Source organism: Thiomonas arsenitoxydans (genome assembly GCF_000253115.1).
GTDB lineage: Bacteria > Pseudomonadota > Gammaproteobacteria > Burkholderiales > Burkholderiaceae_C > Thiomonas > Thiomonas arsenitoxydans.
Genome location: NC_014145.1, coordinates 2,162,488 through 2,218,790 on the forward strand (window position 1 = coordinate 2,162,488; position 56,303 = coordinate 2,218,790).

Genomic DNA, 56,303 nt, shown 5'->3' on the forward strand with positions numbered 1-56,303 from the left:
ATGAGCAAGGTGCCGCGAATGCGCGCCTGAATGTTCTCCAGCGTGGTGTCGCCGGGGTGCTCGTGCAACAGCGGGGCCAGCGTGGTGCGAAAGGTTTCGAACAGCGGCGTGATGGGCAGCACGTCGTACCGCACGCCTAGGCGCTGCGCCATTTCTGCGGCGTCGTCGAGCGACATCTGCGCGGTGTATTGCGACGGCATCATCACCGCGCGCACTTTGTCGGCGCCGAGCGCATCCACCGCGATGGCCAGCACCAGCGCCGAATCCGCCCCGCCCGACAGCCCGATGAGCGCCCCCGGAAATCCGTTCTTGCCCAGATAGTCGTGCACCCCGAGCACCAGCGCCGCATACACCTCAGCATGGTCGGACTTCAACGGCGCCACATGCGCCGGAGTCTGCTTGAGCACCTCGCCGCCGGTCACATCGACGCGCAGGATGTCTTCGACGAATTGCGGCGAGCGTGCCACGAGCTCGCCTGCGCGGTCGAGCACAAAAGACGCGCCGTCGAACACGATCTCATCCTGCCCGCCCACCATTTGCGAGGCGACCAGCGCCATGCCGTTTTCCAGACAGCGCTCGCGCATCACCCGCTCGCGCTCCGCCGTCTTGCCACGGTGATAGGGCGAGGCATTGAGCACCAGCAACACCTGAGCGCCGGCCGCGCGGGCCATGCGCGGCGCATGCGGCAGCCAGGCGTCTTCGCAAATATTGATGCCGAAATGCGTCCCCCCGGCCTCGAACACAACCGGCTGATCGCCCGGCGCGAAATAACGGCGTTCATCAAACACCTGATAATTGGGCAACTCATGCTTGCAATAGGTCGCTTCGACCACGCCGCCCCGCAGCAGCGACGCCGCGTTGCAGGCCACCGCCTGCTGGGTCGAGGCGATCCGCGGCGCTTCGGCGGCGGCCAGCCCCAGCGGATGCCCGACGACCAGCGCCAATTCCGGCAGATCCGACAGGTCATGCGCAAGCTGCTTCAATGCGGCAGCACTGGCTTGCAGGAAGGCCGGGCGCAGCAACAAGTCTTCCGGGGGATAGCCGGTCAGCGCCAGCTCCGGGGTGACGACCACGCGCGCGCCCTGCGCATAGGCCTGCCGCGTCAGGCGAGCGATCTGCGCCGCATTGCCCGCAAGATCGCCCACGGTCGGGTTGCATTGAATAACAGCGAGTTGGAGAGTCATGGCTGAGGATTTTCGCACCGAGTTGTCGGACGCGGTGAGCGCACTGCCCGCCGCTGACTGGGAGAGCCTGGTCGCGGCAACCCCCGGCGCCACGCCGTTTCAGCGCCATGTCTGGCTGAGCGCGCTGGAGCAAAGCGGCTGCGTGGGCGCAGAGACCGGCTGGCAGACCGTGGTCGTTTTGTTGCGGGATGCCAGCGGCGCGTTGGCCGCCGCCTGCGCGCTGTATGTGAAATCGCACTCCTATGGCGAATACGTTTTCGACTGGGCCTGGGCCCGCGCCTATGCCGAGCATGGCCTGCCCTACTATCCCAAACTCCTGCTCGCCGTGCCCTTCACTCCCGTGGGCGGTGCCAAGTTGCTGGGGCGCGACGCCACCGCGCGCAAAGCGCTGCTCGGCGAAATTCTGGCCATTGCCCGGCGCAGCGGGTTCAGCTCGCTGCACGCCCTGTTTCTCGACCCGCAGGAGGCCCAGTGGTGCAGTGCGCTCGGTCTGTTAGAGCGCACCACCCTGCAGTTTCATTGGCGCAATCCTCCCGCAGAAGGTGGCGCGGTTTGGCCCGACTTCGAGGCTTTTATCGGCAATTTACGGCACGATAAACGCAAAAAGATCAAACAAGAGCAACGCCAGGTACGCGATGCCGGAGTTTGTTTCCGCGCCCTTGTCGGGGCAGAAATCACCGAATCGCACTGGGATTTTTTCACTCGCTGCTATCAAACGACCTACGCCCTGCACGGCTCCGATCCCTACCTGAATCGCGCATTTTTTCAGACCATCGGCGCCCAAATGCCCGAGCACTGCCTGCTGTTTATCGCCGAACGAGACAGCCAGCCCGTGGCCAGTTCGCTCGTCCTGCTCGACCCGCAAAGCCGCATCGCCTACGGTCGCTACTGGGGCGCCGTCGCCCACATTCCGGCCCTGCACTTCGACGCGTGCTATTACCAGCCCATCGCCTGGTGTCTGGCCCATGGCTACACCACCTTCGAAGGCGGCGCACAGGGCGAGCACAAAATGGCGCGCGGACTGCAACCCGTCGCCACCCGCTCGGCGCATTGGCTGGCGCACCCGCAGTTTTCGCGGGCGGTGGAAGACTATTTGGAGCGTGAATCAGCCGCTCTCGCCGAGCATCAGAACAGCCTGCAAGAGCGCCTGCCGTTCAAGGAAGTGCAGTGAACCCGCGGCGCTTCAGGCCCGCTGCGCCAACTGCTTTTCGATGAAGGCGAGCAGACCCGCGCTGGCCTGCTCCACCAGATCGAGTACCCGCTCGAAATCGCGCTCAGTACCGTAATAGGGATCGGGCACGGTGGCCACCGGCGCCTGCGGCGCAAAACTCAAAAACAGTCGGCAGCGCGAGGCAAACTGCGGCGGGCATCGCTGCTCCAGCAAGGCGAGGTTGTCCCAGTCCATCGCCAAGAGCAGGTCGAAACGCGAAAAATCCGCATCTTCGACAGCTCGGGCACGCAGGCCAGCGAGGTCGTAGCCCCGCTCCAGCGCATGACGCTGGCTGCGACGATCGGGCGCCGAGCCCACGTGGAAGGCGTGGGTGCCGGCCGAATCGATGCGAACCCGCTTTTCCAACCCGGCTTCACGCACTCTGGCGCGAAATACGCCCTCGGCGGTTGGCGAGCGGCAGATATTGCCCATACAGACAAAGAGCACGGAAAACTCAGACATGGTTGAACTCACAGGAATGCAGAAATTCGGTAGACGCAATAGACATTATCCGGGCTGCAAGCCATCGAAATCACAAGTTTTGCAAAGTTGTGTCAACCCAAAGACCGGGACACGCATTAAGCCTCTGATCCAGCTTGGATCGTTTCCATCCCAAATATTGAAAGTGCATCCCATCATGAAAAAAATTGCTGCCACGCTGTTTGCTTCCCTGTTCGCCACCGTCGCCATGGCGCAAACTCCGGCCCCGGCTGCCCCTGAAGCCGCCAAGCCCGAAGCCCACAAGGAAATGAAAAAAGAGCACAAAAAGGTCGAACACAAGAAGGTTGAGCACAAAAAGGCCGTGCACAAGGAAATGAAAAAAGAAGAAAAGAAGGCTCAGTAAGGCCTTCGCCTAGACGCTAGGCGCTCCGGCATGACGGCAGTACCTGCCGTACTTGCCCATCGAAATCCCCCGCAGCAGCACCCGCGGGGGATTTTTTCATTCCGCATCGGAAAAACTGGCCTTCCTGACGAGCCGACAGGCTCTTGAAATTCGGCAAGACACCCCCACGCTGGAAAGGTCATTTTTTATAACCGCGCGCTCACGCCGCGCTCGCGACCATGCAGACTGATCCCCAGACCCCTCCTTCCGACGATCCGCAAACCGCTGACGGTGTGCATCAGGAGTTGATTCCCGAGCCCGTCCTGAGCGACGAGCTGGCGCAGGCCCAGGAAGAAATCACCAAGCTCAACGACCAATTGCTGCGCGCCCGCGCCGAGGTGGAAAACATCCGCCGCCGCGCGGAAGATGAAGCCGCCAAGGCACGCAAGTTTGCGGTGGAAGGCTTCGCCGAATCACTGCTCCCGGTCAAGGACAGCCTGGAGGCGGCGCTGGCCGACACCAGCGGCAAGCCCGATGTGCTCAAACAAGGCGTGGAACTCACCCTGAGCCAGCTCAAATCGGCCTTCGAGCGCAACCGCCTGCTGGAAATCGCTCCTGCGGCTGGAGACAAATTCGACCCGACGTTGCACCAGGCCATTTCGGTGCAACCGGCCGAGCAGCCTTCCGGCACGGTGGTTTCGGTGCTGCAAAAAGGCTATCGGATCGCTGAACGCACCCTGCGTCCGGCACTGGTCACGGTGGCGCAATAAGTCGCTGCATGGGTATGGCCAGATTCGCAAGACTTGAATTCACAACAAGCTTCCTCATTTAACTAGCAGTTAAAAATCAGCGCCCCGCGGCGCGGCACATTCGGAGAATTTCCATGGCAAAAATCATCGGTATCGACCTGGGCACCACCAATTCTTGCGTGGCGGTCATGGAGGGCAATACGCCCAAGGTCATTGAGAACAGCGAAGGCGCACGCACCACGCCATCCATCGTCGCCTATATGGAAGACGGCGAAATTCTGGTGGGGGCTTCAGCCAAGCGCCAATCGGTCACCAATCCCAAAAATACGCTTTACGCCGTCAAGCGCCTGATTGGCCGCAAGTTCGGCGAAAAGGAAGTGCAGAAAGACATCGACCTGATGCCCTACAGCATCGTCAAGGCCGACAACGGCGACGCCTGGGTGGAAGTGCGCGGCAAAAAGCTCGCGCCGCCGCAGATCAGCGCCGAAGTGCTGCGCAAGATGAAAAAGACGGCGGAAGACTATCTCGGCGAGCCGGTCACCGAGGCGGTGATCACCGTGCCGGCCTACTTCAACGACAGCCAGCGCCAGGCCACCAAGGATGCCGGGCGGATCGCTGGTCTGGAAGTCAAGCGCATCATCAACGAGCCCACCGCCGCAGCCCTGGCCTTCGGTCTGGACAAGCACGGCAAGGGCGACCGCAAAATCGCGGTCTACGACCTGGGTGGCGGCACCTTTGACGTGTCCATCATCGAGATTGCCGACGTCGAGGGCGAAAAGCAGTTCGAGGTGCTCTCCACCAACGGCGATACTTTCCTGGGCGGTGAAGACTTCGACCAACGCATCATCGACTACATCATCGCCGAGTTCAAGAAGGAGCAAGGCGTCGATCTGAGCAAGGACGTGCTCGCGCTGCAGCGCCTGAAAGACGCGGCCGAAAAGGCCAAGATCGAACTGTCGAGCTCCACCCAGACCGAGATCAACCTGCCCTACGTCACGGCCGATGCCTCCGGTCCGAAGCACCTGAACCTCAAACTCACCCGCGCCAAGCTGGAGTCGCTGGTTGAAGAGCTGATCGAGCGCACCATCGCGCCCTGCCGCACGGCCATCACCGATGCCGGTGTGAAGGTGGGCGACATCGACGACGTCATTCTGGTCGGCGGCATGACCCGTATGCCCAAGGTGCAGGACAAGGTGAAAGAGTTCTTCGGCAAGGAGCCCCGCAAGGACGTGAACCCCGACGAGGCCGTGGCCGTAGGCGCGGCCATTCAGGGTTCGGTGCTGGCAGGCGACCGCAAGGACGTGCTGCTGCTCGACGTCACCCCGCTGTCTCTGGGCATCGAGACCATGGGCGGCGTGATGACCAAGATGATCACCAAGAACACCACGGTGCCGACCAAGCATGCGCAGGTCTATTCCACCGCGGATGACAACCAGCCTGCGGTGACCATCAAGGTGTTCCAAGGCGAGCGCGAAATGGCGGCGGGCAACAAACTGCTGGGCGAGTTCAACCTCGAAGGCATTCCGCCCGCTCCCCGCGGCGTGCCGCAGATCGAGGTGACCTTCGACATCGACGCCAACGGCATTCTGCACGTCAGCGCCAAGGACAAGGGCACCGGCAAGGAGAACAAGATCACCATCAAGGCCAATTCCGGCTTGAGTGAAGAAGAAGTGCAGCGCATGGTGCGCGATGCCGAGGTGAACGCGGCAGAAGACCACAAGAAGCGCGAACTGGTCGATGCCCGTAACCAGGCAGACGCTGCGGTGCACAGTGTGCGCAAATCGCTCTCGGAGTATGGCGACAAACTGGACGCAGGCGAAAAATCGGCCATCGAAACTTCCTTGAAGGAAGCGGAAGAGGCGATCAAGTCGGAAGACAAGGCTGAGATCGAGGCCAAGACCGCCGCCCTGCTGACCGCCAGCCAGAAGCTGGGCGAAAAGATGTACGCCAGCCAAGCCGCTGAACCCGGCGCGGCCGGTGGCGCCTCATCCGGTAGCGGTGGAGGCCAGGCTGCAGGTGACGACACCGTGGTCGATGCCGAGTTCAAGGAAGTAAAGGACGGCAAGGCCTGATCGTCTTCAGACTTGAAGTCTCCCGACGGGAGGGCCGCTAAACGCGCGGCCCTCCCGTTTGTCCATTGTTATTGAACCGATTCGCAAGGCAGAACCCGTGGCAAAACGTGACTACTACGAAGTCTTGGGCGTGAGCAAAAACGCCTCGGAAGACGAGATCAAGAAGGCCTACCGCAAGCTGGCCATGAAGCACCACCCCGACCGTAATCAGGGCAACAAAGACTCTGAAGAGCAGTTCAAAATCGTCAAGGAAGCCTACGAGTGCCTGTGCGACACCCAGAAGCGCGCCGCCTATGACCAATATGGCCATGCCGGGGTTGATCCCTCGGCAGGCGGCTTCGGCGGATTCGGAGGCGGGGCGGGGGGATTTGGCGACTTCGGCAACATTTTCGACGAGATTTTCGGCGGCGGGCGGCGCGGTGGCGGCGGGCCGCAGGTTTACCGCGGCAACGATCTGAGCTATTCACTGGAAATCAGCCTCGAAGATGCCGCAAACGGCGTGAACAAAAGCCTGCGCATCCCCGGCTGGGAAGAATGCAGCACTTGCCACGGCAGCGGCGCCAAGCCCGGCACCAAGCCCATCACCTGCACGACCTGCCATGGCAGCGGTCAGGTGGCGCAGCGCATGGGACCGTTCGCCATGCAGCAGACCTGTCCGACCTGCCACGGCACGGGCAAGCTCATTCCCGAGCCCTGCCCGGCCTGTCATGGCCGTGGCCGCATCCAGAAGCAGAAGACCCTGGAAGTGCAGATTCCCGCGGGCATCGACTCGGGCATGCGCATCCGCTCCACGGGCAACGGCGAACCCGGCGTCAACGGCGGGCCGCCCGGAGACCTGTATGTGGAAATCCACATCAAGCAACACCCGGTGTTCGAGCGCGATGGCGACGACCTGCACTGTCACGTTCCGGTGAGCATGGCGAAGGCGGCTCTGGGCGGCGGCATCGATGTGCCCACGCTGGGCGGCAAGGCGGAAATCGACCTCCCCGAAGGCACGCAGGCCGGCAAGACCTTCCGCCTGCGCGGCAAAGGCATCAAAGGCCTGCGCTCGAGCTATCCCGGTGACCTGTATTGCCACATCACCGTGGAGACGCCGATCAAGCTCAACGAGGAGCAGAAGCGTCTGCTGCGCGAGCTCGACGAGTCGCTGAAAAGGGGCGGCGATCGCCACTCGCCGCAAGCCAAGTCATGGTTCGACAAGGCCAAGGAATTCTTCAAACCGGTTTGAGCCAACGACCAAAGTGCAAGGCAGGGGCAAGGGGTGCGAAAATAGCGCCCTTTGTCATCTCAAGAGCATCATGGACGCAGAACGCCTCAACGCCATCTCCAACCGAATTACCGACCTCCAGCAGCGCGTTCAAGCGCTAAGGGGGTATCTTTGACTTCGATGCTAAGGCGTCGCGGCTAATGGAAGTTGCAGGGGCGCTCGAAGACCCGCAGGTCTGGAACGACCCCAAACGAGCGCAAGAGTTGGGCCGCGAGCGCAAGTCGCTCGAAACCGTGGTGCTCGGGCTGGAGAGCCTGACCACGGCGCTGGCCGATCACAGCGAGCTGTTCGAGATGTCGCGCGAGGAAGGCGATGACGCCACCTGCGAAGCCATCGAGGCTGATGTCGAGAAGTCCGCCGACGAAGTCGAGGCGCTGGAGTTCCGCCGCATGTTCTCCAACCCGCTCGACCCGAGCAATTGCTTCATCGACATTCAGGCCGGCGCCGGTGGCACCGAGGCCTGCGACTGGGCCAGCATGCTGCTGCGGCAGTACCTGCGTTACTGCGAACGCAAGGGCTTCAAGACCGAGGTGATGGAAGAGACCGAGGGCGACGTCGCGGGCATCCGCAGCGCAACGATCAAGGTCGAGGGCGACTACGCCTACGGCCAGTTGCGCACCGAAACCGGGGTGCATCGCCTGGTGCGCAAGAGCCCGTTTGACTCGTCCGGCGGACGCCACACCAGCTTCGCCAGCGTGTTCGTCTACCCCGAGGTGGACGACTCGATCGAGATCGACATCAACCCTGCGGACGTGCGCACCGACACCTTTCGCGCCAGCGGCGCCGGCGGCCAGCACATCAACAAGACCGACTCGGCGGTGCGCCTCACGCACATTCCCACCGGCATCGTGGTGCAGTGCCAGAATGATCGCTCGCAACATAAAAACCGCGCCGAAGCCTGGCAGATGCTGCGCTCGCGGCTGTACGAGCACGAGATGCGCAAACGCATGGCCGAGCAGCAGACGCTGGAATCGACCAAGAGCGACGTGGGCTGGGGCCACCAGATCCGCAGCTATGTGCTCGATCAGAGCCGCATCAAAGACCTGCGCACCAACGTCGAAATTTCCAACACCCAGAAAGTGCTCGACGGCGATCTCGACGAATTCATCACCGCCAGCCTGAAGTCCGGCCTTTGAACCTCAACCTGATCCCCATTGCCCCGCTGAACTCCGCACTGCCATGACCGCCAAACCCGACACGCCTGCCCGCATCATCCGCCTGGCGGAGTACACCCCGCCGTCCTACGCCATCGACAGCGTGCACCTGCGCTTCGATCTCGACCCCGCCAAGACCCGCGTGCACAGCCGCATGGCGGTGCGTCGCCTTGAAGGCGCAGCCGAGTCCGCCCCGCTGGTGCTCGACGGCGAAGACATCACCTTGCTGACCCTGAAGGTAAACGGCGAATTCGTCGCCTTCCGCCAGGACGGCAACACCTTGGTGCTAGACAAACTGCCCGAGACCTTCACACTGGAAATCGAAACCCTCAATGTCCCCCAGGCCAACACCCAGTTGGCAGGGCTCTACATGTCGGGCGGCGCGTTCTTCACCCAGTGCGAGGCCGAGGGCTTTCGCCGCATCACCTACTGGCCCGACCGCCCGGATGTGATGAGCCGCTTTCACGTCACCCTGCGGGCCGACAAGGCGCAGTACCCGGTGCTGCTGTCCAACGGCAACCTGGTGTCGCAGACCGACCTGGACGGCGGCCGCCATGAAGCGGTGTGGGACGATCCGTTTCCCAAGCCCTGCTACCTGTTCGCCCTGGTTGGCGGCAATCTGGTGTGCCGCGAACAGACCGTGCGCGCCGCGTCGGGCAAGACGCATCTGCTGCAGGTCTATGTGCGCGCGGGCGATCTGGACAAGACCGAGCACGCGATGGAGTCGCTGATCAAGGCTATCGCGTGGGACGAACAGCGCTTCGGCCTGAGCCTCGATCTGGATCGTTTCATGATCGTGGCGGTGAGCGACTTCAACATGGGGGCCATGGAAAACAAGGGCCTCAACATTTTCAACACCAAGTATGTGCTGGCCAATCCGGCCACCGCCACCGATGCCGACTATGACGGTATTGAGAGCGTGGTCGGCCACGAGTACTTCCACAACTGGACGGGTGACCGCATCACCTGCCGCGACTGGTTTCAGCTCAGCCTCAAGGAAGGCCTTACCGTCTTCCGCGATCAGGAATTCAGCCAGGATCTGGCCGCCGCTTCGGGCGGTGAATCCGCGCGCGCGGTCAAGCGTATCGAAGACGTGCGGGTGCTGCGTACCGCGCAGTTTTCCGAAGATGCCGGTCCGATGGCGCACCCGGTGCGCCCCGAGCAATACCAGGCCATCGACAATTTCTACACCGCCACCGTCTACGAAAAGGGCGCCGAGGTGGTGCGCATGATGCAGACTCTGGTGGGACGAGCCGGTTTCCGCAAAGGCATGGATTTGTACTTCCAGCGCTTCGACGGCCAGGCCGTGACCTGCGACGACTTCGCCCAGTCCATGGCCGACGCCAACCCGGACTCCGCGCTGGCGCAACATCTTGCCGCCTTCAAGCGCTGGTACAGCCAGGCTGGCACCCCGCGCCTGCACGCCAGCGGCGCGCTCGATACCGCTGCCCGCACCTACACCCTCACCCTGCGCCAAACCTTGCCCGACACGCCCGTTCAGACGGGTAAACAGCCGCAGGTCATTCCAGTCGCCACGGGCTTGCTCGACGCCCGGGGCAACGCCCTGCCCCTGTGGCTGCAAGGCCAGGACAAAGGCACGTCGACCGTGCTGGTCCTCACTGAAGACCAGCAGACCTTCGTCTTCGAGCAGATCGATGCCCACGCAGTCACGCCCTCATTGCTGCGCGGCTTCTCCGCCCCGGTCATCCTCGACTACGCCTACACCGATGCCGAGTTGCTGCATCTGCTCGCGCACGACGCCGACCCGTTCAACCGTTGGGAAGCGGCGCAGCGCCTGACGCTGTCGCGCCTGCTGGCAGCCGTTCGCGGCGAGGCGCTGAACCTCGATGCGCCCTATCTCGACGCGCTGCGCGCCGTGCTCCGCGACCCGAAGCTCGATCCGGCGTTCAAGGAACTGCTGCTCACCCCGCCTGGCGAGGCCTACATCGCCGAGCAGCTTGAAGAGGTCGATCCTCCTCGCATCCACCGCGCCCGTCAGGCGCTACGCACCGTGCTGGCGCGAGAACTTGCGCAGGACTGGCAAACCCTCTGGGACACCCTCACGCCCGAAGGCGGCTACAGCCCCGACTTTGCCAGTGCCGGTCGCCGCGCCCTGCGCAATCTGGCCCAGGCACATTTGTGCGAACTCGGACAGGCGACTTGGCTGGGACGGGTCTATCAACGCGTCAAGGATGCCGACAACATGACCGACCGCTTCGCCGCGCTGGCCGCGTTGGTACATGTCGGCGCCGATCTGACCAAGCCCGCGCTGGAGCGCTTTGCCGCCCAGTTCGCCGGTGAAGCCCTGGTCATGGACAAATGGTTCGCGCTGCAGGCCAGCGCGCCCGACCACGACGGGCAGCAACTCGACCGCGTGCGCGCGCTGATGCGGCATCCCGCCTTCTCCATCCACAGCCCCAACCGCGCACGCAGCGTGCTGTTCGCCTACTGCCAGGCCAACCCCGGCGCCTTCCACCGCGCCGATGGTGCGGGCTACGCCTTCTGGGCCGAACAGGTTCAGGCGCTCGATGCCATCAACCCACAGGTCGCCGCCCGGTTGGCGCGGGCTCTCGACCGCTGGCGCAAGCTCGCGCCCGCCTATCGCGAAGCGGCGCAACAAGCGCTACGCACCGTGGCAGAAAGCGCCACGCTGTCTTCCGACACCCGCGAAATCATCGAACGCGCCCTGGCCGACTGATCGCGGCGCGCCCCTTTCCTTCCAGAGACTCCCCATGACCCAATCCGTCAACCTCACCCGCTATCTCGTCGAGCAGGAGCGCGAGCACGGCGTCATCACGCCCCAATTGCGCCTGCTCGTCGAAGTGGTCGCCCGCGCCTGCAAACGCATCAGCATCGCCGTGAACAAAGGCGCATTGGGCGACGTGCTCGGCTCCGCCGGCACCGGCAACGTGCAAGGCGAAGTGCAGAAGAAGCTCGACGTCATCGCCAACGATGTGCTGATCCACGCCAACGAGTGGGGCGGACATCTGGCCGCCATGGCCTCGGAAGAAATGGACACCGTGTTCCCGGTCTCCGAGCACTACCCGCGCGGCGAATACCTGCTGCTGTTCGACCCGCTCGATGGCTCGTCCAATATCGACGTGGACGTCACCATCGGCACCATCTTTTCCGTGCTGCAGATTCCCAAAAACACCACCGACGTCACCGAGCAGCATTTTCTCCAGTCCGGCAGCAAGCAAGTTGCCGCCGGCTATTGCGTCTATGGCCCGCAAACCCAACTCGTGCTCACCGTAGGGCATGGAGTGGCCGTGTTCACCCTGGACCGGGAACAGGGCAGTTTCGTCCTCACTGAGCGCGATTTGCAAATTCCGCCCAGCACTAGCGAGTTCTCGATCAATATGTCGAATCTGCGTCACTGGGCGCCACCAATCAAGCGCTACATCGACGAATGCCTGCAAGGCAAGGACGGTCCGCGCGGACGCGACTTCAACATGCGCTGGGTGGGCAGCATGGTGGCCGATGTGCACCGCATCCTCATGCGTGGCGGCGTGTTCCTGTATCCGTGGGATCAGCGCGAGCCGAACAAACCCGGCAAGCTGCGCCTGCTGTACGAAGCCAACCCCATGAGCTTGCTGGTGGAGCAAGCCGGCGGCGCAGCCACAACTGGCTCGCAGCGCATCCTCGACATCGTCCCCACCTCGCTGCATGAGCGTTGCAGCGTGATGCTCGGCTCGCGCGAAGAAGTCGAACTGCTGCAGCGCTACCACGCGCAGACCGTCTGAACTGAAAAGTAAATCCCGCCCCTGGTATAGAATGGCTGGCTTCGCCGGTGTAGCTCAGTTGGTAGAGCAGCGCATTCGTAATGCGAAGGTCGAGGGTTCGACTCCTTTCACCGGCACCAATAGTCCTTAAAACCGCCCTAACCGGCGGTTTTTTTGTGCCCGATCGCCAGAAAAAAGAAAAATACTAAGTGAATCAATCACGTGGGATTTTATTCTGGCGGAGAGAGGGTCTGCCTAGAGCATTTTCATCGCCGGGAATGTATGGCGTGGGCGCTTTCTGCGATCCAGTTGTGAATGGCGGTCGGATTCCGTAGAAATCTGGCGGCGAGAGTCAGAGCAGCGTGGTCACCCCGTGGCCTGAGGTGGTCGGGGCCGTCGTTCGTCGAGGGACCGCCGGGGGCGTCGCAAGGAGCCCGGAGGGCGACTGAAGACGCCCCCGGCGCGCGCGACTGCGGGGGTATGTGTTCGAGGGGTGTGGGATCTGTGACGGTCCTGGGGCTGGCCCGCGCGGTGGCTTTGCTGTAGAAACGGCGCTGGCCTGCTGGAGAAGCAGGCGCGGCACCGTACAGACCTGGCAGTTTGACCCGGTGCCGCGCCCCGTGCCGATGAGGCGACGTCGCACGCGGAGTTTGGCACGACGCGGTGACGCCTGTCGATATCAGGTTTTCAGTCATCGGCCCCGCTGCCGATGGACGTTCCAGCCCGCCGCTATCTCTGTGCGCACTGCCGCTGCGCCGTGCTGATCTGCAGCCGCTGCGACCGCGGCAACCGGTATTGCGCCGATGGCTGCGCGCAACAGGCGCGCCGCCAGTCTTTGCGTGCGGCTGGGCGGCGTTACCAGGCGTCGCTGCGGGGGCGGCACGCGCACGCGCAGCGGCAGCGGCTCTGGAGGGCGCGTCAACACAAAGTGACGCATCAGGGTTCCCCACCCACGCAGGCGCCTGCTCCACTGGCGGTGTCGGAGGCGACGACACGATGTTCGGCGCCCCCGTGGCACTGCCTGTTTTGCCGGCAGGCCCTGGCCTCGGAGTTCGTGCGACAGGACTTCCTGCGCCGCCGCATCCGTCGTCGCCCGAACTGGAATCCGCAACATGGCCACGCCCCCTGAGATCGAGGCGCAGATCCTGCGCTACTACCACGCCGAGCGCTGGCGCATCGGCACCATTGCCGCGCAATTGCATGTGCACCGCGACACCGTCGCCCGGGTGCTGGCCCAGGCCGGCCTGCCTGCCGTGCCGGGCGTCTTGCACCGCCCCTCGGCCATCGAGCCCTATCTGCCCTTCATCGGCCAGACGCTCAAGCAGTTCCCCTCGCTCACGGCCGCGCGGCTGTACGCCATGGTGCGTGAGCGCGGCTATGGCGGGCGCCCGGACCACTTCCGCCACCTCATCGCGCGCCACCGCCCGCGCCGGGCTGCCCAAGCCTATCTGCGCCTGCGCACGTTGCAGGGGAGCAGGCCCAAGTCGACTGGGCGCACTTCGGGCATCTGCAGATCGGCCGCGCGCGCCGCCCCCTCATGGGCTTCGTCATGGTGCTGTCGTGGTCGCGCCAGATCTTCCTGCGTTTCTTCCTCGACGCGCGCATGGAGAGCTTCCTGCTCGGCCACGTCGCCGCCTTCGAAGCCTGGGGCGGCGCCGCCCGGGTCGCCCTGTACGACAACCTGAAGTCGGCCGTGCTCGAGCGCCGCGGGGATGCCATCCGCTTGCACCCCACGCTTCTGGCCCTGGCCGGGCATTACCGCTACGAGCCGCGCCCGGTGGCGCCAGCTCGCGGCAACGAGAAGGGGCGGGTCGAGCGCAGCATCCGCTATATCCGCGACGCCTTCTTCGCCGGGCGCCAGTTCGCCGACCTGGACGACCTCAACGCCCAGGCCGCCGCCTGGTGCATGGCAGACGCGGGCGAACGCGCCTGCCCGGAGGACGCCTCCTTGCGCGTGGGCCAGGCCTTCGAGCGCGAGCGCGACCATCTGCTGAGCCTGCCCGCGACGCCGTTTGTCTGCGAAGAGGTCAAGGCGGTCAGCGTGGGCAAGTCCCCCTACGTGCGCTTCGACCTCAACGACGACTCGGTGCCGGCCACCGAGGTGCAGCGCACCCTGAGCGTGGTGGCCTGCGAGCGCCTGGTGCGCATCCTCGACGCGCAGCGCGTCGTGGCCACCCATGCGCGCAGCTGGTACCGCGGCGAGGTCATCGAAGTCAAACAGCATGTGCAGGACTTGGTCGACTCCAAACGCGCCGCGCACGCCCATCGCGACACCGATCGCCTGGTGAGCGCCGCGCCCGCCTGCCGCGATCTGCTGCGTCAGGCCGCCGAACGCGGCGAGCCGCTCGGGCGCATGGCCCGCGCCCTGGGCGAGTTGCTCGACCCGTATGGCGCCGCCGAACTGCAGCGCGCCGCGCTCGACGCCTTGGGGCGCGGCGTTCCCCACGTCTCGGCGGTGCGCCTGGCGTTGGATCGCCGCCGCCTGCAGCGCCACGATCCACCGCCCGTAGCCGTGCCGCTACCTGAGCACATCCAGCAGCGCGACGTGGCGGTGTGCCACCCCAGCCTGGCCGTCTACGACCACCTCACCGAGCCTGAGGATGACCCATCCTGACCCCCTGCGCCAACGTGCCGCCGCCTTGCAACTGCACGGGCTGCTGGCGCACTGGAACGACTGCGCCGGGCAGCCCTGGCTGCCGTCCTTGCTGGACTGGGAGGAGGCCGAGCGCGCCCGCCGCTCCCTGGAGCGGCGCCTGCGCTGCGCCCACATCGGGCGCTTCAAACCCCTGGCCGACTTCGACTGGGGCTGGCCCCAGCAGTGCGACCAGGGCGCCATCGCCGAACTCATGGAGCTGTCCTTCCTGCGCGAGGCCGGCAACGCCATCCTGGTCGGCCCCTCCGGGCTGGGAAAGACCACCATCGCCCAGAACATCGCCCATCAGGCCGTGCTGCACGGCTACACCGTGCGCTTCACCACCGCCGGTCAGCTCCTGGGTGAACTCGCATCCCTGGACAGCGACTCGGCCCTGCGCTCGCGCCTGCACTTGTACGCAGCCAGACTGCGCCCGTCCTCGATACGCTGGCAGTGATGCGGCTGTCCGGGGGCGTGGGCGCGGCCCGAGTAGGCTTGCGCCTGTCCGCCTGCCTGGCCCACGGCGGCAACGAATGCGTCCCGCAAGTCTTTGGTGGCAGTCAGGAACAGCAGGGGCGTCTGGCGTTGTGCTGCGATCTGCGCGATCTGGTAGGACTTGCCCAGCCCAGTGCTGGCCTGGATCAGGAGCGGCGGCGGGACGCGTGGCTTGGGCGCATTGAACGACGTGCGGGCACGACGCGCCGCCTGCGCCCTGTCTTGCCAGACTTGCAGATCGAACAACCACTGGTCATGCGCGCCCAGCGCTTGCTGGAGCACTGCAGATAGACGGACACGGGCGGCCTGCGGCGTGCGCAGGGGCGCCATGTCAAAGCTCCTGCAGGCTGTGGCCCTTGCGCGGTCGCCCCCGGCGCGCTGGCTGCGGCAGGGTGATAGGCGTTGCCGCGCCTTCGCCTGTGGCGTGATCCGGTTGCCCGATGCGGGCGACCCAGTTCTCCAGATCGGCGACGCGGTAGCGCAGCGAGGTGTTGATCTTGACGGGCTGAGGCCAGTGCGCGGGTGGTTGCTTGCTGCGGTACGTCCAGTGCCGAATGGTGCTGTAGGAAAACCCGAGCAAGTCAGCGGCGGCACGAATGTCGAGCAGGAGAGGCGTGGTGGTGTGCTGTGGGTGCGGCATGGCAATCCCCGAAAGTCTGTATACAGGGATATGCGCAGGGGCGGCACAACATGAAAAAGCCCGGCAGAGCGCATGGCTGGCCAGGCGAATCTCCGGGAAATCAGGGACTACAGAACTTGTTGAGGCAACTCATGCCCTGGGGCGCTTGCCGCTTTTTGGCACCCTTGGGACATTCCGGGGACAAAAAACGGGGGGATTCTTGGGACACTCCAGGGACAATACGGGGACAAATTGATGTCCCAAAGACGAAAAAAAGCCCACAGTATCAGTGCGGGCTTGTTCTGTAATTCATTGATTTACTTGATGTTATTTGGTCGGGGCGAGAGGATTCGAACCTCCGACCCTCTGCTCCCAAAGCAGATGCGCTACCAGACTGCGCTACGCCCCGACGAAGCTCGCCATTCTACCGGGTGATTTCCCTCGGGTCGGTTTCAGCCTGGGCCAAAGCCCAGCGGACATGCTCTTGCAGCAGCGCTCTGGCATGCGGGAGTGCGCTGTGCAGTGCTTGGATAGCTGCCTGGCGCCAGGCCGTCTCGTGATTGCCTCGAAGGCCGTTGCCCAAGGCAACGGCGAGGTTGCGCTGCCAGCGCTCGAAGCCGATGCGGCGAATCGGGCTGCCCTCGGTGCGCTGCTCGAACTGCGCTTCGCTCCAATTCCACAGGTCGAGCAGCTGGGCCTGGTCAAAACCGTGGCGGGGATCGAAATCGGGCAAGGAGCTGCGCTGGGCATAACGATTCCAGGGGCAGATCAGCTGGCAGTCGTCGCATCCGTAGATGCGGTTGCCGATCAGCGGACGCAGTTCCAGGGGAATCGGCCCTGCGTGTTCGATGGTCAGGTAGGAAATGCAGCGCCGCGCGTCGAGTTGTTCTGGGCCAAGAATGGCCTGCGTTGGGCAGATCACGATGCATTTGCGGCAGGTGCCGCAGTGGGCGCTCGCGGGGGCGTCCACCGGGAGGGGCAGACCGATGAATATTTCTCCCAGAAAAAACATCGATCCGCTATCGCGCTGCAGCAGCAGGGTGTGTTTGCCGCGCCAGCCGAGCCCGGCGCGTGCCGCCAGCTCCACTTCCAGCACGGGGGCGGAGTCGGTGAACACGCGCACGACGCCCGGGTCGATCTGGGCGGCGATGTAATCGGCCAGTTGTTGCAGCTTGCGCCTGAGCACCTTGTGATAGTCGCGTCCTCGGGCATAGACGGAGATCGTGGCCGCTTCGGGTTGCGCCAGCCTTTGCCATTCCGCATCGCGCCAGTCGGCCGGGCTTGCGCGCGGGAGATAGTCCAGGCGAGCGGTGATGACGCGCAGCGTGCCGGGCACCAGTTCCGCGGGGCGGGCGCGCTTGAGGCCGTGTCGCTGCATGTAGTCCATGCTGCCGTGATGTCCAGCGGCCAGCCAGTCGAGCAGGGGCGCCTCGGCCGAGCGCAGATCGACCCCGGTGATGCCGATTTGCGAAAATCCCAGCGCACGCCCCTGCTGTTTGATGTCTTGCGCCAGCGCGCGCAGACGCTCGGGCGATGTGCTGAGTTGCTCCATCCGCGCCATTCTAGAAATCTCCCATGCCCCCTGCCGCCCTGCCCCTGCTGCTTGCCAATGAACACGACACCGAAGCGCTGGCGCAAGCCCTGGCTTTGGCGTGGGCGCAACACCCGGCGCCCCGCCTGCTGATCACCCTCGACGGCGATCTCGGCGCAGGGAAAACCACCTTTGCACGCGCTTTTTTACGTGCACTGGGCGTACAGGGGCGCATCAAAAGTCCCAGTTTCAGCCTGCTGGAAGAGTACACCCTCGGCATTCCGGACCTACAATTCAAGGGAACTCTTCGGACCTCGGCCTATCACATTGATCTTTATCGCTTTTCAGACCCGCAAGAGTGGGACGATTCTGGACTGCGCGATGTCGTGGGCGGGCCGGGGGTCAGTCTGGTCGAGTGGCCGCAGCGCGCGCAGGGTTTGTTGCCCGCTGCCGACTTGAGCGTGCACCTCGAACCGATGGGAGAGCAGCGCCAGTGCACGTTGCAAGCCGGGACTGAACTGGGACAGCGTTTGTTTCGCGCCTTGCCGGAGGGTTTGAAGTCCGGTTGATGCCGTGGGTGGGCTGCTGCTCCCCCGGTTTTTGAGCAGGAGCCTGAACATGATGACCCCACCGCGTCGGCGTTTTCTCGTGCAATCGTCCAGCCTCGTGCTGCTGCTGACGGCCCCCATGATTGCGCGGGGCGCTACCTTGATGTCCATCCGCGTCTGGCCGGCGCCCGAATACACCCGGCTGACGCTGGAGTCGGACGGCCCCCTGAGCGCAACCCACCAGGTCTTGAGCGATCCGCCGCGACTCGTGGTGGACATTCAGGGCCTGCAGCTCGACAACCAGTTGCGCGATCTGGCTGGCAAAGTGAAGGCGGACGATCCCTTCATCAAAGACGTGCGCGTGGGCCAGTTCAAGCCCGACGTGGTGCGCATGGTCATCGATTTGAAGCAGGCGGTCAAGCCGCAGGTCTTCAGCCTGCTGCCGGTTGCGGCCTATCAAAACCGGCTGGTCTTCGATCTTTATCCCGCCCATTCAAGTGACCGGCTGATGGCATTCATGCAGCAGCAAGAAGCGCTCGACCGCGAACGCCAGCTCGGCGCCGGTTCCAATACGCCGCCGCAAACCCTCGCTCAGGCCCAGCCGCAACAGTCCGATTCGCTTGGCGACTGGATCCGCCAGCACCGCAGTGAACTCGACAGCCCGCAAGCCGGGCAACCGCAGCAGTTCGCCCGCGCCGATACGCCGCCCCCGGCGCAACGCCCCGACCCCGTGCGCCGCGACCGCCGCAACTTTCGCAGCGTGCTGCTGGCGATCGACCCCGGTCATGGCGGCGAAGACCCTGGCGCCACGGGCCCCAGCGGGGTGCACGAGAAGGATGTGGTGCTGCTCATCGCCCGCCACCTGCGCGACCTGGCCATGAGCACGCCGCATATGCAAGTGATGATGACGCGCGACAGCGACTACTTCGTGCCGCTGTGGACGCGGGTGGAAAAGGCACAATCGGCCAATGCCGACCTGTTCACCTCCATCCATGCCGATGGCTGGTTCACGCCCGAAGCGCGCGGCGCTTCGGTGTATTGCCTGTCCGATGGCGGCGCGTCCAGCGTGGAGGCGCGGCTAATGGCGCAACGCGAGAACGCGGCCGACGCCATTGGCGGCATCGACATCAACTCGCGCAGCTATCAAGTGGCCAAGGTGCTGCTCGACATGTCCACCACCGCCAAAATCAACGCCAGCCTGAAAATGGCCCGACCCACGCTGGGCAAAATGGGAGAGCTGGTGCATCTGCATTCCAAGCAAGTGCAGCAGGCAGGGTTCGCCGTGCTGAAGTCGCCCACCATTCCCTCGATGCTGGTGGAAACCGCCTTCATCAGCAACCCGGAAGAAGAGGCGCGGCTACAGACCCCGGCCTATCGCAAGCAGATCGCGCGCGCCATTTTTGAAGGCCTGCGCGCCTACCTCGACACCAATCCGCCCCTGGCCCGCCGTCGCATTCTGACCTGAAGCTGCTCCACGGCGCCCGTGATTTCAGAGCGCCAGCCCGAGCTGCTCGCGGCTGATGATCACGCCGTCTTCATCGGCGTAGAGCCATTCGCCGGGGCGCACGATCACGTCCTGAATCGTCACCACGGCATCGACCCTGCCTTTGCCGTGCTTTTCCGGCGGAGCGGGCATGGATGCCAGCGCCAGCACGCCGATGGGCACCTGCAGAATTTCATGCACATCGCGCACGCAACCATTGACCAGCACCCCGGCCCAGCCGTTCTGGCTGGCCAGCGCAGCGAGGTTGCCGCCCAGGAGCGCGCGCTTCATCGAGGCGGCGCCATCCACCACCAGCACCCGGGCCATGCCGGCCGACTCCAGGGTGGCGCGTACCAGGGCGTTGTCGTCGTGACACTGCACCGTGGCGATCTTGCCGCGAAAACGGCTGATCTTGCCGAAGGAGCGGAAAACCGGCGGCAGCACCCGCAGCGCATCGGTGTGCAGGGCGTCGCGGTGCGCATCGCACAGATCACAGGTTGAAAACAAGGCGTGCATGTCCATTCCTCCAGATGCATTCTCAATGTCTGCAAGCATTGAAGCAGACCCGCTTTGCGCGAAGGCTGTGTCAGGTCAAGTCCTCTACGATGTGGCTCTCAAAGGCTCGCCCTGTTTCTATCTGATTCCATGCCCATTCTTGCGCTCAAAATCGATGTCGATACCCTGCGGGGCACGCTCGAAGGCGTACCTGCGCTGCTGCGCCTGCTCGACAAACATCAACTCCGCGCCACCTTTTTATTCAGCCTCGGGCCAGATCACACCGGGCGCGCGCTCAAGCGGGTGTTTCGCCCCGGCTTCCTCGCCAAGGTTCAGCGCACATCGGTGACCAGCCACTATGGCCTGAAAACCTTGCTGTACGGCACACTGCTGCCCGGCCCGGACATCGGCCGACGCGCCGCAGATCCCATGCGAGACGCCGACCGCGCCGGCCATGAAACCGGCGTGCACACCTGGGATCACATCCTCTGGCAAGACTACGTGGTGCGCAAAAATGCCGACTGGACCCGCCGTCAGCTGCAGCTCGCTGCCAACCGCTATGGCGACATCTTCGGCCGCCCCCCGCAAGTGCACGGCGCCGCCGGCTGGCAGATGAACGACGCGGCCTATGTGCTGGAGCAGGAACTCGGCTTCACCCTGGCTTCGGACGGTCGGGGCACACACCCCTTTCTGCCGGTGGTGCAGGGGCGCACACTTTCCGTTCCCCAGTTGCCAACCACCCTGCCGACGCTTGACGAGCTGATCGGCGTGGACGGCTTGAATGAACACAACGTGGCCGATCACCTCCTGCGCCTGAGCACCGACGGGCGCGACCATGTCTACACCCTGCACGCCGAGCTGGAAGGCGGCCGTCTTGCTCCCGTGTTCGACCGTCTGCTGCAAGGCTGGAAGGCGGCTGGCTTGCATTGCACCTCGATGCGCAGTTATGCCGACTCGCTGAACCTGGCCTCATTGCCACACCATGCGGTCCGCCTGGGCAGCATTGCCGGGCGCAGCGGCACCCTCGCCTTGCAAGGTGCCGCCGTATGACGCGCACTTCGGTCGCTTCAGAGGGTCAACCCGACGATACGAGCGAGCCCGACACCCCCTGCGTCGGCGTGTGCTCCACCGGGTTCGACGATGTTTGCCGCGGCTGTCTGCGCACTGCGGCGGAGGTCGGTCGCTGGGTGGAGATGAACCCGGCAGAAAAGCGCGCGGTCTGGACGCGCATTCTGGCCGAGGGCTATGTTCCGCGACGGCGTGATTGAGTTCTCTTGCCGGGTGGAGTCCAACACCGCATTCCCGGTGGATGACTGCGCCGCAGCATCAATCATTCCCTTGTTAGTATCGATCTCATTTTCGACCCCACCGTCATACTCCCCATGCCCCCGACCATCACCAAAGCCGTCTTCCCCGTTGCCGGTCTCGGCACGCGTTTTCTGCCCGCGACCAAAGCCACTCCGAAAGAGATGATGCCCGTGGTCGACAAGCCGCTCATTCAATATGCGGTCGAAGAGGCCTATGCGGCGGGCATCACCGAAATGATTTTTGTCACCGGCCGCCACAAGCGCGCCATCGAGGATCATTTCGACACCGCCTACGAACTGGAGCATCAACTTGAAGAAGCGGGCAAACAGGCCATGCTCGACGTGGTGCGCAGTGTCAAACCCGACAACGTGCAGTGCGTGTTCGTGCGCCAGCCCGTGGCCAACGGCCTAGGCGCGGCGGTACTTTGCGCTGAGCGTCTGGTGGGCGACGAGCCGTTTGCCGTCATCCTCGCCGATGACTTGCTCGTCGGCGAGCCTCCCGTCATGGCGCAAATGGTCGAGATTCACAGCCGCCATGGCCGCAGCGTCCTCGCCACCGAAGAAGTGCCGCGCGAGCACACCAAACGCTACGGCATTGTCAGCGGGCAGGAAATCACACCCGGGCTGACCTCGCTGTCGGGCATCGTCGAAAAACCCGCTCCAGACGTCGCGCCCAGCACCCAGGCGGTCGTGGGTCGCTACATCCTCAGCCCCCGTGTGTTTCATCATCTGCGCAACGGCAAACCCGGCGCCGGAGGCGAAATTCAGCTCACCGACGGCATCTCCGCGCTGCTGCATGAAGAAGCGGTGTACGCCTATCGCTACAGCGGCCGCCGTTTCGACTGTGGCAGCAAGCTCGGCTATCTCGAAGCCACGGTGCAACTGGGCATGTCTCACCCCGAGACCGGACCGGAATTCAGCGCCTATATCAACAATTTGTGCGCAGGCCACGCAGCAAGCTAAAGCTTGCCTAGGAGTCGGGCTCGGGGCGAGGGTAAAAATGGCGTAGCGGCACCCTGGCCGGTGGGCGGACCGAGGCCCTTAGATGCCCTATCGAATACGGGAAGCGCCCTTCGCGGGTGAGTTCGGCACCTTTAGCGCCGCCGCAGCAGGTGGTGGTATTCGCCGCCCTCGGTCTTCTGATCGACCAGGGCATTGCCGGTCTGACGAGCGAAGGCCTGAAAGTCTTTCACCGAACCGATGTCGGTGGAGACGATGCGCAGCACCTGGCCGCTTTGCATCTGGGCGAGTGCTTTCTTGGCCTTGAGGATGGGCAGCGGGCAGTTCAGTCCGCGCGTATCCAGGTCGACATCAATCACAGGTTGCTCCACACGAATCTCCAGGTTTTGGCGCGATGAGTGCATTTTAGGGGCGCATTGCACGGCCGCACGCGCCTGCCGACAATGGGGGCAATCGCACTGTTTTTAATGCCCCAAAAATGAACCTGAGCTCGCTGTTCTCCATGCCCGGCAACACCGCCACGCTGGACTTCTCCAGCTTGAACGAGCAGCAGTTGCTCGCCCTGGCCATTTCGCTCGAAGAGGACGACGCGCGCATCTACAGCCAATACGCGCAGGCGTTGAACGCCGATTATCCCGACACGGCCGCGCTGTTCCGCGGCATGGCGGCCGAAGAAAATGCCCACCGGCATCGTCTGCTCGATCTCTACCGCAAACGATTTGGCGATCGCATTCCGCTCATTCGCCGCCAGGACGTGCGCGGCTTTATCGAGCGCAAGCCGTTGTGGCTGGTACAGCCGATCGATCTGGACAAGTTTCGCGCCCAGGCCGAGTTGATGGAAGCCGAGTCGCGCATGTTCTACGCCAAGGCCGCGCGGCACGCGACCGATACCGGCATTCGCCAGTTGCTCGGCGATCTCGCCGCCGCTGAGGCTGCGCACGAGCAGAAAGCCGAAGCGCTCGGCAACCAGTTCATCACGCCGCAAGCCATACGCTCCGAACGCGAAACCCAGCGCCGCGCCTTTGTGCTGCGCTTCGTTCAACCTGGCCTGGCGGGGTTGATGGACGGTTCGGTCTCTACCCTGGCGCCGCTGTTCGCCGCAGCCTTCGCCACGCACGACACCTGGGCCACCTTTCTGGTGGGCCTCGCAGCCGCGCTGGGCGCTGGCATCAGCATGGCTTTCGCCGAAGCCATGTCAGACGATGGTTCGCTCACCGGGCGTGGCAGCCCTTGGCTACGCGGCGGCATCACCGGTCTGATGACCGCTTTGGGCGGCCTGGGCCACACCCTGCCCTACCTGATCCCGAACTTCCACCTCGCCACCACGCTGGCCTTCCTCGTGGTCGGCGTGGAGTTGATCGTGATTGCCTGGGTCCGCAAGCGCTTCATGGACGCGTCCTTCGGGCTGGCGGTGCTGCAAGTGGTTGTCGGCGGCTTGCTGGTTTTTGCCACGGGCATCCTGATCGGCAGCGCGTGATCACAGCGAATGTTTAGATAGTGTCGTCACAAGATTTGCAGCCAGAGGGCAAGGCAGCGAATTTGCACGGCGGCAACGAATGAGGCGACGTTTTTCGCGTAGCGCGTGGCGATGCCCCGCCACCGCTTGAGATGCAGGAAGGCGTTCTCGACCAGGTGACGTAGTTTGTAGAGTGCTTTGTCATACGTGCGGGGTGGCTTGCGGTTCTTGCGTGGCGGAATCACGGCTTGCGCGCCTTGCGCTTGGGCATGCGCCACGATGGCGTCACTGTCGTAGCCTTTGTCGGCAAGCAGGTAGTCCATCTTGAACCCGTCCATCAACCGCTCAGCCTCTGCACAATCCGCTCGGGTACCTTCTGTAATAACCGCTCGGAGCGGCAGACCATGCGCATCCACGGCCAGATGTATCTTGGTGTTGAGCCCCCTTGTGTGCGGCTCATCGCCTGATTGCCACCCCGCGCACCCGCTGCGTGCGGATGAACCTTGCAGTGACTGGCATCGATCATGATCCACTCGAAATCGGGCTCATCAATGCACTGCTCCAGGAGCGACTCCCAAATGCCCTTGTCGCGCCAGCGGCAAAAACGCCGATGGGTGTTTTTCCACCCACCGTACGAAACCGGCAGGTCTCGCCACGGCGCACCGGTGCGAAGAATCCAGAACACGGCGTTGATGAATTGGCGGTTGTCCCGCGCAACCCCGCCCCAAACTCCCGCTCGTCCAGGCAAGTGGGGTTCGAGCAATTCCCAGTGCCGATCTGATAGATCGTGTCGAGGAAGCGTCTCGGGCATCTCAATAGCGCGGTTGGTATGAACAGCGCCAAACAGCGCCATCATGCCACAACTCGTGACGACGATATCTAGGCTCTGTCAACGCCCTTGGTCCTAATCCACGCGCCGATTTGCGGCCACGCCTCGTCGAGCGTGCGCTTGCCCATGAACAGGCCCACATGTCCGCCAGGCACGATGCGCTTCTCGATCTGGCTGGCGGGTGTACCGCAGAGGCTTTCAGCGGCGAAGACCTGCTCGTGCGGCGTAATGTCGTCGCTCTCGCCCGCAAGCAGATAAAGCGGGCAGGTGATGTCTTTGAGGTGCAGCGCACGGCCCTGGCCGATGAACTGGCCTTTGGCCAGCAGGTTACGTCTGAACAGCTGGTCGATGACTTGCAGATACCAGCGACCGGGCAGGTTCAGCGGGTTTTCATACCAGCGCTCGAAGGCTTCGGTCTTGCTCAGCCAGACCGGATCGTCGATGTGCTCGTACAGGTCGATGTGCTCCTGCACATAGTGCTGCTCGGGGTGCATGTTCTTCCAGCCGGCCAGCATGTATTTGCCCAACATCAGCCCGCCGCCGCTTTCCACCAGTTCTTCATAGAAGCTCATCGGCGTTTGCTTGACCATTTTCAGCAAGGGGCCGTGGCCGGCGTGGGTGTCGATCGGCGAGCCCGCCAGCACCAGGCTGGCGACCTTGTCGGGAAAGCGCGCAGCCAGCATCGCCGCCATCCAGCCGCCCTGACACAAGCCGACGAGGTTGACGCGGCCGCCGAGGTCGTCGATGCAGGCGAGAAAGTCGCCGAGGTATTGATCGACTTCGAGGTCTTTCATGTCCGGCGTGGCGCTGTGCCAGTCGGTGAGCAATAGCGGGCCGACTCCGCTGTTTTTCAACGTCTGCATCAGGCTCTGGCCCTCGTGATAGTCGGCGATCATCGAGGTGTGCCCGGCGTAGGGCGCATTGACCAGGGTGGGAATGCCTTTGGCGCCGGGCGCGGAGTAGTCGCACAGATCGAGGGTGCGCAGCTTCAGCCGCACCGTGTGCTCGGTGGCGAGCTTGGGTTTGATGCCCCCATGCAGAAGCAACTCTTCGTCGAGAAACTTCACATTACGCGCTGCTAGCTCCATACCCTGCTCGGCCATATCGGTCGCGAGTTGCAGCGGCCAGAAGAAAGGCACGTTGAGATTGGGTTTGGCGGGCGTGGGCTTGGGGTCAGACATGGGGAACCTCCTTCAGGCAATGGCAAAGCGGCGGAACAGGGCTCGCTTGATCAACAAATCCAGCAATAGGGTGAAAACGACCGTCGCCAGTAAAACCATGCCCACGACGAATCCGGGCAAAGCGGCCATCAACACGCCGAAAGCCGCCAGCAGACAAACGATGATCACGTCCCCGATACTGGCTGCGGCCATCCAGCGCGACGGAGCGAGCGACCATAGCGGGCCGTTGCTGCGCAGCAGATAGATGCCAGCCTGATTGCCGAACACCAGAATCAGGAACACCACGGTCTGCAACTGCGCCAGGCTCAGCCCCTGCGCCTGCGCCCAGACATACACGCCCCAGGCGAACAGCAGGCTCAAGACCGCGAGCACGATGGACGCGCCCATGAGTCGGCGCACCTGCCAGTGCTGCGGCTGGGCCGAGGGGTGGACACGGTCGGTGGCGATGCTCATGGTGGCGAAATCGTTGGCGAACAGCATCAGCACGATGAGCAGCGGCGAGATGACGAAATGCCCGGTCAGCAGCAGGCCGAAAGTGAGGAACACCACGATTTCCAGCGTGCGCAGCACCTTGTTGAGGGTGTAGGTGAGCATGCGCCGGTGCACCTGCCGCCCGGCGCGCACCACGGTGAGCACCCCGCCCAGCCCCGGGTCGGTGAGCACTACCCCGGCTGCGGCCTTGGCCACATCGGTGGCGCTGGCCACGGCGATGCCCATCTCGGCCTGGCGCAGCGCGGGGGCGTCGTTGACGCCATCGCCGGTCATGCCGGTGACGTGTCCGGCTTTTTGCAGCGCGGCGACGATGTGGTGCTTGTCCTCGGGCAGGACGCGCGCGTAGAGGTCGCATTGCGCCGGATCGAGCGCTGCGCCCGGCTGGATGTGACACACGCGCGTGCCCAGGCCGAGCTGGGCGCCGATGGCGCGGGCGGTTTCCTCGGCGTCGCCGGTGGCCATGCACACGCGCACGCCGAGTTGCTTGATCCGGGCGATGAGGTCGGCGGCGTCTGGCCGGGGTGGATCGGACAAGCCCACCACGCCCAGCAACTGCAGCGCATCATTCGCTCCCGCCGCCACCGCGAGCACGCGCGCGCCGCTGGCGGCGAGCTGTTTCTCCGCCGCGTCTAGCGCAGCCTGCTGCGCAGCGTCGAGATGACACAGCGGACCAATGACCGTGGCGGCGCCCTTCATCGCGCGCCAGGGCTGGCCGTCCACGCTGTAGAGCCCTTCGCTGCGCCGCGTCGCGGGATCGAAGGGGTGAAAGGCGCTGCGCACAGGCGCATCGGCCAGCAGCCTGCGCTCACGCGCGGGGGCAAGGAGGGCAAGATCGAGCGGGTCTTGCGTGGCATCGTCGCTGGCCAGCGCGGCAGCGCGCAGCACGGCGTTTTCATCCGCGCCCTGCACGAGCGCCGTGGCGCCCGCATAGCGCAGACTGTTTTGTGTGAGCGTGCCGGTCTTGTCGGACACCAGCGTGTCCATCGCCGCAGCCTCCTCAACAGCGGGCAGCCGCGTGACCAGCACGCCCTGGTGCGCCAGCAACTGGCTGCTCACGGCTGTGGCCAGGGTGTAGGTGGCAGGCAGCGCCACCGGCACCGAGGCCACCAGCAGCATGAGCGCGAACACTGCCGTGTCGAGCAAGGGCAGGTGATGCCACAGCGCGAAGCCGATGACGATGGCCACGAGCACGAGGTCGAATACCACCAGCCGTTTGACGATGGCGAAGATGGTGCTTTGCATGTGGCTGGGCGCGTTGGAGGTGCGCACCAGTTCGGCGGTGTGGCCGAAGAAGGTGCGTGCGCCGGTCGCGGTGACGACACCCGTGGCCTCGCCCTGTCGCACGATGGCGCCGGTGTAGGCCGGCTTGCCCGCACCCGCGTCCACCGGCAGCGATTCGCCGGTGAGCGCCGACTCATCGAGTGACACGGCGCCATCGAGCAGCCGCAGATCGGCCGGCACGATATCGCCAGCGCGGATGTGCACCACATCGCCCGGTACCAGCTGCTCGGCGGCAATCTGCTGCCACTGCGCGTCGCGCCGCACGCGCGCGTTGACGTGCAACTGCTTGCGCAACAGCGCCAGCGCATCCTTGGCGCGCTGTTCCTGCACGAACGCCACCACGGCGTTGAACACCAGCAGCACGGCGATGACCAGCGATTCCAGCCCGCGCCCGAGCAGCACCTGCAGCACGATGACGGCTTCGAGCATCCACGGCACCGGTGCCCAGAACTTCGCCAGCAGTTGCCGCCACGGCGCCACCGTCTGCTCGGCGATGGCATTGGGCCCAACACGGGCCAGCCGTGCGGCGGCTTCGCTCGCGCTCAGCCCCTTGCCTGGATCTGTCTCTGGCCAGTCGCCCGACTGCACGGGCTCGGCTTCAGCTTGGGCAGGGGTCGTTGCGGCCATCGTGGGCTCCTAAAACTTGAAGGCGCGTGCGGCCTTGTTGATGCCTTCGCTGAGCATGGGATGCGGAAACACCGTATCGGCCAGGGCCTTTGCGCCGAGCCCTTGTTCGAGCGCCAGCGCCAGCGGGGCGATCAGTTGCGCGGCGTCCATGCCGGCGATCTGCGCGCCCAGCAAGCGGGCGTCCTGGCGATTGAACACCAGTTTGATGAAGCCTTGCGTCTCGGCATAGATCTGCGCCCGCGAATCTTCGGCGTAGTCGTAGCGCATCACGGCCACGGTGTCGGCACCGAGCGCCGCTTCGGCCTGCGCTGCGGTCTGTCCTGCGTGCGCCAGTTCGGGCTCGGTGAATACCGTCATAGGCACGGCGTGGAACGGCATGCGATCCACCGCCTGCCCGCCGGCGGCGATGCAGTGCGCGGCCACCAGGCTTTGCCGCACGGCGGAGTGGAACAGCATGCTGCGTCCATTGACATCCCCCGGCGCCCACACCTGCGGGTTGGACGTGCGCAGGGTATCGTCCACTTTGACATGCCCGCGCTCCATCGCCAGACCGAGGTGCTCCACGCCTTCAGGCAGCACGGCCACGCGGCCGGTGGCCATGAGCACGGCGTCGCCCTGCATGCTGCGCTCGCCGCCGTCTTGCTTGTATCTCACGTGATAGCCATCGCCCTCGCGCGCGATGCTCAGCACCTGCGCGGAGCGTTCGATGCGCACGCGCTGCGACAGACTGGCGTGCAGAAAAGACGCCAGCTCGGCGTCGAAGCCGGGCAGCACCTGAGACGCATATTCGAGAATGCTGCACTGGGCGCCGAGGGCCTGCAACATCGACGCCGTCTCCACCCCGATGTAGCCGCCGCCGATGATGACGAGATGTTGCGGCAGCGGCAGATCGGCGCCGAGACGAAACAGATCGTGCGAAGTCAGCGCCAGATCGGCGCCGAGTATGGGCAGGCGCGCGGGCGCTGAACCGGTGCCGAGTATCAACTGGCGAAACCGTACTTCGCGCGAACCGCTGCCATCGCCAGCATCGATGCGCGCGCGATCCGGCGCGATGATCACGCCGCGCCCCTGCACGAAGGCGACGCCGCCCGCAGCGATCTCGCGCGCATGCTGCGCGTAGCGGGTGTTCTGCACGCGATCCTTGTGCGCCAGCACCGCGCCCCAGTCCACCGCGGGCTTGCCGCCGCGCAGACCGAAGCCGTCGAATTTGTCTGCCAGACCGCGCACCAGCGCCGCCTCGCGCACCGCCTTCGAAGGCACGCAACCTTCGGCCAGACAGTCACCGCCGAGATTGCCGATCGGGTCGACAATCAGCACCGACCGCCCGGCCTGGGCGAGAAAAAAGGCCCCTGGATACCCAGCGCCACCGGCGCCGAGCACGAGCACATCCACGTCGTGGCTCAGCGCGGTCAGCGGGGTTAGAAATTCGAGTGCCATTCCATTCTCCAGACTCCATCAGAATGAAAAGCATTGGATTGCGGCGACGCAACATGGCGTTTGATTTGCATCAAAGCCGCCAGGACTGCGAATGTCAGACACGCTCCAAAATGCAACGTCGTTAATCGTTGCCCGGCGGCATGTTTTCAGGCTGTTCCAGGCCCAATGCGGCGCGTCGGCGCAACGCCAGCCAAGCCAGCACACAGCCAACGATCCACGCCACGGCGCGCGTGGCCAGCAGCATGTCCGGAGAAAACCCGGTCAGTGTGTCTCCCCCGAATTCCTGAACCAAATGCGGATCGACGACGCCCGAGGTCAGTGCGCTGATCAGCGCAATCAGCAGCAGGCTGATGCCCCACACGGCCCAGGTTCGAGCGATAAAGGCATACAGCAGGCGAAACGCTATCGCGCCAAACAGGGCAAACAACAGGCACTCGATGATCAGCACGCGCAACATGATGACGTCTCCTTGGGAATCACCCCATCAGTCCATGCGGTGACGGAACAGCCAAGCGGCAAACGCCATGCTGACGACGCCGATCAGCGCCAGCGGCCAGTACTGCGGCAGCAGGTCGCTCACGCCATAGCCTTCGAGATAGACCCCGCGGGTGATGATGAGGAAATACCGCATGGGGTTGATATAGGTGAGCAACTGCACCGCCTCGGGCATATTGGCGATGGGCGTGGCAAAGCCGGAAAGAATGATGGACGGCACCAGGAACATGAACACGCCCAGCAAACCCTGCTGCTGCGTGACGGCGATGGACGAGATCATCAGCCCGATGCCAGTGGCGGCGAGCAGGAAAAAAAACAGCCCGATTCCCAGCGCCAGCACGCTGCCCACAAATGGCACGCCGAACCAGAGAATGGTGACGATGGCGATGAAAGCGGCCTCCAGCCCGCCGATGATGAAACCCGGCAACGCCTTGCCGAGCAGGATTTCCACCGGACGCAGGGGCGTGACCAACAGCTGATCGAAGGTACCCATCTCGCGTTCGCGCGCCACCGACAGCCCGGTGACCAGCAAGGTGACCACCAGGGTGAGCAAGGCGACGATGCCCGGAAGAATGAACCAGCGCGACAGCAGATTGGGGTTGAACCAGGAGCGAATTTCCAGCCGGGCCGGCGGGCCGCGCCAGCCGTGTTGCGCAGCCCATTGCTCATTGAAAGCGAACAGCACACTATTGGCATCGTTCAGCGCCAGCGATGCGGTGTTGGAGTCTCGGCCATCGACCAGCAGTTGCACTTTGGCCGGTTGATGCCGCAGCAGATCGCGGGTGAAGTGCGGGCCGATGTGCAGCACCAGCAGCGCATCCTTGTTGTCGATCAGCGGGGCGATCTGCGCATCGTGGGTGATGTTGGCCACCTGGCGAAAGGTGTCCGTGCCGGAAAAGCGCGCGATCAGTTCGCGCGAGGCGTAGCCCGGGTCTTCGTTGTAAACCGCATAAGGAATGTTGTTGAGGTCGAAGCTGGCGGCATAGCCGAACACCAGCAGCTGAATGAGCGGTGGGCCGATCAGCACCGTGCGGCTGGCCGTGTCGCGCAGCAGCATGAGCAGTTCCTTGATGACGAGTGCAACGACGCGGCCCCACATAGTTCAGTCCAGTCTCTTGTGCGATTTGCGCCAGGCAATGCCCATGAATATCGCCCACATCACCATGAGCGCGGCGCTGTTGCCCAGAATCACCGGCCAGACATTACCCGCCAAAAACACGGTCTGCAAAATGGCGACGTAATAGCGCGCGGCGACCAGATGCGTGAGAAACTGCACCACCGTCGGCATGGAGTCGATGTCGAAAATGAACCCCGACAGAATGAAGGCCGGCAGGAAGGTGACGATGACCGCCACCAGCGCGGCGACGAACTGGCTATTGGCCAGGGTGGAAATCAGCAGCCCCATCGCCAGCGCCACCAGCAGGAACAGCGCCGAGCACAGCACCAGCAGCCACAGACTGCCGACCAGCGGCACGGCGAACAGCCACACCGCCATGGCCACCGACAGCGCCATGCCCCCCATGCCGAGCACGAAATAGGGAATCAGTTTGCCCAGCAGGATTTCCGCCATGGTCACCGGGCTGGCCATGAGCGCTTCCATGGTGCCGCGCTCGCGTTCTCGCGCGATGACCAGCGCAGTGAGCAAGGCGCCGATCAAGGTCATGATGACCGCAATCAGCCCCGGCACCAGAAAATCGCGGCTGCGCACCGCCGGGTTGAACCAGATGCGCGCCTGCACGCTGACGGGCAGGAGCAAGGGCTTGCCCTGCCGCTCGGCTTCGAGCTGCAGCCAGTTTTGCCAGACGCCTTGCAGATAGCCCTCCATGATGCGGGCGTTGTTGGCGTCCACGCCGTTCATCCACACCGCCACGGGGGCCGAGCGGCCGGTGAGCGCCAGCCGGGTGAAGTCGCCCCGCAGCCAGACGATGCCGTCCACCTGGCGGGTCATCAGCGCATGACGAGCAGCGGCGATGTCGGGGTAGGTCGTCGGTGCGAAGTACGCCGATTGCTCCAGCCCGCCGACAAAACTGCTGGTCTGCGCACTCGGCTGATCGACCACCACCGCCAACGGAACGCCACGGGCGTTGAGCGACACGCCGTAGCCGAACAGCAGCAGCAGCAGCACCGGCAAGACAAATGCGATGGCGATGGCGGAGGGGTCGCGGATGATCTGCAAAAACTCCTTGCGCACCAGTCCGCGCAGACGTTGCCGGTTCATCGGGCCTGTCTCCTCATGCCGCGCGGCGAATCTGCGCCTCGTGCGACTGAATCAGGGCGATGAAGGCGTCTTCCATCGTCGGATCGGGCAGCGCGTCGGTGCGAATGCGCCCGCGAATCTCACGGGGCGTGCCAAAGGCCAGAATCTCGCCCAGCGACATCAGCACCAGATGATCGCAATACTCGGCCTCGTCCATGAAGTGGGTGGTGATCATGACGGTCACCCCCGATTCGGCCAGATGGTTGATGCGCTGCCAGAACTCGCGCCGCGCCAGCGGATCGACGCCGGAGGTCGGCTCATCGAGAAACAGAATGGACGGCTCATGCATCAACGCGCAAGCCAGCGCCAGCCGCTGCTTGTAGCCCAGCGGCAGGTCCATGGCCTCGGCATCGGCATACTCGCTCAGGTCGAACTCATCAAAGGCCCAGGCCAGCCGCTGTTTGCGCCGTGCGCCGCGCAGGCCATAGGCCGAGGCGAAAAAATTCAGGTTCTGCCGTGCAGTGAGATTGCCGTAGAGCGCAAATTTCTGCGACACATAGCCGATGCGCTCGCGCGCGTCTGCGCTGGCCGTGCGCAGATCGGCGCCCGCAACGCGCAGCGTGCCGGAAGACGCTGGCAACAGGCCGCAGAGCATGCGAAAAGTCGTGCTCTTGCCCGCGCCATTGGCACCGAGCAAACCGAAAATCTCGCCCTTCCCCACGTTGAAGCTGATGCCCTTGACCGCCTGAAACGCCCCGAAAAAGCGGCGCAACTCTTTCACTTCGATCACGGTGGACGCCGCATCATCGGGCTTGGCCGCGATGTCGACAGTAGCAACGGCCGCCTCAACCTTGGGCGCAGCCTGCGTCTGCGGGGCAGGCAGACCCGTGTGCAACAAACTGACGAAGGCATCCTCGAAACGCGGCTCGACGGTCTGCCAGTCTTCTCCGGCTTGCTGCAGGGGCTGGGTGTCCTGCAACACCACCCGCACCCCTTCGGCCTGCACCAGCGCATCGGTCACTCCGGCGCGCGCATGCAGCGATTCCTGCAACGTGCGGCGATGCCATTGCGCATGCCGCACCACAAACACATGGCCTTTCAAGGGCGCACGAAAAGCCAGGGGCGGCTGATGCGCCAGCACATTGCCCTCGTGCAGCAGCACGATGTCGTCGCACTGCTCGGCCTCGTCGAGATAGGCGGTGCTCACCAGCACGGCGACATTCTGGCTGCGCAACAGTTTGATGATGCTCCAGAGCTCACGCCGTGAAATGGGATCGACCCCGACAGTCGGCTCATCGAGCAGCAGCAGCCGCGGCGCGCGCAGCAGGGTGCAGGCCAGCCCCAGCTTTTGCTTCATGCCGCCGGAAAGCGCCCCCGCCCGTCGATGCGAAAACGGGCCGAGCGCGGTGAGCTTGAGCAAATCGTCGAAGCGCGATTGCCGCTCTGTGGCTTTCAAGCCCTGCAGATCGGCATAGAGGTCGAGGTTTTCCTGAACGGTGAGATCTTCATAAAGACCGAAGCGCTGCGGCATATAGCCGATCATCTGCTGAATGGCCGAGGCCGATTGCCGCACGTCCAAGCCCAGCACCCGCACCTCTCCAGAACTGGGCAGCAGCAAGGCTGCAGCAAGGCGGATCAGCGTGGTCTTGCCCGCGCCGTCCGGCCCGAGCAAGCCGGTGATGCGCCCCTGCTGAATGCGCATATCGACGCCCTTGAGCGCATCGATCACACTGTTGCCCTGCCTGAACTGCTTGTGCACCGCCGCGAATTCAAGCGCCGCGTCGGACGGCACTGCGACCTGCTCAGACCGGGCCGAAGTCTCAGCGTTGGCAGACATGCTCGGGTACCGATTGCGGCGCGTTGTTCAACAGAGGCACCTGCACGGTAACCGGCATGCCCAGGCGCAGTTTCTGATCGGGATTGCAGGCATACACCCGCACCCGGTACACCAGTTGCGCACGCAACTCGGTGGTCTGAACTGACTTGGGCGTGAACTCTGCCGTGGGGGAGATATTGCCGACCCAGCCCTTGAACGGCTGGCCGGGAAAGCTGTCGGTCAGAATGTCGGCGCGCATGCCCGGAGCGATTTTTCCCAGCTCGGTTTCCGGCACATAGGCGCGCACCCAGACCGGGTTGTTCACCGCGATGGTCATCACCGGAGTTTGCGGTGCGGCCATGTCGCCCACCTCCAGAATGCGGTTTTCCACCACGCCATTCTCGGGCGAATACAACACCGCATCGGTCAGTTGGCGCTGGGCCAGTGCGAGCGCAGATTCATCGGCCTTGACCATCGCCTCAGCCGCGGCAATGTCTTCCTTGCGCGGGCCTTGCACCGCCAGGCTCAGCGCCTGGCGCGCGCGCTGCACACCGGCGGCTGCCGTATCGAGCTGCTGGGTGACGTTGTCCAGACTTTGCCGGGGCAGGAAGCCCGATTCCACCAGCGTCTTTTGCCGAGCATAAGTAGCCTTGGCGTTGGCCTGCGCCGCCAGCGCCGCGTCCACCCCGGCACGCGCCTCGGCAATTTCCTGCGGACGGCTGCCCGCCTTGAGCTTGGCCAGCACATTCTGCTGCGCGAGCAATGCCGCCTGCGCACGGTTGACCGCGTCTTGGTAGCGCACCGCGTCGATGCGGGCCACCACTTGCCCCTTGCGCACGGCATCACCTTCCTGCACCAGAAGTTCAGACACCCGACCGGCATCGTTGAACGCGAGCTGCACCTGCCGAATGTCGATGTTGCCGTAAAGCGTGAGCGTGTTCGAGGCCGGTTTCGCCCGCTGGGTCCACCAGTAAGCGCCACCGGCGACGAGCACGACGAGGAGCAATACCACAATGATCAAGGGCCGCTTTTTGTTTTTCATGGGAATGCGAATGACTGGGTAGAGGCTGGGTTGTTACTGGCTACTGGCGCGCGGCCTGCTTTCTTTTCATTGTCGCGCCAGCTTGCCGCGTGGCCATGATTTACATCAATCATGCCTGCGCCGCGGGGCGTAGCATCAACCGCAACACTCCACACCTCAATATTCCCGATGGCAACGTCTGTCCCCTCTGCCCGCCGCTGCGCGCGTGGCCTGCGTCACGTTCGGCTCCTGCGCGTCGTCTGTTTTATCGGCGGCGTGGTCGGCGGCGGCTTGGCCTTTGCGGGAACGTCCAGCGCAGAAACCCTGGCGCAGGTCTTCACGTTGGCGCAGCAGCACAACCCGGCGCTGCGCAGTGCGCAGGCGAACTATCAAGCCGCCTTGTCCGGCGTGCCGCTGGCGCGGTCGAAGCTGTTGCCGCAACTGGTGGCGGGCGCCAATTTGAGCGCCAATGCGCAGGACAACAGCGACAACCCACTGCTGCAGAAATTCGGCATGCCCACCCAGTGGAACTACACCTCGCGCGATGTCAATCTGGTGGCCACGCAGGCGCTCTATCAACCCGCCGATCATCTCGGAGTTGAACAGGCGGATGTCGCCGCGCGCATCGCCTACCTGAAATTCGTGCAACAAGACCAGGATCTGATGCTTCAGATCGCTGCGCGCTACTTCGACGTGCTCGCCGCGCAAGACAGCCTGCATTCGCTCGAAGAACAGCAAAAAGCGGTGACCCAACAGGTCAAATCGGCACAGGCCAATTTCGACGCGGGCAACGGCACCATTGTCGATGTGCGCGATGCTCAGGCGCGCGTCGATCTCACCGCCGCACAAGTGCTGGCGGCTGAGAACCAGCTTCAACTCACGCGCAACAGCCTGCAACAGTTAGTGGGCACCACCGTGCAAACGCTCGCGCCTCTGCCCAGCAGCACGGCACTGCAGGCACCGTTCGGCGACATGCACACGTGGAGCCGCAAGGCCGAAGAACACAACCTCGGCGTCGATGAGGCGCTATTGGGCGTGAAACTGGCGCAACTCAGCGCGAAAAAGGCCGACACGGGCTATCGGCCCACCGTCTCCGCCTATGCCCGCCTCGACCACAACGCGACGACGGGCGGCAGTCCGCTGTTTCCCTTCAGCAACCGCGCCAATGTCGCCAGCGTGGGCGTGCAGATGCGCTGGCCGTTGTTCACCGGCTATGCGGTGCAAAGCGATGTCGAACAGACGGCGCATCTGCTCGAAAAATCGCAATCCGATCTGGATTCGGCCCGCCTCGCTGCCGCGCAGCAAGCGCGCGCTGCTTACCTCAGCGTGCAATCCGGGCTGGCGCAGGTGAAGGCGCTCGACGCGGCCATTGCCTCCAGCCGTAGTTCGCTGCAGGCGAATGAAACCGGGTTCAAAGTGGGCATGCGGGTCAATATCGACGTGCTCAACGCGCTGTCTCAGCTCTACGAAACCCAGCGTCAGGCCGACAAGGCACGTTATGACGTACTGGTCAACACCCTGCGCCTGAAAAACGCGGCAGGTCAGCTCGACCGCCGGGACATCGACACCCTGAGCGCCCTGCTCGAACCAGCGAGCAAATAAAACAGGGGTTGATCGAAATCAAGCCAGCTTGAGCGCGGCACGTTTGGCTGCGGGCTTGTGGCAAGACGATGTGGGCAGAGTCACTGCCCCGTCCAGCCAGGCGCGCAATGGGTCTTCACTCAGAATCTCGATCAGTCGCTTGTCCACCCGCACCACACCCAGCTCTTGCAAGTGCGAAAGAAGACGGCTGATGGTTTCCATGCTCAGGCCAAGGTAGCTGCCGAGTTCTTCTCGGGTCATCAGCAACTCGAACTGATCGCACTTTTCCCCGGCTTGACGCAATTGCTCCTGCCTGTGCAGCAGAAAGCTGGCGATTTTTTGCGTGGCACTCATGCTGCCGAGCCTGAACTGGTCATGCTCGGCGCGCGCGAGGCTCTCGGACGCATAGGTCAGCAGATGATTGAGCAAGCTGCGGTCTGCGCCAACGATGGACTCCACCGCAGCCATCGAAAACTCGCAGATCAACGAGGGCGCCAGCGCGATCAGATCGGTCGTGTAGCGTTGCTGTGCAAACCCGCTCAAACCCATCAGTTCGCGTGCGTAGTGAAAGCTGACAATCTGCGATTGCCCGTCTTCGCCAATCTCTACCGCCTTGAAACCCCCGCTCACCACCAGGTAGAGATGTTTGAAGGGCATGCCGCTGTGCACCAGAGTTTCACCCCTGCTCAATTCCAGCGTCGCCTCGGCGGCTTCGGTCACGCGCTGCCGCAAGACCGCGTTCAGGTCTGCAGGCAGATTGCCGTCACAGGGATGCGGATGATGCGAGCGGAAGTGAGCTGGAATGGGATGCCGTTTCATGTGCGAATTCAGTGAATTCACGCATGCTAACAAGCCCTTTCCGAAAGGTTGTGACCAAAGGTGCGCCGCGTGTTGGTCAAATCAAACCTTGGGTTCGCCTGCGTGGACGATCAATACCGGAACAGTGCTGCGCTGCGACACGCCTTCGGCCACGCTGCCCAGAATCATGCGACGTACGCCGCTGCGGCCATGACTGCCGATGACGATCAGATCGGCGCCCCAACGATGCCCTTCCGCGAGGATGGCATCGGCCACGCGCGGCAAGGCCTGCGTGGTTTCCACCACGGCGGAGCTGACGTCCATACCCGGAGCGCGGGCTTCATTCACCCAGCGGTCTAGCAATAGCCGGGCATCGTTGCCCAGCACATTGAGAAATTCCGGGGAGGAACTCAGCAGTCCGTTCGCCTCCACCACCACCACGAAGCGAATGGCTGCCTGCTGGTCGCGCGCCAAGGCTGCGGCCTGGGCCGCGGCCGATTGCGCGGTCTGGCTGGCGTCTATGGGAACCAGGATTTTTTTGTAGGTGGACATGATGCCTCGTCGGGTGAATAGAACAGGAACACAAAAAGAGCGGAAACCCCATCAAATGCCGAGCATCTGGTCTTTGGCTTTGAAGTAATGCCGGGCGTGAGCGACGAGCTGAGCGTCGGTCGGATGATCAGCCGACTCCAGACCCAGCACATGCTCGGCCACAGCGGGGTCATGCTGCTGCAGATGCTTGAACAAAGCCAGCTTGGCCTGCCCAGGGCCGGTGATGAGCACCTCGGGAACGCCGACCAGGGCTTGCGCCACCTTGTGATAGAAGTGCTGGTCTTCCGGCGCCTTGCCGCTGCCGATCGTGCCGCTCATGACGTGCAGGTGCGGATGCTCCTTGGGCATGATGATGGATTTTTCGATATCCGCCGGATCGATGAACAGCACGCGAGCCTGAGCATGATCGACCCAAACTACTGCATGACGATGTGCCATGATGAAACTCCCTTTGAAAGTGAATAGACAAGAACAACATTAGCAGCGCTCACCCGCCATTTCATTGACCTGGCTTGAATGTGCGCTGTTTGAGCAGATGCAAAAAACTAAGGTGCCGCGGCGTGCTGCGATCGAAGTGGCGATAGACCGCCAGCTTGGCCTGGTCTTCGACGAAAGCCCAGAACACGCAATAGACCCAGATCAACCCGACCGCCGACCAACTGATGGGCGCGATCAGCCCCAGGGGAAACACCACGAACAGCGTCGCCAGCGCCTTGGTGAGAATGGCCGACCACAGCAAAGCGGGTGACGGCCAGGGCTTTTTCCAGAAGGCTTTTCTGCTGCGCGCGACAAACAGCGTGAGATGCCCGGAGACCGCCAGTTTGAGGAAGATGAAAGTCTGGATGCTGCCCATGTCGAGCTTCATCACTTCATGCGCGAACCACAGCAGCAGCAGGGTTTCGCCCACGCCGATCAGACCCAGCACGGTGGAAACGGTGATGACGCGGCGCATGTCCCAGCGCACCGGCTGGGCATCGACCGCAGTGCGGTCGTAGGCGATGGTCATGATGGGCACGTCGTTGAAGAAGGCCAGCAGAATGATCATCACCGCGGTGATCGGATAGAAGTTGTAGGCGAGCATGGCCGCCACCACGAACACCATGATGCGGATGGTTTCGGTGATGCGGTAGATGGCGTAGCTGTTCATGCGCTCGAAAATGCGCCGCGCCTCTTCTACCGCCTTGACGATGGTGGACAGCCCCGGCGCGGTGAGAATGAGCGCGGCGGCCGCGCGCGCCGCGTCGGTGGCGCCCGAGACGGCGATGCCCACATCGGCCTGTTTCAGCGCGGGGGCATCGTTGACGCCGTCGCCGGTCATGGCCACGCGATGCCCGGCGTCCTGCAGCGCCTTGACGATGCCGTATTTGTGTTCGGGGAAGACCTGGGCGAAGCCGTCGGCGGCATCGATCTGGTCGGCCAGACTCACGCCCGGCTGCTGCTTGTCGGCATCGAACACATCGCCCGCGGCCACGATCTGCGTGCCGATACCGAGCTGCCCGCCGATTTCGCGGGCAATCGCCACGTTGTCGCCGGTGACCATCTTTACCGCCAGGCCGTGGCTGCGGGCGTCGGCGATGGTTTGTCTGGAGTCGCTGCGCGGCGGGTCGAACAGCGAGAGCAGCCCATCGAGTTGCCACACGTCGTCACCAGTCTTGCTCGCCACGCCAAGGGTGCGCAGCCCTTTGGCGGCCTGGGCGTCGATCCAGGCGTCGGCTTTGCTGCGCACATCGGCGTTAAGCTTGCACAGATCGAGAATGACCTGCGGCGCGCCCTTGGTGGCGGCGAGCGGCGCGCCCTGCGCGTCGGTCCAGCGGCCTTCGCTGCGCTTGCCCACCGGGTCGAAGGGGGTGAAGCCGGCGGCGGTGAAACCGGCGGGCGTAGTGCTCGGCACGGGCTGCGCGGCGTACACCGCCTGATCGATGGCGTCGCCGTTGTCGGGCTGGCTGGCGAGCGCCGCGTGCAGGTTCAGCGTGGCGGCATCGGGCACGGCCAGCAGCAGCGGATCGCCCAGGGTGAGCTTGTTCTGCGTGAGCGTGCCGGTTTTGTCGGAGCACAGCACATCCACCGCGGCCAGTTCCTCGATGGATTCCAGCCGCGAGACGATGGCCTTTTCTTTCGAGAGCGCCAGCGCGCCCAGCGCCATGGTCACCGACAGCACCGCAGGCATGGCCACCGGAATCGAGGCCACGGTGAGAATGAGGGCGAATTGCAGCAGGTCGATCCACGGCAGACCGCGCTGCAGTTCGACCAGCACCAGAATCGCCACCAGCCCAAGGCTGACGTAGATGAGGTAGTCGCCGATATTGAGCACGGCCTTCTGGAAGTGCGACACCGCGCCGGCCTTCTGCACCAGTTGCGCGGTCTTGCCCAGATAAGTGTTGACCCCCGTGGCATAGACCACGCCGACCATCTCGCCCTGCTTGGCAATGGAGCCGGAATACACCACCTCGCCCAGCTTGCGGCTGACCGGCAGCGACTCGCCGGTGAGCGCCGACTGATCGACGCTGAGGTAGTCGCCCGCGATCAGCTTGAGGTCGGCCGGAAGAATGTCACCCAGACGCACGCGCACCACATCGCCGGGCACGAGCTGCGCGGTGTCGATCTGCGTCCACTGACCATCGCGCTTGACGCGGCACTTGAGCGCAAGCTGCTTTTTCAGCGCATCGAGCGCGCTACTGGCCTTGAACTCCTGCCAGAAACCGATACCCGCGTTGAACAGCAGCAGCAGCACGATGATGATGAAATCCGGCCAGTGCCGCACCAGCGCCGAGAGCAGCGCGGCGACCTCGATCATCCACGGAATCGGCCCCCAGAAATAGCGCAGCAGACGCATGAGCAGGCTGACATGCTGCTCCGGCAGGCTGTTGGGGCCGCCCTGCGCCAGACGCTGCGCGGCTTCGGTCTGGGTGAGGCCGCCCGCCTTGCTGTGCAGAGATTGCAGCAGCGCGTCGGCCGACATCGCGGCAACCGCCTTGGCATCAAGTGTTGGATTCGACGGATTCATGTTCTACCCTCTGTTGGGGATGCGAGCAGTGCAGCCTTGGGGCGGCGCCTCGGCAAGGTCTGGGTTTGATGCTGTTCGAGCGTGAGGCCATGGCCGTACATGCTGAACGCCCAGGTGCTGAGGAGCCCGAGCAGGCTCACCCCCGCCATCAGGGCCAGCACCATCGGCACGCCCAGGGAAGACTTGATCAGCGGCAAGGTGAACACCCCGAGCGTGGCGCCCACCTTGGCGACCGAAGCAGCAAAGCCCGCGCCCGTGGCGCGCAACTGCGTGGGGTACAGCTCGGTGGGCAGGATGTAGGTGGTGCTGTTCGGCCCCATATTCATGAACAGGTTGAACACCACAAAGCCGAAGAACACCAGCCCCGCATGCGCCGCATCGCCCCCGGCGAGCACGGTACTCAACCACAACGCCGCCATGCCGAAGGCCATGCCGCCAAAGCCGATGAGCTGCATGCGAATGCGCCCGAACTTCGCCACCGCCCACAGGCCGATGACAAAGCCGAGCAGCAAAAACACATCGATCAGCCCCGTGCCGCGTGCCAGTGCTGCCACATGAGGAATCAATGTCAGCCCCTCGCCCGCCACATGCATCTGCGCCAGCAGCACGGCGGTGAACAGCCCCACGCCATAGGTCGCGATATCCATCAAAAACCAGGGGACGGTGCTCAGCAGAGTGCTGCGCAGGTAGGCCGGATGAAATAGCAGACCGTAGCCCTGTGGATTGGCCGACTGCGGCACGCGCGCGACGTAATGCACCGTATCGCCCAGGCGCGAGGCCATGCGTTCGAGCTGGCGGCGGTCCGAGGGTACGAAGCGTTCGAGCATGTGCACCGCTTCGCGGTTGCGGCCCTGCCCGATCAGCCAGCGCGGGCTTTCCGGCAGATTCAGCCGCCCCAGCAAAAACAGCAGCGCAAGCAGCATTTCCGTGGCGAAGAACCAGCGCCAGACTCCCGGCTCAGGCACAAGATGCAGCAGTGCCAAGGCCAGCAGCGCCGCGACGATGAGGCCGACCGACTGGCAGGCGATGGTGGCCACCATCATGCGGCTGCGCTTCTCGTGCGGCATGCATTCGGCCACATAACTGCCGCTGACCGGGAAATCCATGCCGATGCCCACACCCACCACGAATTGCGCGGCGATCAGCCCCCAGGCATTCCAGGTCAGCGCGCTGAAGCCCGCAGCGACGGCCAGAATGACCATGTCGATCAGAAACACCGATTTGCGGCCATAGCGGTCGGCTAGCCGACCGCCACACGCCGCGCCGCCGATGGCCCCGGCCACCAGCGCCGCGCCGAGCAGCCCGGTTTGCAGCGCCGAAAAATCCAAGCCCACTGCCAGCAGCGGGATGGCCATGCCCAGCATGAACACCGAGAGACCGTCGATCAGCGTGCCCCCGCTGGCCAGCGCCCAGGCCAGATCATGCGGCAAGCGCATGGGCGCCGCATCGAGCAGCGCGATGATCTGCGCGTGATCGGGGTGAACGGCAGCGCCCTGCGACTCGGCCTGGATGGCGGTTGCCATGCGCCCGGCCTTCAGGCCGCCACGCGGCCTTGCTCCACCGCGTCGTGGGTGTAGTTGAACACCACGTCGGGATCGGGGCAGAGCAAGGCGTGATCCTTGTCCTTGTAATCCAGCCGGGTCAGCAGATCCATGATGAGGTTGAGCCGCGCCTGTTTTTTGTCATTGGCGCGCACGATGGTCCACGGGGCAGTGGGCGTGTGCGTGCGGGCGAACATGGCGTTGCGGGCGGTGCTGTAGCCCTTCCAATGCTTTTGCGCGGCAGCGTCGATCGGGCTCATCTTCCACTGCTTGAGCGGATCGGTGAGCCGATCCTTGAGGCGCTGCTTCTGTTCGGCCTTGTCGATGTCGAGGTAGTACTTGAACAGTTGAATGCCCGAGCGCACCAGCATCTGCTCGAACGTCGGCACCGTCTCCATGAACTCCTCGTACTGCGCCTCGGTGCAAAAACCCATCACCCACTCCACCCCGGCGCGGTTGTACCAACTGCGGTTGAACAGCACGAATTCCTCGGCCGCCGGCAGATAAGGCACATAGCGCTGGAAGTACCACTCCGACTCGTCGCGGGTGGAGGGTTTGTTCAGCGCCACCACGCGGGTATCGCGCGGCGAGAGGTGCTCGATGACGCGCTTGATGGTGCCGTCCTTGCCCGCGCTGTCGCGCCCTTCGAGCAGGATGAGAATTCGGTCACCCTTTGCGATGAGGTGTTTCTGGAATTTGACCAGCTCGATCTGCAGGGCTTCGAGGGTTTTGCCATAACCGTGATCGGGGTGGGATGCGGATTTTTCTTGCGTGCTGTTTTTTCCCATTTCAGTCTCCTAAACCAAGGTCAGATTTCAGCGGCGGATCTGCAGGCAGATGTTCCGGCAAGGCATCGCTGCCGACGGGGGTGAGGTAATCGGCCATCTCCTCCCAAGGTTTGCCTTCGGCCAATTCTTCATAGTAGGCCCGCGCGATCTGGCCGAGTTCGCTCTTGGGGTCGAGCAGATCGCGCGACTCACTGCCGTCCAGCCGTCCCATGGCACGCCAGATGAACTCTTCAAACTCCCGCATTTTCTCGGGCGATAACGGCGCTTGTTTCATGCACTACACCTGAACCGCAGCAGGCAGACCGAATTCATCGAGCGCCTTGAGCAAGGGCGTCATGCACATCATCGCCGGGCCGCCGTGCATGAGCACCGCCAGGAACCCGGCCTCGATCAGTTCGTCGCGTTTCGCCCCGGCATGCGCTGCCTGCTTGACGTGAAACGCGATGCACCATTCGCACTGCGCCGCGACCGACAGCGCCACATTGACCAGTTCTTTCTGCTTGCCCGACAGGGCCGGACCCGCTTCGGCCTTGCCCATGAAGTTCATGAAGGCCTGCACTTCGTTGGGATGGCTTTTGCCGAGCGTGGACAGCAAGGACTCGACTTCATGCAGACGCTCGCGCATGGGGGATTCCGTCATGGTTCTTCCTTTCGTTTCAATGGTTTCAATGGAGTGACACTCACTTGCGGCGCGCAGCCGATGAAGCCGACGTCCGGCTGGCTGCGGCGGTTGGCTTCGGCGCTTGGGCGCTCATCAGCCTGACCGCCTGCTGCTGCGTGTCTTGCAGGGTGTTGAGCGCCTGAGTGGTCCAGTTCATGGTGCTTTGCAGCAAGGCCTGCATCGGCTCAACTCCGGCGGGCGCTGCTGCGCTCGCGTTCTGCCCAAGGCTGTCGTGCAGGCTGTTTTGCAGGCGCTCAAGTCTGGACTGCAGGATCTCGGTCATTTCGGCCTGGGTCGCAGAGGCGATCTGCCCGAATTTCTCGACGTAGCTCATGACGTTTTCGCCCCCTGCGCGCGCGGCATCCGCCCAGTCAGCGCCGGGCGCAGACGGCACCTCGCCCTTGCCGACTGCCGATTGCAGCGTCTGCGCCGCTTGCTGCGCCATCAGACGCATGGTTTGCATCTGCAACTGGGTCAGTTGCTCATAGCCGCGAAAAAGCACCTGATTCAACGCAACGGCGGCTTCCAGCTCGGCCTTCTGCAAGTCTTTCAGCGATTCGGTCGGATTCATGGCAACTCCCAAATGTGAATGTGAGTTTGCAGTGTGCTACAGCACAGCAGCGGGAGCTTGACTTGCATCATGTTGGTGCGACCCGATTTGCCATACCTGTAAGCAGATTTTGCTGCATCGCACACTGCACAGAGACAGCCGCCTGCCAAACTGGCATGACCCCAAAAAGCACTTGCCTTAATTTCCACGTTTCCATAAACTTTGAAATATGGAAACAAAAGCCGCGCTGCTTGTTCTCGCCGCCCTGTCGCAAGACTCGCGTCTGCGCGTGTTTCGCGTCTTGGTGCAGGCGGGCCCCGAGGGGCTGGCTGCGGGCAAAATTGCCGAGCTCGCCGCCATTGCACCCTCCTCGCTCTCGTTTCACCTGAAGGAGCTCGCCCACGCCGACTTGGTCGAGTCTCGCCAGTCAGGGCGCTTTGTGATTTACACCGCGCGCTTTTCCACCATGAATGAACTGATCGGCTACCTCACCGACAACTGCTGCGGCGGCAATCCCTGCGGCCCGGTCGAGGCGAACTGCACCACCCCCGTACGCTCAACTGTTGAGGAGACTCACCCATGAAACGCTTTCATGTTCACGTCAGCGTGCCCGCGCTGGACGACGCCATTCGCTTCTACTCCGGCCTGTTCGCCGCCGAGCCCACGGTGCGCAAGGCCGACTACGCCAAGTGGATGCTCGACGACCCGCGGGTGAACTTCGCCATTTCGCAGCGCGGCGCCGCGCCTGGCTTGAACCATCTGGGCATACAGGTGGAAAGCGATGCGGAACTGCTGGAGATGCAGCAACGGCTCGAATCCACCGAGGCTGGCTTCATCGAAGAAACCGGCGCCGCCTGCTGCTATGCCCGCTCCGACAAATACTGGGCCAACGACCCGGTCGGCATCGCCTGGGAGACCTATCACACCCTGGACACCATTCCCATGTTCAATGAGTCGCCCGATGGCAGCGCTTGCTGCGTGCCTGCTGCGGCGGTTGCCGTGCCGTCACCGGCGCCGCGCCCGGCGACGGCATGCTGCGGCGGCGCCTCCGCTTCCAAATCATCCTGCTGCTGATCTTTTACCCACTTGGAGATGTTCATGGACAAGGTTTACAACGTATTGGTGCTGTGCACCGGCAATTCCGCCCGCTCGATCATGGGCGAGGGGCTGATCAACACCCTGGGCAAGGGCCGCTTCAAGGCCTATAGCGCGGGCAGCCATCCGGGCGGGGTGGTCAACCCCTACGCCATCGAACAGCTCAAAAGCATCGGTTACCCGACGGACACCTTGCGCAGCAAAAGCTGGGACGAGTTCGCCACGCCCGATGCGCCGCAGATGGATTTTGTTTTCACCGTCTGCGACAAGGCCGCGGGCGAGACCTGCCCCATCTGGCCCGGACACCCGATGACTGCGCACTGGGGCTTTGAAGACCCGGCCGCCGTGGAGGGCAGCGACGAAGAGAAGCGGCGCGCCTTCCAGACCATCTTCCGCCAGATCATGTGCCGGGTGCGCGCCTTCATCAGCCTGCCGCTGGAGCGGCTGGACGCAGCCGCGATCAAGCGGGAAATCGTGGACATCGGCAAGACCCAGGTCATGCCTTTGCCGGAGTCCTGCGCCAAAGACGATCTCGACCCGGTCGTTCAATAATCGCTCTCCCCGCGCCCAACGGCAGGCAGAACGGCCTGCCGTTTGCATTTCGATTGCGTCCATTTCCCAACAAAAATTCCATACCCATGATTGCCGCCCTGCTCATTTTCATCCTCACCCTGGTGTTCGTCATCTGGCAGCCGCGCGGTCTGGGCATCGGCTACAGCGCCCTGGGCGGCGCGGCGATCGCGCTGATGTTCGGCGTGATCAACTGGGGCGACATTCCTGTGGTGTGGCACATCGTCTGGGATGCCACCTTCACCTTCGTCGGGCTGATCATCATCTCGCTCATCCTCGACGACACCGGGGTGTTTCACTGGGCCGCGCTGCATGTGGCGCGCTGGGGCGGCGGGCGCGGACGGCGGCTGTTTCCGCTGATCGTGGTGCTGGGTGCGGTGATTTCGGCGTTTTTCGCCAACGACGGCGCGGCGCTCATCCTCACACCCATCGTGCTGGCCATGCTGCTGGCGCTGGGCTTCGGTCCGGCAGCGGCGCTGGCGTTCGTCATGGCCTGTGGTTTCGTCGCCGACACCACCTCGATGCCGCTGGTGATTTCCAACCTGGTCAACATCGTCACCGCGGGCTATTTCAACATTCCCTTCGACCGCTACGCCGCGGTGATGGTGCCGGTCGATCTAGCCGCGCTGGCCGCGACGCTGGTCGTGCTGATGCTGTTTTTCCGCCGCGACATTCCCGCGGGCTACGACCTCGCCCGGCTCGAAGCGCCATCCAGCGCCATCAAGGACGCGCTGGTGTTTCGCTGGACCTGGCCGGTGATGGCCGTGCTGCTGGTGGCGTATTTCGTCACCGCCGCGTGGCAGGTGCCTGTGTCGCTGGTCACCGGCATCGCCGCGCTGTTGCTGCTGGCCCTGGCCGGGCGCTGGTGGCGCGGCGGCCGCGGCGCGGTCATCGATCTGCGCCACGTCATCAAGGGCGCGCCGTGGCAGATCGTGCTGTTCTCACTGGGCATGTACCTCGTGGTCTATGGCTTGCGCAATGCCGGGCTGACCGACTACCTGGCGCTGGCGCTCGAAGCGCTGGCCCGCCACGGCACCGTGGTCGCGGTGGTGGGCACGGGCTTCATCAGCGCGGTGCTGTCCTCGGTGATGAACAACATGCCCATGACCCTGGTGGGCGCCCTGGGCATCCACCACGCGTTGGGCATAGCCCCGGCGGTGCGCGAAGCCATGATCTACGCCCACGTCATCGGCTGCGATCTCGGCCCTAAGTTCACCCCCATCGGCAGCCTGGCCACGCTGCTGTGGCTGCACGTGCTCGACCGCAAGGGCGTGCACATCGGCTGGGGTTACTACATGCGCATCGGGCTGGCGCTGACCACACCGGTGCTGCTGATCACCTTGCTGGCGCTGGCCTGGCGTTTGGGCTGACCATGACCGCCCCCCAAGCCGCCCCCTGCATGCTGCAAGCCTGGCGATCCGGCAAGGCCGAGGTGCGTGGTTTTGTGCGCCAACAGCCGCGCGATGGTCGAGAGCTGGATCAGCGCCTGAGCCTTACTCCTTACTCTTTTCACAGACCCACAATCCCATGAACAAAACCCTCATTGCTTTGACTCTTGCGGCAGCCAGCACGCTTGCCGCCAACGCACAGGCCGAATCGGCCACCTGGACGCAGAAGATCCTCACGCCGGAAACTGCGCTCAAGGCCGCCGAAGCCGCCAAGGCCGAATGCGTCAAGCGCGGCTGGCAGGTGGCGGTGGCCGTGACCGACCCGTCGGGGCTGCCGTTGGTGATGCTGCGCGACCGCTACTCCGGCTGGCACACCGTGGCAGCGGCGGAAGGCAAGGCGCGCACGGCGGCGAGCTGGCGGGAATCCACCAGCTCGGTGGCGGAGCGGGTGAACAAACCCGGCTCTGCCGAGCAGGCCATCAAGAACCTGCCCGGCGTGGTGATGATCGGCGGCGGCATGCCGATCGATGCGGCCGGACAGATGGTGGGCGCCATCGGGGTATCGGGCGCACCGGGCGGCGCCAACGATGACCTCTGCGCCAAAGCCGGGCTGGATGCCATCGAGGGCGATCTGGCGTTTTGAGCCGTTTCGACTGATCCTGAGCGCTGGGCTTGCCCCAGGGTTTGCCTTTGGCGCCGCGCAAACATTTTGATTTTGGACAAAATTGAAAAACCACCATGACTTCCTCACCTGCATTCCCTGCCGCGCATGAATTCCACATGAGCCTGCGTGTGGCCGATCTGGCGCGCAGCACGGCGTTCTACACCGCGTTTTTTGGCCTGTCGCCCAAAGACCGCACCGCCCGCTACAGCACCTTCATCGTGCCGCAGCTGCACCTCAATCTGGTGCTGCTGGTCAATGATCGCGGCGAGACACTCGACACCTACAGCCTCTACCACCTCGGCCTGGGCGTGGCGGGCAAGGCCGAAGTCATCGACGCCTACCATGCCGCCGTGGCCGCGGGGGCTGAGGTCGTCAAGCCCCCGCGCACCACCTGGCGCGGCACGCCGCTGCACGAACTGTGGCTGCGCGACCCCAGCGGCTATCTGCTGGAGGTCTATGCCCGGCTCACCGATGCTGAACTGGCGCAGATGCCCGCAGACATGGAGCCGTTGTTTCTGCTCGACTCCCCGCAAGTTTGAACCACGAGACGCGCCAACATCAGCCGCGCAGATCGGAGGTGTCGGCCAGCGCCGTGCCTCGGGGGCTGCGGGCTGGTGCGGCAGCAAGGCGCAATTCCGCCCGCGCAAGACGCATCACCTACGCCCCCCGCTGATTGCGCGCGCGGCCCCGACCGCAGCGACGGCCAAATCCGGCCAGCGCGTGGCGGGGACGAACACGTCAAAAGGCAGTTCGTGGTCGATGTCATACTGGGCCAGCAAACGGGCCATCGGCGATTTGCCGACCCCGCCTTTTCTCCGTCTATCCCCCGCCTATCCAATGAATTGTGCTGATCAATTTCTCCGGAATGCCTGCCCCGCGGGGGATTGAAAGCCGAATCTGAGTCTACGGAGAGCCCGCAGAGGCGGCTCGGCGTTTCCTTCAGAGACTGCTGCGACAGGCCGATGAACAGCGCAGCCTATTTCGAGTCTCCTTCGCCGCTTGGAAGCAAAATGCGCGCCTTCATCCTGCGCCCTCCCCCCTGATTTTTCTATGCACGCCTACCTCTCCGGTTTCGCCCTCGGTCTGTCGCTCATCGTCGCCATCGGCGCGCAGAACGCCTTCGTCCTCAAGCAGGGGTTGAAGGGGGAACATATCTTCTGGGTGGTGCTGGTGTGTGCGCTGTCCGATGCGCTGCTCATCGGCATCGGCGTGTCCGGGTTTCATGTGCTGGTGGCGCGGGCGCCCTGGCTGACCACGCTCAGCCGTTACGCGGGAGCCGCGTTCCTGCTCTGGTATGGGGCGCGCAGTTTCCGGGCGGCCCTGCGCTCGTCAGCGGTGCTGGCGCCGGCCGGTGGTGGCGCCAGCCCGCTCGGCAAGACACTGGCCACCCTGCTGGCGTTCACCTTTCTGAACCCGCACGTCTATCTCGACACCGTGGTCTTGCTCGGCTCGGTGTCCACCCAGTTTCCAGGGCGCACGGCGGCGTTCGGCGCGGGTGCGGCGTCGGCCTCGTTCGTGTTCTTTTTCGCCCTGGGTTATGGCGCGCGGCTGTTGCGGCCGGTGTTTGCGCGTCCTTTCACCTGGAAGGTGCTCGACGTGCTGATCGGATTGACGATGGCCGCGCTGGCCCTCAAGCTGTTGCTCGGCGGGTGATCGCCATCCGCATAAGAATCAATCGATCGGCGAGACCGACGGCGCTGGGGCCGCGAGCAGATCACCTGCGCGGCAGGTGCGATTGCGACCGATTTCCTTGGCCCGATACAGCGCCAGATCGGCCTGGTCAAGCAGCTTGTGCAACTGCGGCTGATCCTGTGGATAAGTCGCCAGCCCGATGCTGACGGTCACGTCGGGTACGCCAAGATCACCTTCCCAGTCTTTGGCCTCGAAGGCCGCGTGAATATCGGCGGCGATCGCGTCAGCGGTCTCGCGCCCGGCTGCGGGCAAGACCAGCACGAACTCTTCGCCACCGGAGCGGTACACCAAATCACTCGGGCGCAAGGTCTGGCGCAACAGCACGGCCACACGATAGAGCACTTCATCTCCCACGGCATGACCGAAGCGGTCGTTGACCGATTTGAAGGTATCGATGTCGAGCACGCCGACACTCAGCGGACCTCCGCTGCGCTCGCTCAAAGCGATCTGCTGGTCCAGCGCAGCCATGCCCGAGCGGCGATTGGGAATCTGAGTGAGATCGTCGATGCTCGCCATTTTTTCCAGCCGCAACTCCAGCAGCTTGCGGTCGGTGATGTTCTGCACCATGCCGACCATACGGGTTGGACGGCCCTGGGCGTCGCGCTCGCACACCTGCCCGCGATCATGCACCCAGATGTCATGACCGTTGCGGTTGCGCAAACGGTATTCCGCCTCGAAGCGCATCAGCCGTCCGCGCAAATGCTGATCGATCAAGGACATGACCTGATCGCGGTCGTCGGGATGGACGTTGTGTTTCCAGGTCTCGACATGCGGCGTCATTTCATGCGGGCCGTATCCCAGCATGCGCTTGAGCTGCGGGCTGAAATAGACCGCGTCGGTGAGCAGGCTCCAGTCCCACAGCCCGTCCATGGCCTGTTCGAGAGCAAAACGCAGCCGCTCGTCGCGCGTGCTGCTTGCCTCATCCAGGCTCAGCCGCTTGCTGATATTGCGGGCGACGGACAGAAAGTAGTCACACCCCTGATGGTTAAAGTGCGTTGTGTTGACCTCGACCGGAATTTCGCCACCGTCCTGGTGACGATGGCGACCCACAAAGGTGTAGCAGTCGGCCGTGCGGATGACTTGGGCGATGTCGGCCCACTGCGGCAATCCCTGCACGTCCTTCTGCAGGCTGAGCACCGAGTGATGCAGCACTTCGCTGGCTTGCAGCCCGAGATCGGCATAGGCCGCGCGGTTGCACCAGAGGATGTTGGACGTCACCGGGTCGAGCAGATACACCGCATCGGCCATGTGCTCAAACAGAATCTCCAGGGAAGGTAGGCCGCCTTGCTCCGCAAACGCCATGATGTATCGCCCAGCCAAGACATCCCGGAGAGTTGCGTTGCGCAGGCCCGGGATGACCTGACGCTCGCTTTGCCGTGCGCTTTGCCGAGCGACCTCGCTGCGCAGCAAAAGAGGCTGAGTTTAGCGATTTATCAAAGCACGAAGCAATCGCGCCGCAGGCGCATCACCCGTGGCGATGTCGATGGTGCGCGTCGGGAAAGTGCGCGTGCGTATGCCGCAGCGGCGCATGGTCATGCGGGTGGCTGTGCTGCGTGCCTATCGGCACCGGCGGCTCATGCACATGATCGTGATGGCCGTCGTCTTTCGGGCCGCCGTGGACATGGCGGTGACTATGGTGCATCGCCTCGTGGTCGTGCGCATGCGCATGGCGTTCGCTGACGTGCAGCCAGACGCCCAGCGCCATCAGCCCACCCGCCAGCACCAGTCCCGGCGTGAGGGCTTCGCCGAGCAAGAGCACGGCCAGCGCGGCGCCGAAAAACGGCGCCACGGCGAAATACGCGCTTGTGCGCGCCGTACCCAGATGCCGCAGCGCCAGCACGAACAGCACCAGGCTGACGCCGTAGCTGGCAAAGCCGAGCGCGCCTGCCGCCAGCACGATAGGCCAAGTCGGCCATTGCGCCCCGACCAGCATCGCCAGAAGCAGGTTGACCGCCCCGGCGATGAGCCCCTTGCTCATGGCGACAAAACTGGCATCGGCCAAGGCGACTTTGCGCGTGAAGTTGTTGTCGAGCGCCCAGCCCAGGCAGGCGCCGATCACCGCCAGCCCCGGCCACAGACTGCTCCAGTCCAGCCTCATCCCCTGGCCGGGCCAGTTCAGCACCACACTACCCAGAACAATGGCCCCCATGCCCAAGGCGATGCGGCGATCGAAGTTTTCGCGGAACACAAACCAGGCCAACAAGGCCGTCAGCACGCTCTCCAGATTGAGCAGCAGCGAAGCCCCCGCGGCCGGCATGCGCGAGAGGCCGAACATCAGCAGCACCGGCGCGCCCACACCGCCGCTGAAAATCGCGGCGGCCAGCCAGGGCCACTCACCGGCTTGCAAATGAGACGTCGCCGCTTCGCCGCTGCGCACGGCACGCAGTGCCCGCCAGGCGGCCAGGCCGATCCCCGAGCCCAGATACAGCAAGGCCGCCAGCAACCACGGGCTGGTGTCGGCCAGCAGCAGCTTGGCCAGCGGCGTGCTCGCGCCGAACAACAAGGCGGCGACGAGCGCCAGGGTGATGCCCTGATGGAGCGAAGCGTTCTGCGAAGGGGGTGTGAGAGAAGATGGCATAAGAGGGCGTGAGAGGCTTACGAAAGGTACGCCGTCCTGTCAGGACGTATGGCTTGTGACGTTTGGTGAACCCGGCTTGCCTGCGGCGATTGGCTGGCTAATGTTCAAAACAAAATCAGTCTGTGCGAATGTCCGCATGGACCCGCCAGACTTCTCTTCTTTCTGACGCATCATGGGAACCAAAATCTATCTGACCGGACTTGGAATTCTGCTCATTGTCTGCTTGTCCGTCGGCTTTTACATGGGCTACAGCCATGTCTTCGCACCCGGGGCCTACAGCGTGCCCGATCAGGGCATCGCACAGGTTCCCCCAAGCCCGATCAGCGCGGCGAGCCACGCCGCACCTCAAAGCTGATCGTCAAGCCGGAAACACCCCGGTGCTCAGATAGCGGTCGCCGCGATCGCAGACGATGAACACGATGGTGGCGTTTTCCACTTCGCGGGCAATGCGCAGAGCCACTTCGCAGGCGCCGGCCGCGCTGATGCCGCAGAACAGCCCCTCCTCGCGGGCGAGCTTGCGCGCCATGTTCTCTGCCGCGGCCTGGCTGACGTACTCCAGCCGATCCACCCGCTGCGGTTCGTAGATCTTGGGCAGGTATTCCTGCGGCCATTTACGGATGCCGGGAATGCGCGAACCTTCCTCCGGCTGCGCGCCGATGATCTGCACCGACGGGTTCTGCTCCTTGAGAAAGTGCGACACCCCGGTAATGGTGCCGGTCGTGCCCATGGCGCTGACGAAGTGGGTGATGCGCCCTTTTGTGTCACGCCAGATCTCGGGGCCGGTGGTCTCGAAATGCGCCCGCGGATTGTCGGCATTGGCGAACTGATCGAGCATCAGACCCTTGCCATCGCGCTGCATCTGCTCGGCCAGATCGCGGGCGTATTCCATGCCGCCGCTCTTGGGGGTGAGCAGCAACTCGGCGCCGAAGGCTTTCATGGTCTGGGCGCGCTCGATACTGAGGTCTTCGGGCATGATGAGCACCATGCGATAACCCAAAATGGCGGCGGCCATCGCCAGGGCGATGCCGGTATTGCCCGAGGTGGCCTCGATCAACGTGTCGCCGGGTTTGATGGCGCCGCGCTCCTGCGCGTGGCGAATCATGGAAATCGCCGCCCGGTCTTTCACCGATCCGGCCGGGTTGTTGCCTTCGAGCTTGCCCAGGATCAGGTTGCCGCGCCGCGCATTGTCGGCGCCGGGGATGCGCTGCAACTGCACCAGCGGGGTGTTGCCGATCACCTGGTCGATGGTGAGGTAGGACATGGAAGTCTCCTGAAAGTGTCAGCGGAAATCAGCGGCGGGCAGGCGGTTTGCGGGCAGCTTGGGCCGCCTCAGTTCAGGCCGGCCTTGCCCGGCAGATCGAGGGCGGAGAGATCCATCGCCGCCTCGCGCCAATGGCGCTGTGCCTGGTCTTCGCGCTCGATGCCTTCGAGCAGTTGCGCCAGCGCGGCATGAATCTGCCCGCGCAAACGCCTTTCGTCATCACTGCAAGACTGGATGGCCTTTTGCAGATGCTGCTGCGCCTTGCCCCAGAGCTGCATTTCGGCACAAGCCGCGCCCGCGGTGAAATACGCCTGCGCCTCTTGCGGCCAGCGGCCCAGCCACTGCTCGGTCTGGGCGACAAAACCGGCGTCAATGCCCGTCAGCATGGCGCGCAGGCTCGGCATGAACAGACCCGGCTCGGCGTGCGGGCGGCTGAGCGCGTCGATCAGCAGTTGCCGCGCTTCGCCGACTTCACCGGCCGCGGCGAAGCCTCGGGCGGCCGCAATCACGAGGGTGGGGTCGGTGCGCTCCTGCGCGGTCAGCCGATGCCAGGTCGTGCGCAGGGCCTGCGGGTCGTCGCCTGCCTGTCGCAACAGCCCGGTGGCTGCGGTATGCAGCATGGCCTGCGCGGCTGCGGGATGCAGCGCGCCGTGTTTCAGCAGAGTGCGCGCCAGCCGCAGCACGGCAGCGTGATCGCCCACCTTGCGCGCGGCCTGCAGCTCGATGCGCAGCGCGTGGGTGCGCCGCTGCACCCCGGCGGGCAGCGAGCGCAGTTGGGCCAGCGCTTCGCGCGGCTGCTTGGCGTCGAGCTGCCACTGCGCCTTCAGCAGCGCACCGGCATCGCGGGCCGGTTGCGGCAGTTGTTCCAGATAGGCGTCGCGCCGGTCATAGGCCTGGAGTTGCTGCGCCGACTGCGCCGCGGTCATCAGCGCTGCGGGAGCGAAATCGGTGAACTCGGCCGCGCGCTGCGCCGCGCGCTCGGCCCTGCGAAAGCGGCCGCCGAAATAGTCGAACATGCCGTTGTGCAAGGCCTGCGCGGCCAGTCGCATCCGCCGCCGCGCCCGGAACTCTGCCGCCGCCTGCGGCATGCCCAGCAGCAGTGACAGACCGCGCAGCACCAGGTAGAACACCACGAAAGCCAGCAGCAGCAACAAGACCGCGAAGTTGAGCGACACATCCACCCGCCAGGGGGGCAGCAGCACGGCGACGTTGCCAGTATTGAGGGTCGTGCCCAGGGCCAGCAGCACGGCGGCCGCGGCCAGAATCAGCACCCAGATCAGCCAGCGCATCAGGGGGCTCCGCTATCCAGCGTGGAGAGCACGGCCAGCGACTCCAGATTGGCTGCGGGATTGGCCGAGAGGTCGAGCTGGGCGGCCTGACGGGCGAGCGACAGCGCCTGCACCATGCGCGGCTGGCGCTTGTCGAAATAGGTTTTCAGCGCTTCATCGATGCCTCGCATATCGCTGCGATACGCCACCGCATTGCGCGAAAGCAGATCGAGACGGGCATTGAGGATGCGCAGTTTGAGATTCTCGCGCAGGAATTCGCCCTGCTGCGGCGAAGCCAGCAAAGCATCGCGCGAGCCCACGCGGGTGATGCCGAACAACTGCACCAGCGAGGCGCGAAAGCGCTCGAACCAGTCGCCCAGCCACGGCGCCCAGCGCGGGCCTGCGGCCGACGCCGGGGCCACGGGCGGGGTGCCCGGTGCGCTGGCGCCGTGGGCCGGTCCCGCCGCCGAAACCAGCCGCAAACTATCCACCAGCGCGGCCAGATCGTTGAGTTTGTGCGCGGCTGCGGCGATGTCGGGCGTGACGGCGCTGCGCAGCCGCGTCAGGTCGGACTGCACCGCGCGGCGCAGGATTTGCGCCTTGGGATTGGGCGAGCGCGCCAGTCGCGCATCGGCGCTTTGCAGGGTGGCGATGAGCGGCTGCACATTGCCGATCAGCTGGGCCTGCTGCTGCGCCAGGGCGATGAGCTGACCGGTTTCGGACAGGCGGGCCTGATCGCGGGTCTTGGCAAAGTCTGCATACAACGTCTCCAGCGCCTGACGCTGCGCCGCGAAGTCTTGCTGGCGCGATTCGAGCACCGCGAGCCGCGTCGTGAGATCGCGCACCGAATCGTTGGCCTGTTTGGTCAGGGTCTTGGCCTCGATGGCATCGGTCGTTGCGGTTTGCAGGCGCTGCGCAATTTCCGCCTGGGTGGCATACAGGCGGTTGTTCAGCCACCACGCCATCGCCACCAGAGCGACGACGAGGGCAACGAGAACCGGCCAGACCCAGCGGGCGCCCGGCAGGCCGACAGGCGCCGACTTCGTCAGTTCCGCCGATGGTGGCATGGCCGCAGGCTCAGGAGAAGCTGCAGCCGAAGCAGCAACCTGCGCAGCCGCAGGCGCTTGCGCCGGAGAAGGCTCTGCCTCGGGAAGGGTGCTGGGCTCAGTCATGCGGGCATTCTAGGAGTCTGTCAGGCTCGGGGCTGAGGCCAGACGATGCAAAGTGGA

55 protein-coding genes, 2 tRNA genes and 1 pseudogene (2 of these 58 only partly in view) are annotated in these 56,303 nt (G+C 64.1%); 27 read left to right on the forward strand and 31 right to left on the reverse strand.

Annotated features, from left to right (window positions below; translation table 11 throughout):
• A protein-coding gene (locus THI_RS10120; RefSeq protein ID WP_013106164.1) for an NAD+ synthase crosses the window boundary here: on the reverse strand, window positions 1–1,184 show its 5' portion. Its footprint begins 499 nt before the window's first position; the window shows 1,184 of its 1,683 coding nt (coding positions 1–1,184); the start codon lies at window positions 1,182–1,184; its stop codon lies beyond the left edge, outside the window.
• Here THI_RS10120 and THI_RS10125 point away from each other — a divergent pair.
• On the forward strand, window positions 1,183–2,355 hold the full coding sequence (locus THI_RS10125) for a GNAT family N-acetyltransferase (RefSeq protein ID WP_013106165.1): 1,173 nt from the start codon (window positions 1,183–1,185) through the stop codon (window positions 2,353–2,355). The genes THI_RS10120 and THI_RS10125 overlap by 2 nt on opposite strands.
• Window positions 2,356–2,367: 12 nt before the next feature.
• Here the strand turns inward: THI_RS10125 and THI_RS10130 are convergent, their stop codons facing one another.
• The gene (locus THI_RS10130; RefSeq protein ID WP_013106166.1) at window positions 2,368–2,856 is read right to left on the reverse strand and encodes a low molecular weight protein-tyrosine-phosphatase; all 489 of its coding nucleotides are present in this window, start codon (window positions 2,854–2,856) and stop codon (window positions 2,368–2,370) included.
• Between THI_RS10130 and THI_RS19335 the strand changes: the two genes are divergently transcribed.
• The 11 genes and pseudogenes from THI_RS19335 (at window position 2,855) to THI_RS10185 (ending at window position 15,599) form a co-directional block, all read left to right on the forward strand.
• Entirely contained in the window at window positions 2,855–3,238 is a 384-nt protein-coding gene (locus THI_RS19335; RefSeq protein ID WP_231836153.1) for a hypothetical protein, read from the forward strand. The two genes, THI_RS10130 and THI_RS19335, sit on opposite strands and share 2 nt — an antisense overlap.
• Before the next feature lie 218 nt (window positions 3,239–3,456).
• On the forward strand, window positions 3,457–3,987 hold the full coding sequence (grpE, locus tag THI_RS10140; RefSeq protein ID WP_013106168.1) for a nucleotide exchange factor GrpE: 531 nt from the start codon (window positions 3,457–3,459) through the stop codon (window positions 3,985–3,987).
• Between the two features lie 98 nt (window positions 3,988–4,085).
• Window positions 4,086–6,038, forward strand: coding sequence for a molecular chaperone DnaK (dnaK, locus tag THI_RS10145; RefSeq protein WP_255356473.1), 1,953 nt, complete (start codon window positions 4,086–4,088; stop codon window positions 6,036–6,038).
• 97 nt (window positions 6,039–6,135) lie between these two features.
• Entirely contained in the window at window positions 6,136–7,266 is a 1,131-nt protein-coding gene (gene dnaJ / locus THI_RS10150; protein ID WP_013106170.1) for a molecular chaperone DnaJ, read from the forward strand.
• Between the two features lie 70 nt (window positions 7,267–7,336).
• A protein-coding gene (gene prfB, locus THI_RS10155) for a peptide chain release factor 2 (RefSeq protein WP_141130570.1) occupies window positions 7,337–8,441 on the forward strand; the annotation gives its coding sequence in 2 pieces (ribosomal slippage) (window positions 7,337–7,417 and window positions 7,419–8,441; 1,104 coding nt in all).
• 43 nt (window positions 8,442–8,484) lie between these two features.
• Window positions 8,485–11,157 (forward strand): aminopeptidase N, encoded by a 2,673-nt coding sequence (gene pepN / locus THI_RS10160; protein ID WP_013106172.1) that lies wholly within the window; start codon window positions 8,485–8,487, stop codon window positions 11,155–11,157.
• Between the two features lie 34 nt (window positions 11,158–11,191).
• Window positions 11,192–12,202, forward strand: coding sequence for a class 1 fructose-bisphosphatase (locus THI_RS10165; RefSeq protein WP_013106173.1), 1,011 nt, complete (start codon window positions 11,192–11,194; stop codon window positions 12,200–12,202).
• Window positions 12,203–12,245: 43 nt separating this feature from the next.
• A tRNA-Thr gene (locus THI_RS10170) sits at window positions 12,246–12,321 on the forward strand.
• A gap of 1,373 nt (window positions 12,322–13,694) precedes the next feature.
• Window positions 13,695–14,795, forward strand: coding sequence for a Mu transposase domain-containing protein (locus THI_RS10175; protein ID WP_231836513.1), 1,101 nt, complete (start codon window positions 13,695–13,697; stop codon window positions 14,793–14,795).
• Window positions 14,782–15,237, forward strand: a pseudogene (locus THI_RS10180) (ATP-binding protein); the annotation flags it as partial. The gene THI_RS10175 and the pseudogene THI_RS10180, both read left to right, overlap by 14 nt.
• Before the next feature lie 32 nt (window positions 15,238–15,269).
• On the forward strand, window positions 15,270–15,599 hold the full coding sequence (locus THI_RS10185) for a hypothetical protein (RefSeq protein ID WP_041608981.1): 330 nt from the start codon (window positions 15,270–15,272) through the stop codon (window positions 15,597–15,599).
• 40 nt (window positions 15,600–15,639) lie between these two features.
• Here THI_RS10185 and THI_RS10190 read toward each other — a convergent pair whose 3' ends face one another.
• The 3 genes from THI_RS10190 to queG form a co-directional block, all read right to left on the reverse strand.
• On the reverse strand, window positions 15,640–15,948 hold the full coding sequence (locus THI_RS10190) for a helix-turn-helix transcriptional regulator (protein WP_013106174.1): 309 nt from the start codon (window positions 15,946–15,948) through the stop codon (window positions 15,640–15,642).
• Window positions 15,949–16,259: 311 nt separating this feature from the next.
• Window positions 16,260–16,336: transfer RNA gene (locus tag THI_RS10195), tRNA-Pro, on the reverse strand.
• 15 nt (window positions 16,337–16,351) lie between these two features.
• Window positions 16,352–17,479: a tRNA epoxyqueuosine(34) reductase QueG gene (queG, locus tag THI_RS10200; RefSeq protein ID WP_013106175.1), complete on the reverse strand. Its 1,128-nt coding sequence runs from the start codon at window positions 17,477–17,479 to the stop codon at window positions 16,352–16,354.
• A 23-nt stretch (window positions 17,480–17,502) separates the two neighbouring features.
• Between queG and tsaE the strand changes: the two genes are divergently transcribed.
• Both tsaE and THI_RS10210 read left to right on the forward strand, forming a co-directional pair.
• Entirely contained in the window at window positions 17,503–18,027 is a 525-nt protein-coding gene (gene tsaE / locus THI_RS10205) for a tRNA (adenosine(37)-N6)-threonylcarbamoyltransferase complex ATPase subunit type 1 TsaE (protein WP_013106176.1), read from the forward strand.
• Between the two features lie 49 nt (window positions 18,028–18,076).
• Window positions 18,077–19,471, forward strand: coding sequence for an N-acetylmuramoyl-L-alanine amidase (locus THI_RS10210; RefSeq protein WP_013106177.1), 1,395 nt, complete (start codon window positions 18,077–18,079; stop codon window positions 19,469–19,471).
• 24 nt (window positions 19,472–19,495) lie between these two features.
• On the opposite strand, the gene rraA is transcribed toward THI_RS10210, so the two are convergent.
• On the reverse strand, window positions 19,496–20,005 hold the full coding sequence (gene rraA, locus THI_RS10215) for a ribonuclease E activity regulator RraA (RefSeq protein ID WP_013106178.1): 510 nt from the start codon (window positions 20,003–20,005) through the stop codon (window positions 19,496–19,498).
• A gap of 129 nt (window positions 20,006–20,134) precedes the next feature.
• On the opposite strand from rraA, the gene THI_RS10220 reads away from it, so the two are divergent.
• From THI_RS10220 to galU, 3 genes are all read left to right on the forward strand, one after another.
• Entirely contained in the window at window positions 20,135–21,034 is a 900-nt protein-coding gene (locus THI_RS10220) for a polysaccharide deacetylase family protein (RefSeq protein WP_013106179.1), read from the forward strand.
• Window positions 21,031–21,252 (forward strand): DUF1289 domain-containing protein, encoded by a 222-nt coding sequence (locus THI_RS10225; protein ID WP_041608982.1) that lies wholly within the window; start codon window positions 21,031–21,033, stop codon window positions 21,250–21,252. Before THI_RS10220 ends, THI_RS10225 begins: the two co-directional genes overlap by 4 nt.
• A gap of 114 nt (window positions 21,253–21,366) precedes the next feature.
• Window positions 21,367–22,254: a UTP--glucose-1-phosphate uridylyltransferase GalU gene (galU, locus tag THI_RS10230; protein ID WP_013106180.1), complete on the forward strand. Its 888-nt coding sequence runs from the start codon at window positions 21,367–21,369 to the stop codon at window positions 22,252–22,254.
• Window positions 22,255–22,385: 131 nt separating this feature from the next.
• Here galU and THI_RS10235 read toward each other — a convergent pair whose 3' ends face one another.
• Window positions 22,386–22,655 carry a sulfurtransferase TusA family protein gene (locus THI_RS10235; protein ID WP_050985940.1) on the reverse strand — a complete coding sequence of 90 codons (270 nt, stop codon included), beginning with the start codon at window positions 22,653–22,655 and terminating at the stop codon, window positions 22,386–22,388.
• Window positions 22,656–22,729: 74 nt separating this feature from the next.
• Here THI_RS10235 and mbfA point away from each other — a divergent pair, with 74 nt between their 5' ends.
• Window positions 22,730–23,728, forward strand: coding sequence for an iron exporter MbfA (gene mbfA / locus THI_RS10240; RefSeq protein WP_013106182.1), 999 nt, complete (start codon window positions 22,730–22,732; stop codon window positions 23,726–23,728).
• Between the two features lie 26 nt (window positions 23,729–23,754).
• On the opposite strand, the gene THI_RS18460 is transcribed toward mbfA, so the two are convergent.
• The 9 genes from THI_RS18460 to THI_RS10290 form a co-directional block, all read right to left on the reverse strand.
• A protein-coding gene (locus tag THI_RS18460) for an IS5-like element ISThsp6 family transposase (protein WP_197535449.1) occupies window positions 23,755–24,518 on the reverse strand; the annotation gives its coding sequence in 2 pieces (ribosomal slippage) (window positions 23,755–24,146 and window positions 24,146–24,518; 765 coding nt in all).
• 68 nt (window positions 24,519–24,586) lie between these two features.
• Window positions 24,587–25,717: an alpha/beta fold hydrolase gene (locus tag THI_RS10255; protein ID WP_013106184.1), complete on the reverse strand. Its 1,131-nt coding sequence runs from the start codon at window positions 25,715–25,717 to the stop codon at window positions 24,587–24,589.
• Between the two features lie 12 nt (window positions 25,718–25,729).
• Window positions 25,730–28,117: a plasma-membrane proton-efflux P-type ATPase gene (locus THI_RS10260; protein WP_013106185.1), complete on the reverse strand. Its 2,388-nt coding sequence runs from the start codon at window positions 28,115–28,117 to the stop codon at window positions 25,730–25,732.
• Between the two features lie 9 nt (window positions 28,118–28,126).
• A complete protein-coding gene (locus tag THI_RS10265) occupies window positions 28,127–29,554 on the reverse strand; it encodes a dihydrolipoyl dehydrogenase (RefSeq protein WP_013106186.1) in 1,428 nt (475 codons plus the stop codon).
• A gap of 121 nt (window positions 29,555–29,675) precedes the next feature.
• Complete coding sequence (locus THI_RS10270) at window positions 29,676–30,011, reverse strand: hypothetical protein (RefSeq protein WP_013106187.1); 336 nt, start codon at window positions 30,009–30,011, stop codon at window positions 29,676–29,678.
• Window positions 30,012–30,038: 27 nt separating this feature from the next.
• Window positions 30,039–31,148 carry an ABC transporter permease gene (locus tag THI_RS10275; RefSeq protein ID WP_013106188.1) on the reverse strand — a complete coding sequence of 370 codons (1,110 nt, stop codon included), beginning with the start codon at window positions 31,146–31,148 and terminating at the stop codon, window positions 30,039–30,041.
• A gap of 3 nt (window positions 31,149–31,151) precedes the next feature.
• Window positions 31,152–32,267 (reverse strand): ABC transporter permease, encoded by a 1,116-nt coding sequence (locus tag THI_RS10280; RefSeq protein ID WP_013106189.1) that lies wholly within the window; start codon window positions 32,265–32,267, stop codon window positions 31,152–31,154.
• Window positions 32,268–32,280: 13 nt separating this feature from the next.
• The gene (locus tag THI_RS10285) at window positions 32,281–34,083 is read right to left on the reverse strand and encodes an ATP-binding cassette domain-containing protein (protein WP_050985941.1); all 1,803 of its coding nucleotides are present in this window, start codon (window positions 34,081–34,083) and stop codon (window positions 32,281–32,283) included.
• On the reverse strand, window positions 34,067–35,104 hold the full coding sequence (locus THI_RS10290; protein WP_013106191.1) for an HlyD family secretion protein: 1,038 nt from the start codon (window positions 35,102–35,104) through the stop codon (window positions 34,067–34,069). Before THI_RS10290 ends, THI_RS10285 begins: the two co-directional genes overlap by 17 nt.
• Before the next feature lie 168 nt (window positions 35,105–35,272).
• Between THI_RS10290 and THI_RS10295 the strand changes: the two genes are divergently transcribed.
• Entirely contained in the window at window positions 35,273–36,685 is a 1,413-nt protein-coding gene (locus THI_RS10295) for a TolC family outer membrane protein (RefSeq protein ID WP_050985942.1), read from the forward strand.
• A gap of 18 nt (window positions 36,686–36,703) precedes the next feature.
• Here the strand turns inward: THI_RS10295 and THI_RS10300 are convergent, their stop codons facing one another.
• From THI_RS10300 to THI_RS10340, 9 genes are all read right to left on the reverse strand, one after another.
• Complete coding sequence (locus THI_RS10300; protein WP_041608983.1) at window positions 36,704–37,483, reverse strand: Crp/Fnr family transcriptional regulator; 780 nt, start codon at window positions 37,481–37,483, stop codon at window positions 36,704–36,706.
• Between the two features lie 81 nt (window positions 37,484–37,564).
• A complete protein-coding gene (locus tag THI_RS10305) occupies window positions 37,565–38,014 on the reverse strand; it encodes a universal stress protein (protein ID WP_013106194.1) in 450 nt (149 codons plus the stop codon).
• A gap of 51 nt (window positions 38,015–38,065) precedes the next feature.
• Window positions 38,066–38,452, reverse strand: coding sequence for a hypothetical protein (locus THI_RS10310; RefSeq protein ID WP_013106195.1), 387 nt, complete (start codon window positions 38,450–38,452; stop codon window positions 38,066–38,068).
• A gap of 61 nt (window positions 38,453–38,513) precedes the next feature.
• Window positions 38,514–41,018, reverse strand: coding sequence for a plasma-membrane proton-efflux P-type ATPase (locus THI_RS10315; protein WP_013106196.1), 2,505 nt, complete (start codon window positions 41,016–41,018; stop codon window positions 38,514–38,516).
• Window positions 41,015–42,541, reverse strand: a complete 1,527-nt coding sequence (locus THI_RS10320; RefSeq protein ID WP_013106197.1) for an MFS transporter — start codon at window positions 42,539–42,541, stop codon at window positions 41,015–41,017. Before THI_RS10320 ends, THI_RS10315 begins: the two co-directional genes overlap by 4 nt.
• A gap of 11 nt (window positions 42,542–42,552) precedes the next feature.
• Complete coding sequence (gene ppk2 / locus THI_RS10325; RefSeq protein ID WP_013106198.1) at window positions 42,553–43,347, reverse strand: polyphosphate kinase 2; 795 nt, start codon at window positions 43,345–43,347, stop codon at window positions 42,553–42,555.
• A gap of 1 nt (window position 43,348) precedes the next feature.
• Window positions 43,349–43,621, reverse strand: coding sequence for a hypothetical protein (locus THI_RS10330; protein WP_013106199.1), 273 nt, complete (start codon window positions 43,619–43,621; stop codon window positions 43,349–43,351).
• A gap of 3 nt (window positions 43,622–43,624) precedes the next feature.
• Entirely contained in the window at window positions 43,625–43,987 is a 363-nt protein-coding gene (locus THI_RS10335; protein ID WP_013106200.1) for a carboxymuconolactone decarboxylase family protein, read from the reverse strand.
• 40 nt (window positions 43,988–44,027) lie between these two features.
• Window positions 44,028–44,579 (reverse strand): phasin family protein, encoded by a 552-nt coding sequence (locus THI_RS10340; RefSeq protein WP_013106201.1) that lies wholly within the window; start codon window positions 44,577–44,579, stop codon window positions 44,028–44,030.
• 208 nt (window positions 44,580–44,787) lie between these two features.
• Between THI_RS10340 and THI_RS10345 the strand changes: the two genes are divergently transcribed.
• The 7 genes from THI_RS10345 (at window position 44,788) to THI_RS10375 (ending at window position 49,928) form a co-directional block, all read left to right on the forward strand.
• The gene (locus THI_RS10345; RefSeq protein WP_013106202.1) at window positions 44,788–45,141 is read left to right on the forward strand and encodes an ArsR/SmtB family transcription factor; all 354 of its coding nucleotides are present in this window, start codon (window positions 44,788–44,790) and stop codon (window positions 45,139–45,141) included.
• Entirely contained in the window at window positions 45,138–45,632 is a 495-nt protein-coding gene (locus THI_RS10350) for an ArsI/CadI family heavy metal resistance metalloenzyme (RefSeq protein ID WP_013106203.1), read from the forward strand. The genes THI_RS10345 and THI_RS10350 overlap by 4 nt, the downstream gene beginning before the upstream one ends.
• Window positions 45,633–45,656: 24 nt before the next feature.
• The gene (locus THI_RS10355) at window positions 45,657–46,205 is read left to right on the forward strand and encodes an arsenate reductase ArsC (protein WP_013106204.1); all 549 of its coding nucleotides are present in this window, start codon (window positions 45,657–45,659) and stop codon (window positions 46,203–46,205) included.
• Between the two features lie 86 nt (window positions 46,206–46,291).
• Complete coding sequence (locus THI_RS10360; protein WP_013106205.1) at window positions 46,292–47,593, forward strand: arsenic transporter; 1,302 nt, start codon at window positions 46,292–46,294, stop codon at window positions 47,591–47,593.
• 157 nt (window positions 47,594–47,750) lie between these two features.
• Complete coding sequence (locus tag THI_RS10365; protein WP_013106206.1) at window positions 47,751–48,254, forward strand: GlcG/HbpS family heme-binding protein; 504 nt, start codon at window positions 47,751–47,753, stop codon at window positions 48,252–48,254.
• A 95-nt stretch (window positions 48,255–48,349) separates the two neighbouring features.
• Window positions 48,350–48,814 carry a VOC family protein gene (locus THI_RS10370; protein ID WP_013106207.1) on the forward strand — a complete coding sequence of 155 codons (465 nt, stop codon included), beginning with the start codon at window positions 48,350–48,352 and terminating at the stop codon, window positions 48,812–48,814.
• A 511-nt stretch (window positions 48,815–49,325) separates the two neighbouring features.
• A complete protein-coding gene (locus tag THI_RS10375) occupies window positions 49,326–49,928 on the forward strand; it encodes a LysE/ArgO family amino acid transporter (protein WP_013106208.1) in 603 nt (200 codons plus the stop codon).
• Window positions 49,929–49,946: 18 nt separating this feature from the next.
• Here the strand turns inward: THI_RS10375 and THI_RS10380 are convergent, their stop codons facing one another.
• Both THI_RS10380 and THI_RS10385 read right to left on the reverse strand, forming a co-directional pair.
• A complete protein-coding gene (locus THI_RS10380; protein ID WP_141130575.1) occupies window positions 49,947–51,269 on the reverse strand; it encodes a sensor domain-containing diguanylate cyclase in 1,323 nt (440 codons plus the stop codon).
• Window positions 51,270–51,432: 163 nt separating this feature from the next.
• A complete protein-coding gene (locus THI_RS10385; RefSeq protein WP_013106210.1) occupies window positions 51,433–52,545 on the reverse strand; it encodes a DMT family transporter in 1,113 nt (370 codons plus the stop codon).
• 172 nt (window positions 52,546–52,717) lie between these two features.
• Between THI_RS10385 and THI_RS10390 the strand changes: the two genes are divergently transcribed.
• Window positions 52,718–52,900 (forward strand): hypothetical protein, encoded by a 183-nt coding sequence (locus THI_RS10390; protein WP_041608984.1) that lies wholly within the window; start codon window positions 52,718–52,720, stop codon window positions 52,898–52,900.
• A gap of 3 nt (window positions 52,901–52,903) precedes the next feature.
• Here THI_RS10390 and cysM read toward each other — a convergent pair whose 3' ends face one another.
• The 4 genes from cysM to THI_RS10410 all read right to left on the reverse strand — a co-directional run.
• Window positions 52,904–53,806 (reverse strand): cysteine synthase CysM, encoded by a 903-nt coding sequence (gene cysM / locus THI_RS10395; protein WP_013106211.1) that lies wholly within the window; start codon window positions 53,804–53,806, stop codon window positions 52,904–52,906.
• 68 nt (window positions 53,807–53,874) lie between these two features.
• Window positions 53,875–55,095 (reverse strand): heme biosynthesis protein HemY, encoded by a 1,221-nt coding sequence (locus THI_RS10400; RefSeq protein WP_013106212.1) that lies wholly within the window; start codon window positions 55,093–55,095, stop codon window positions 53,875–53,877.
• Window positions 55,095–56,246, reverse strand: a complete 1,152-nt coding sequence (locus THI_RS10405) for a uroporphyrinogen-III C-methyltransferase (RefSeq protein WP_013106213.1) — start codon at window positions 56,244–56,246, stop codon at window positions 55,095–55,097. The genes THI_RS10400 and THI_RS10405 overlap by 1 nt, the downstream gene beginning before the upstream one ends.
• Before the next feature lie 9 nt (window positions 56,247–56,255).
• Window positions 56,256–56,303 carry the 3' end of a uroporphyrinogen-III synthase gene (locus THI_RS10410; protein WP_013106214.1) on the reverse strand. 960 nt of this gene lie beyond the right edge of the window, so the window shows 48 of its 1,008 coding nt (coding positions 961–1,008); its start codon lies beyond the right edge, outside the window; the stop codon is at window positions 56,256–56,258.

Coding starts and splice junctions, on each gene's coding strand:
- THI_RS10125 (WP_013106165.1), top strand. CDS start 1,183: ATGGCTGAGGATTTTCGCACCGAGTTGTCGGACGCGGTGAGCGCACTG.
- THI_RS19335 (WP_231836153.1), top strand. CDS start 2,855: ATGGTTGAACTCACAGGAATGCAGAAATTCGGTAGACGCAATAGACAT.
- THI_RS10130 (WP_013106166.1), bottom strand. CDS start 2,856: ATGTCTGAGTTTTCCGTGCTCTTTGTCTGTATGGGCAATATCTGCCGC.
- grpE (WP_013106168.1), top strand. CDS start 3,457: ATGCAGACTGATCCCCAGACCCCTCCTTCCGACGATCCGCAAACCGCT.
- pepN (WP_013106172.1), top strand. CDS start 8,485: ATGACCGCCAAACCCGACACGCCTGCCCGCATCATCCGCCTGGCGGAG.
- THI_RS10165 (WP_013106173.1), top strand. CDS start 11,192: ATGACCCAATCCGTCAACCTCACCCGCTATCTCGTCGAGCAGGAGCGC.
- THI_RS10185 (WP_041608981.1), top strand. CDS start 15,270: ATGCGGCTGTCCGGGGGCGTGGGCGCGGCCCGAGTAGGCTTGCGCCTG.
- THI_RS10190 (WP_013106174.1), bottom strand. CDS start 15,948: ATGCCGCACCCACAGCACACCACCACGCCTCTCCTGCTCGACATTCGT.
- queG (WP_013106175.1), bottom strand. CDS start 17,479: ATGGAGCAACTCAGCACATCGCCCGAGCGTCTGCGCGCGCTGGCGCAA.
- tsaE (WP_013106176.1), top strand. CDS start 17,503: ATGCCCCCTGCCGCCCTGCCCCTGCTGCTTGCCAATGAACACGACACC.
- THI_RS10210 (WP_013106177.1), top strand. CDS start 18,077: ATGATGACCCCACCGCGTCGGCGTTTTCTCGTGCAATCGTCCAGCCTC.
- rraA (WP_013106178.1), bottom strand. CDS start 20,005: ATGCACGCCTTGTTTTCAACCTGTGATCTGTGCGATGCGCACCGCGAC.
- THI_RS10220 (WP_013106179.1), top strand. CDS start 20,135: ATGCCCATTCTTGCGCTCAAAATCGATGTCGATACCCTGCGGGGCACG.
- THI_RS10225 (WP_041608982.1), top strand. CDS start 21,031: ATGACGCGCACTTCGGTCGCTTCAGAGGGTCAACCCGACGATACGAGC.
- galU (WP_013106180.1), top strand. CDS start 21,367: ATGCCCCCGACCATCACCAAAGCCGTCTTCCCCGTTGCCGGTCTCGGC.
- THI_RS10235 (WP_050985940.1), bottom strand. CDS start 22,655: ATGCACTCATCGCGCCAAAACCTGGAGATTCGTGTGGAGCAACCTGTG.
- mbfA (WP_013106182.1), top strand. CDS start 22,730: ATGAACCTGAGCTCGCTGTTCTCCATGCCCGGCAACACCGCCACGCTG.
- THI_RS10255 (WP_013106184.1), bottom strand. CDS start 25,717: ATGTCTGACCCCAAGCCCACGCCCGCCAAACCCAATCTCAACGTGCCT.
- THI_RS10260 (WP_013106185.1), bottom strand. CDS start 28,117: ATGGCCGCAACGACCCCTGCCCAAGCTGAAGCCGAGCCCGTGCAGTCG.
- THI_RS10265 (WP_013106186.1), bottom strand. CDS start 29,554: ATGGCACTCGAATTTCTAACCCCGCTGACCGCGCTGAGCCACGACGTG.
- THI_RS10270 (WP_013106187.1), bottom strand. CDS start 30,011: ATGTTGCGCGTGCTGATCATCGAGTGCCTGTTGTTTGCCCTGTTTGGC.
- THI_RS10275 (WP_013106188.1), bottom strand. CDS start 31,148: ATGTGGGGCCGCGTCGTTGCACTCGTCATCAAGGAACTGCTCATGCTG.
- THI_RS10280 (WP_013106189.1), bottom strand. CDS start 32,267: ATGAACCGGCAACGTCTGCGCGGACTGGTGCGCAAGGAGTTTTTGCAG.
- THI_RS10285 (WP_050985941.1), bottom strand. CDS start 34,083: ATGTCTGCCAACGCTGAGACTTCGGCCCGGTCTGAGCAGGTCGCAGTG.
- THI_RS10290 (WP_013106191.1), bottom strand. CDS start 35,104: ATGAAAAACAAAAAGCGGCCCTTGATCATTGTGGTATTGCTCCTCGTC.
- THI_RS10295 (WP_050985942.1), top strand. CDS start 35,273: ATGGCAACGTCTGTCCCCTCTGCCCGCCGCTGCGCGCGTGGCCTGCGT.
- THI_RS10300 (WP_041608983.1), bottom strand. CDS start 37,483: ATGAAACGGCATCCCATTCCAGCTCACTTCCGCTCGCATCATCCGCAT.
- THI_RS10305 (WP_013106194.1), bottom strand. CDS start 38,014: ATGTCCACCTACAAAAAAATCCTGGTTCCCATAGACGCCAGCCAGACC.
- THI_RS10310 (WP_013106195.1), bottom strand. CDS start 38,452: ATGGCACATCGTCATGCAGTAGTTTGGGTCGATCATGCTCAGGCTCGC.
- THI_RS10315 (WP_013106196.1), bottom strand. CDS start 41,018: ATGAATCCGTCGAATCCAACACTTGATGCCAAGGCGGTTGCCGCGATG.
- THI_RS10320 (WP_013106197.1), bottom strand. CDS start 42,541: ATGGCAACCGCCATCCAGGCCGAGTCGCAGGGCGCTGCCGTTCACCCC.
- ppk2 (WP_013106198.1), bottom strand. CDS start 43,347: ATGGGAAAAAACAGCACGCAAGAAAAATCCGCATCCCACCCCGATCAC.
- THI_RS10330 (WP_013106199.1), bottom strand. CDS start 43,621: ATGAAACAAGCGCCGTTATCGCCCGAGAAAATGCGGGAGTTTGAAGAG.
- THI_RS10335 (WP_013106200.1), bottom strand. CDS start 43,987: ATGACGGAATCCCCCATGCGCGAGCGTCTGCATGAAGTCGAGTCCTTG.
- THI_RS10340 (WP_013106201.1), bottom strand. CDS start 44,579: ATGAATCCGACCGAATCGCTGAAAGACTTGCAGAAGGCCGAGCTGGAA.
- THI_RS10345 (WP_013106202.1), top strand. CDS start 44,788: ATGGAAACAAAAGCCGCGCTGCTTGTTCTCGCCGCCCTGTCGCAAGAC.
- THI_RS10350 (WP_013106203.1), top strand. CDS start 45,138: ATGAAACGCTTTCATGTTCACGTCAGCGTGCCCGCGCTGGACGACGCC.
- THI_RS10355 (WP_013106204.1), top strand. CDS start 45,657: ATGGACAAGGTTTACAACGTATTGGTGCTGTGCACCGGCAATTCCGCC.
- THI_RS10360 (WP_013106205.1), top strand. CDS start 46,292: ATGATTGCCGCCCTGCTCATTTTCATCCTCACCCTGGTGTTCGTCATC.
- THI_RS10365 (WP_013106206.1), top strand. CDS start 47,751: ATGAACAAAACCCTCATTGCTTTGACTCTTGCGGCAGCCAGCACGCTT.
- THI_RS10370 (WP_013106207.1), top strand. CDS start 48,350: ATGACTTCCTCACCTGCATTCCCTGCCGCGCATGAATTCCACATGAGC.
- THI_RS10375 (WP_013106208.1), top strand. CDS start 49,326: ATGCACGCCTACCTCTCCGGTTTCGCCCTCGGTCTGTCGCTCATCGTC.
- THI_RS10380 (WP_141130575.1), bottom strand. CDS start 51,269: ATGGCGTTTGCGGAGCAAGGCGGCCTACCTTCCCTGGAGATTCTGTTT.
- THI_RS10385 (WP_013106210.1), bottom strand. CDS start 52,545: ATGCCATCTTCTCTCACACCCCCTTCGCAGAACGCTTCGCTCCATCAG.
- THI_RS10390 (WP_041608984.1), top strand. CDS start 52,718: ATGGGAACCAAAATCTATCTGACCGGACTTGGAATTCTGCTCATTGTC.
- cysM (WP_013106211.1), bottom strand. CDS start 53,806: ATGTCCTACCTCACCATCGACCAGGTGATCGGCAACACCCCGCTGGTG.
- THI_RS10400 (WP_013106212.1), bottom strand. CDS start 55,095: ATGCGCTGGCTGATCTGGGTGCTGATTCTGGCCGCGGCCGCCGTGCTG.
- THI_RS10405 (WP_013106213.1), bottom strand. CDS start 56,246: ATGACTGAGCCCAGCACCCTTCCCGAGGCAGAGCCTTCTCCGGCGCAA.